At 70.3% G+C, this 57,671-nt stretch carries 43 protein-coding genes, 3 rRNA genes and 2 pseudogenes (1 of these 48 running past the window's edge); 24 read left to right on the top strand and 24 right to left on the bottom strand.

Features of this window, described 5'->3' with window-relative positions; all coding sequences use genetic code 11:
- The 10 genes and pseudogenes from BMW78_RS16695 to BMW78_RS16655 form a co-directional block, all read left to right on the top strand.
- On the top strand, positions 1-1,022 hold the 3' portion of the coding sequence (locus tag BMW78_RS16695; RefSeq protein WP_091762067.1) for an extracellular solute-binding protein. It extends 193 nt beyond the left edge of the window; 1,022 of the gene's 1,215 nt are visible here — the last part of the coding sequence; its start codon lies off the left edge, out of view; its stop codon occupies positions 1,020-1,022.
- A complete protein-coding gene (locus BMW78_RS16690; protein ID WP_091762065.1) occupies positions 1,019-2,251 on the top strand; it encodes an ABC transporter ATP-binding protein in 1,233 nt (410 codons plus the stop codon). Before BMW78_RS16695 ends, BMW78_RS16690 begins: the two co-directional genes overlap by 4 nt.
- Positions 2,248-3,159, top strand: coding sequence for an ABC transporter permease (locus BMW78_RS16685; RefSeq protein ID WP_091762062.1), 912 nt, complete (start codon positions 2,248-2,250; stop codon positions 3,157-3,159). Before BMW78_RS16690 ends, BMW78_RS16685 begins: the two co-directional genes overlap by 4 nt.
- Positions 3,159-4,037, top strand: coding sequence for an ABC transporter permease (locus tag BMW78_RS16680; RefSeq protein ID WP_091762060.1), 879 nt, complete (start codon positions 3,159-3,161; stop codon positions 4,035-4,037). The genes BMW78_RS16685 and BMW78_RS16680 overlap by 1 nt, the downstream gene beginning before the upstream one ends.
- On the top strand, positions 4,034-5,044 hold the full coding sequence (locus BMW78_RS16675) for a PfkB family carbohydrate kinase (protein ID WP_245735925.1): 1,011 nt from the start codon (positions 4,034-4,036) through the stop codon (positions 5,042-5,044). Before BMW78_RS16680 ends, BMW78_RS16675 begins: the two co-directional genes overlap by 4 nt.
- Positions 5,041-6,576: a UxaA family hydrolase gene (locus tag BMW78_RS16670; RefSeq protein ID WP_091762058.1), complete on the top strand. Its 1,536-nt coding sequence runs from the start codon at positions 5,041-5,043 to the stop codon at positions 6,574-6,576. The genes BMW78_RS16675 and BMW78_RS16670 overlap by 4 nt, the downstream gene beginning before the upstream one ends.
- Positions 6,552-8,018 (top strand): mannitol dehydrogenase family protein, encoded by a 1,467-nt coding sequence (locus BMW78_RS16665; protein WP_245735924.1) that lies wholly within the window; start codon positions 6,552-6,554, stop codon positions 8,016-8,018. The genes BMW78_RS16670 and BMW78_RS16665 overlap by 25 nt, the downstream gene beginning before the upstream one ends.
- A complete protein-coding gene (gene manD, locus BMW78_RS16660) occupies positions 8,015-9,247 on the top strand; it encodes a D-mannonate dehydratase ManD (protein WP_091762056.1) in 1,233 nt (410 codons plus the stop codon). Before BMW78_RS16665 ends, manD begins: the two co-directional genes overlap by 4 nt.
- Before the next feature lie 48 nt (positions 9,248-9,295).
- Positions 9,296-9,382 (top strand): annotated as a pseudogene (locus tag BMW78_RS21415) (twin-arginine translocation signal domain-containing protein); the annotation flags it as partial.
- Between the two features lie 105 nt (positions 9,383-9,487).
- Positions 9,488-10,783, top strand: a complete 1,296-nt coding sequence (locus BMW78_RS16655) for a glycoside hydrolase family 28 protein (RefSeq protein WP_245735923.1) — start codon at positions 9,488-9,490, stop codon at positions 10,781-10,783.
- A gap of 124 nt (positions 10,784-10,907) precedes the next feature.
- Here BMW78_RS16655 and BMW78_RS16650 read toward each other — a convergent pair whose 3' ends face one another.
- The 17 genes from BMW78_RS16650 to BMW78_RS16570 all read right to left on the bottom strand — a co-directional run bounded on the left by BMW78_RS16650 (position 10,908) and on the right by BMW78_RS16570 (position 33,748).
- Positions 10,908-11,573 carry a hypothetical protein gene (locus BMW78_RS16650; protein WP_143056310.1) on the bottom strand — a complete coding sequence of 222 codons (666 nt, stop codon included), beginning with the start codon at positions 11,571-11,573 and terminating at the stop codon, positions 10,908-10,910.
- Between the two features lie 35 nt (positions 11,574-11,608).
- Positions 11,609-13,126: an acetyl-coenzyme A carboxylase carboxyl transferase subunits beta/alpha gene (locus BMW78_RS16645; RefSeq protein ID WP_091762052.1), complete on the bottom strand. Its 1,518-nt coding sequence runs from the start codon at positions 13,124-13,126 to the stop codon at positions 11,609-11,611.
- Positions 13,126-14,331, bottom strand: coding sequence for a CaiB/BaiF CoA transferase family protein (locus tag BMW78_RS16640; protein WP_091762050.1), 1,206 nt, complete (start codon positions 14,329-14,331; stop codon positions 13,126-13,128). The genes BMW78_RS16645 and BMW78_RS16640 overlap by 1 nt, the downstream gene beginning before the upstream one ends.
- Before the next feature lie 247 nt (positions 14,332-14,578).
- Positions 14,579-15,505: an ABC transporter permease gene (locus BMW78_RS16635; RefSeq protein ID WP_091762048.1), complete on the bottom strand. Its 927-nt coding sequence runs from the start codon at positions 15,503-15,505 to the stop codon at positions 14,579-14,581.
- Positions 15,502-16,587, bottom strand: a complete 1,086-nt coding sequence (locus tag BMW78_RS16630; RefSeq protein WP_091762046.1) for an ABC transporter permease — start codon at positions 16,585-16,587, stop codon at positions 15,502-15,504. The genes BMW78_RS16635 and BMW78_RS16630 overlap by 4 nt, the downstream gene beginning before the upstream one ends.
- Positions 16,584-18,203, bottom strand: coding sequence for an ABC transporter ATP-binding protein (locus BMW78_RS16625; RefSeq protein ID WP_091762044.1), 1,620 nt, complete (start codon positions 18,201-18,203; stop codon positions 16,584-16,586). Before BMW78_RS16625 ends, BMW78_RS16630 begins: the two co-directional genes overlap by 4 nt.
- A gap of 11 nt (positions 18,204-18,214) precedes the next feature.
- Entirely contained in the window at positions 18,215-19,231 is a 1,017-nt protein-coding gene (locus tag BMW78_RS16620) for a BMP family protein (RefSeq protein ID WP_091762042.1), read from the bottom strand.
- A 207-nt stretch (positions 19,232-19,438) separates the two neighbouring features.
- On the bottom strand, positions 19,439-20,329 hold the full coding sequence (locus BMW78_RS16615; RefSeq protein WP_091762038.1) for an SDR family oxidoreductase: 891 nt from the start codon (positions 20,327-20,329) through the stop codon (positions 19,439-19,441).
- Complete coding sequence (locus BMW78_RS16610) at positions 20,313-22,301, bottom strand: hydantoinase B/oxoprolinase family protein (protein ID WP_091762036.1); 1,989 nt, start codon at positions 22,299-22,301, stop codon at positions 20,313-20,315. Before BMW78_RS16610 ends, BMW78_RS16615 begins: the two co-directional genes overlap by 17 nt.
- A gap of 5 nt (positions 22,302-22,306) precedes the next feature.
- Entirely contained in the window at positions 22,307-24,439 is a 2,133-nt protein-coding gene (locus BMW78_RS16605; RefSeq protein WP_091762034.1) for a hydantoinase/oxoprolinase family protein, read from the bottom strand.
- 297 nt (positions 24,440-24,736) lie between these two features.
- A complete protein-coding gene (locus tag BMW78_RS16600) occupies positions 24,737-25,633 on the bottom strand; it encodes a carbon-nitrogen hydrolase family protein (RefSeq protein ID WP_091762032.1) in 897 nt (298 codons plus the stop codon).
- On the bottom strand, positions 25,633-26,289 hold the full coding sequence (locus tag BMW78_RS16595; protein WP_091762031.1) for an SRPBCC family protein: 657 nt from the start codon (positions 26,287-26,289) through the stop codon (positions 25,633-25,635). Before BMW78_RS16595 ends, BMW78_RS16600 begins: the two co-directional genes overlap by 1 nt.
- Positions 26,286-28,742 (bottom strand): aerobic carbon-monoxide dehydrogenase large subunit, encoded by a 2,457-nt coding sequence (gene cutA / locus BMW78_RS16590; protein ID WP_091762029.1) that lies wholly within the window; start codon positions 28,740-28,742, stop codon positions 26,286-26,288. Before cutA ends, BMW78_RS16595 begins: the two co-directional genes overlap by 4 nt.
- Positions 28,739-29,347, bottom strand: a complete 609-nt coding sequence (locus BMW78_RS16585) for a (2Fe-2S)-binding protein (protein ID WP_091762027.1) — start codon at positions 29,345-29,347, stop codon at positions 28,739-28,741. The genes cutA and BMW78_RS16585 overlap by 4 nt, the downstream gene beginning before the upstream one ends.
- Positions 29,347-30,228, bottom strand: a complete 882-nt coding sequence (locus BMW78_RS16580) for an FAD binding domain-containing protein (RefSeq protein WP_091762025.1) — start codon at positions 30,226-30,228, stop codon at positions 29,347-29,349. The genes BMW78_RS16585 and BMW78_RS16580 overlap by 1 nt, the downstream gene beginning before the upstream one ends.
- Positions 30,229-30,426: 198 nt before the next feature.
- A complete protein-coding gene (locus tag BMW78_RS16575) occupies positions 30,427-31,866 on the bottom strand; it encodes a uracil-xanthine permease family protein (protein ID WP_245735922.1) in 1,440 nt (479 codons plus the stop codon).
- A 214-nt stretch (positions 31,867-32,080) separates the two neighbouring features.
- A complete protein-coding gene (locus tag BMW78_RS16570; RefSeq protein ID WP_245735921.1) occupies positions 32,081-33,748 on the bottom strand; it encodes a PucR family transcriptional regulator in 1,668 nt (555 codons plus the stop codon).
- 177 nt (positions 33,749-33,925) lie between these two features.
- Here BMW78_RS16570 and BMW78_RS16565 point away from each other — a divergent pair, with 177 nt between their 5' ends.
- From BMW78_RS16565 to BMW78_RS21235, 3 genes are read left to right on the top strand one after another with little or no spacing between them, the layout of a single operon-like run.
- Positions 33,926-34,807: an oxamate carbamoyltransferase subunit AllH family protein gene (locus BMW78_RS16565; RefSeq protein WP_091762021.1), complete on the top strand. Its 882-nt coding sequence runs from the start codon at positions 33,926-33,928 to the stop codon at positions 34,805-34,807.
- Positions 34,800-36,290, top strand: a complete 1,491-nt coding sequence (locus BMW78_RS21240) for an AllF/FdrA family protein (protein ID WP_245735920.1) — start codon at positions 34,800-34,802, stop codon at positions 36,288-36,290. Before BMW78_RS16565 ends, BMW78_RS21240 begins: the two co-directional genes overlap by 8 nt.
- 1 nt (position 36,291) lies before the next feature.
- A complete protein-coding gene (locus tag BMW78_RS21235) occupies positions 36,292-37,704 on the top strand; it encodes a YlbE family protein (RefSeq protein ID WP_091762019.1) in 1,413 nt (470 codons plus the stop codon).
- On the opposite strand, the gene BMW78_RS16550 is transcribed toward BMW78_RS21235, so the two are convergent.
- Positions 37,701-38,306, bottom strand: coding sequence for a nucleotidyltransferase family protein (locus tag BMW78_RS16550; protein ID WP_091762269.1), 606 nt, complete (start codon positions 38,304-38,306; stop codon positions 37,701-37,703). The genes BMW78_RS21235 and BMW78_RS16550 overlap by 4 nt on opposite strands.
- Positions 38,307-38,383: 77 nt before the next feature.
- Between BMW78_RS16550 and BMW78_RS16545 the strand changes: the two genes are divergently transcribed.
- Complete coding sequence (locus tag BMW78_RS16545; protein ID WP_091762017.1) at positions 38,384-39,250, top strand: bifunctional methylenetetrahydrofolate dehydrogenase/methenyltetrahydrofolate cyclohydrolase; 867 nt, start codon at positions 38,384-38,386, stop codon at positions 39,248-39,250.
- A gap of 7 nt (positions 39,251-39,257) precedes the next feature.
- Positions 39,258-39,527 (top strand): DUF3017 domain-containing protein, encoded by a 270-nt coding sequence (locus tag BMW78_RS16540; RefSeq protein ID WP_245735919.1) that lies wholly within the window; start codon positions 39,258-39,260, stop codon positions 39,525-39,527.
- An 8-nt stretch (positions 39,528-39,535) separates the two neighbouring features.
- Here the strand turns inward: BMW78_RS16540 and BMW78_RS16535 are convergent, their stop codons facing one another.
- Positions 39,536-40,315 carry a TetR/AcrR family transcriptional regulator gene (locus tag BMW78_RS16535; RefSeq protein ID WP_091762015.1) on the bottom strand — a complete coding sequence of 260 codons (780 nt, stop codon included), beginning with the start codon at positions 40,313-40,315 and terminating at the stop codon, positions 39,536-39,538.
- A gap of 96 nt (positions 40,316-40,411) precedes the next feature.
- On the opposite strand from BMW78_RS16535, the gene BMW78_RS16530 reads away from it, so the two are divergent.
- Entirely contained in the window at positions 40,412-40,798 is a 387-nt protein-coding gene (locus BMW78_RS16530) for a VOC family protein (protein WP_091762013.1), read from the top strand.
- An 88-nt stretch (positions 40,799-40,886) separates the two neighbouring features.
- Here the strand turns inward: BMW78_RS16530 and BMW78_RS16525 are convergent, their stop codons facing one another.
- Entirely contained in the window at positions 40,887-41,879 is a 993-nt protein-coding gene (locus BMW78_RS16525) for a malate dehydrogenase (RefSeq protein ID WP_091762011.1), read from the bottom strand.
- 114 nt (positions 41,880-41,993) lie between these two features.
- Between BMW78_RS16525 and BMW78_RS16520 the strand changes: the two are divergent.
- Together BMW78_RS16520 and BMW78_RS16515 are read left to right on the top strand one after the other, a co-directional pair.
- Positions 41,994-42,392: pseudogene (locus tag BMW78_RS16520) on the top strand (NUDIX hydrolase); the annotation flags it as partial.
- A 174-nt stretch (positions 42,393-42,566) separates the two neighbouring features.
- Positions 42,567-43,031 carry a GNAT family N-acetyltransferase gene (locus BMW78_RS16515; RefSeq protein ID WP_218144402.1) on the top strand — a complete coding sequence of 155 codons (465 nt, stop codon included), beginning with the start codon at positions 42,567-42,569 and terminating at the stop codon, positions 43,029-43,031.
- 55 nt (positions 43,032-43,086) lie between these two features.
- Here the strand turns inward: BMW78_RS16515 and BMW78_RS16510 are convergent, their stop codons facing one another.
- Positions 43,087-44,070, bottom strand: a complete 984-nt coding sequence (locus BMW78_RS16510; RefSeq protein ID WP_091762009.1) for a GlxA family transcriptional regulator — start codon at positions 44,068-44,070, stop codon at positions 43,087-43,089.
- Positions 44,071-44,260: 190 nt separating this feature from the next.
- On the opposite strand from BMW78_RS16510, the gene BMW78_RS16505 reads away from it, so the two are divergent.
- Entirely contained in the window at positions 44,261-45,256 is a 996-nt protein-coding gene (locus tag BMW78_RS16505; protein WP_091762007.1) for a DMT family transporter, read from the top strand.
- On the opposite strand, the gene BMW78_RS16500 is transcribed toward BMW78_RS16505, so the two are convergent.
- Complete coding sequence (locus BMW78_RS16500; RefSeq protein ID WP_091762005.1) at positions 45,234-46,415, bottom strand: zinc-dependent alcohol dehydrogenase; 1,182 nt, start codon at positions 46,413-46,415, stop codon at positions 45,234-45,236. The genes BMW78_RS16505 and BMW78_RS16500 overlap by 23 nt on opposite strands.
- Before the next feature lie 169 nt (positions 46,416-46,584).
- On the opposite strand from BMW78_RS16500, the gene BMW78_RS16495 reads away from it, so the two are divergent.
- Positions 46,585-47,577, top strand: a complete 993-nt coding sequence (locus BMW78_RS16495; protein ID WP_091762003.1) for an SDR family NAD(P)-dependent oxidoreductase — start codon at positions 46,585-46,587, stop codon at positions 47,575-47,577.
- 109 nt (positions 47,578-47,686) lie between these two features.
- A complete protein-coding gene (locus tag BMW78_RS16490) occupies positions 47,687-48,571 on the top strand; it encodes a slipin family protein (protein WP_091762001.1) in 885 nt (294 codons plus the stop codon).
- Positions 48,572-48,708: 137 nt separating this feature from the next.
- On the opposite strand, the gene BMW78_RS16485 is transcribed toward BMW78_RS16490, so the two are convergent.
- Together BMW78_RS16485 and aqpZ are read right to left on the bottom strand one after the other, a co-directional pair.
- Positions 48,709-50,928, bottom strand: a complete 2,220-nt coding sequence (locus BMW78_RS16485; RefSeq protein WP_091761999.1) for an NADP-dependent isocitrate dehydrogenase — start codon at positions 50,926-50,928, stop codon at positions 48,709-48,711.
- 140 nt (positions 50,929-51,068) lie between these two features.
- Positions 51,069-51,848: an aquaporin Z gene (aqpZ, locus tag BMW78_RS16480; protein WP_218144401.1), complete on the bottom strand. Its 780-nt coding sequence runs from the start codon at positions 51,846-51,848 to the stop codon at positions 51,069-51,071.
- Positions 51,849-52,409: 561 nt separating this feature from the next.
- On the opposite strand from aqpZ, the gene BMW78_RS16475 reads away from it, so the two are divergent.
- From BMW78_RS16475 to rrf, 3 genes are all read left to right on the top strand, one after another.
- Positions 52,410-53,935: ribosomal RNA gene (locus BMW78_RS16475) — 16S ribosomal RNA — on the top strand.
- Positions 53,936-54,329: 394 nt separating this feature from the next.
- A 23S ribosomal RNA gene (locus BMW78_RS16470) occupies positions 54,330-57,452 on the top strand.
- Between the two features lie 95 nt (positions 57,453-57,547).
- Positions 57,548-57,664, top strand: a 5S ribosomal RNA gene (rrf, locus tag BMW78_RS16465).
- The 16S, 23S and 5S rRNA genes sit together here, the layout of an rRNA operon.
- The last annotated feature ends 7 nt before the right edge of the window (positions 57,665-57,671 follow it).

Here is a 57,671-nt window from a genome sequence, read left to right as displayed (position 1 = left end):
TCGACGACTTCGTCAAGCAGCACCCCGACGTCATCTCCCGGGTCACCTACTCCAAGGCCCCGGCCCCGGACCTGGTGGGCAAGATCAAGGCCCAGCAGGGCGCCGGCCGGGTCGACATCGGCCTCGTGCTGACCGGCACCGACGGACTGTCCGCCGGCGCCGAGCAGGGCCTGTGGGAGCAGATCCTGCCCAAGCACAAGGACCGGCTGTCCAACATGGACACCTACCAGGAGCCGGCCGCCAAGATGCAGGAGCTGGCCGGCGACTACGGCGTCGAGGTCACCTACTACCCGTCGGGGCCGCTGCTGGAGTACATGCCCGACAAGGTGCCGAACCCGCCGAAGAGCGCCGAGGAGCTGCTGGCCTACGCCAAGGCCAACCCGGGCAAGGTGGAGTACGCGCGTCCGGCCAACTCCGGCCCGGGCCGCACCTTCCTCATGGGCCTGCCGTACGTCCTCGGCGACAAGGACCCCAAGGACCCGATCAAGGGCTGGGACAAGACCTGGGCCTACCTCAAGGAGCTCGGCCAGTACATCAACACGTACCAGACGGGCACGACCGCCACGATGAAGGACCTCGCCAACGGCACGGTCAACATCGTCGCGACGACCACCGGCTGGGACATCAACCCCCGCGCGCTCGGCACCGTGCCGGAGTCGGCGAAGGTGAGCACCCTCAAGGGCTTCCACTGGGTCACCGACGCCCACTACGCCGTCATCCCCAAGGGTGCGTCCGCCGACCAGCAGGCCGCCGTGCTGCAGCTCGTGCAGTTCATGCTCACCAAGGAGCAGCAGGCGAAGGCCTACGACGACGGCTACTTCTACCCCGGCCCGGCCGTCGAGGGCGTCGACATCTCCATGGCGCCGAAGAAGAGCCAGGACACCATCGCCAAGTTCGGCCGACCCGAGTACGACGCGCTGATCAAGGACAACCCCAAGGAGGTGCCGCTCGACAACAAGTCGATGGTGGCCGCCTTCGACAAGTGGGACCGCGAGATCGGTGGATCGAAGGTGAAGAAGTGAGCACTCCGACCACGTTCCGCGAGCTGCGCCTCGATGGCGTGGGGCGCAGCTTCGGTGGCCAGGACGCCCTGCAGGGACTGGACCTGACGATCCGGGCGGGCGAGTTCATCGCCCTGCTCGGGCCGTCGGGGTGCGGCAAGTCGACGGCGCTGAACTGCCTCGCCGGCCTGCTGCCCCTGACCGCCGGAAGCATCTGGCAGGACGACAAGCGCGTCGACACCCTGCCGCCGGAGCGGCGCGGGTTCGGCATGGTGTTCCAGAACTACGCGCTCTTCCCGCACATGACGGTGCGCAACAACGTGGCCTTCGGGCTCCAGATGCGCCGGCTGCCCAAGGCGGAGGTCACCCGCCGCACGGAGGAGGCCATCCGGCTCGTGCAGCTCGAGGAGCACGTCGGCAAGCTGCCCGGCCAGCTCTCCGGAGGACAGCAGCAGCGCGTCGCGATCGCCCGGGCCGTGGTGCTCGAGCCCTCGCTGGTGCTCATGGACGAGCCGCTCAGCAACCTCGACGCCAAGCTGCGCCTCGAGATGCGCACCGAGATCCGTCGGCTGCACCAGAGCCTGGGCCTCACCACGGTCTACGTCACCCACGACCAGGAGGAGGCCCTGTCGATGGCCGACCGCCTCGTGGTGCTCCGCAAGGGCAGCGTGCAGCAGGTCGGCACGCCCGAGGAGCTGCACAACCGTCCGCGCAACTGGCACGTCGCCGACTTCATGGGGTTCCGCAACCTGCTGCCGGCGACGGTCGCCGAGGTCCGGGACGACCACGTAGTGGTGGCCGTCGGTGGCCTGCGGCTGGCCGCGACGCCGATGGTGCCGCTGTCGGCCGGTGACGAGGTCGTGGTCGGGGTGCGCCCGGAGGACCTCACCGTGGCCTCGGGCGGGGTCACGGGCGGCGGCTCGCCCGCCTACGGGTCGAGCACCGGCAGCGGCACCAGCACGTATGCCGCGGAGGCCACCATCGAGGCGCGCGTCGAGGTGGTGGAGTACCAGGGCCGCGAGGTCGCCGTCGAGGCACGCACCCCCCAGGGCGTGCGGCTCCACCTCCGCACCGCCGAGCGGCTCGCCCCCGGCGACACCGTCTCGCTGGCCGTCGCGCCGGGTGCGTTGCTGGCCTTCGCCCGTGGCGACGAGGCCCTGCCCTCGGGTGCGCCGGTGCTGGGCGACGCGAGCGAGCCGGCGACCTCCCGCGACGGGGTGCTCGCCACCACCGGCGGTGAGGTGTCGTGACCGGCGGAGCGGCCACGGGCCGGGCCCCGACCGGCCTGAGCCTGCGCCACCGGCTGGCCGAGCGCGGCGTCGACGGGCAGCTGCTGCTCCTGGTGCCGGCCATGGTGTTCGTCATCGGCCTGTTCGTCTACCCGTTCCTCTACGGGCTGGGGCTCTCCTTCCAACCCACCAAGGGCGGCGGCGCGTTCGCGGACTACCAGCGGTTCTTCTCCGACGCCTTCCAGCGCGACACGATCTGGAAGACGCTGAAGCTGTCGATCCCTGCGGCGCTGTTCAACGTCCTGGCGTCGGTGCCGATCGCCTACCGCATGCGCGGCAGGTTCCGCGGAAAGCGCCTCGTCACAACGCTGCTCGTCATCCCGATCACACTCGGCACGGTGCTCACGGCGGAGGGCCTGCTCAACTTCCTCGGTCCGGCCGGCTGGTTCAACCGCACCCTGATGAGCCTGGGCCTGGTCGACCAGCCGATCCGCCTGATCAACAACTACTGGGGCGTGTTCTTCTCGCTGGTGATCACCGGCTTCCCCTTCGCGTTCCTGCTGATCCTGTCCTACCTCTCCGGCATCGACCCCAGCCTCGAGCGGGCGGCCGCCACGCTCGGCGCAGACTGGCGCGCCCGCTTCCGGCGGATCACGTTGCCGCTGCTGGCTCCCGGGCTGGCGACGACGTTCTGCCTCACCTTCGTGCTGGCGTTCAGCGTCTTCCCGTCGGCCATCCTCGTCGGTGACCCGACCGGCACGACGCGCGTCATCTCCATCGCGGCGTACCAGGCCGCCTACGAGCAGTACGACTACCCGTTCGCCTCGGCCATCGCCATGATCATGGGCGCGGTCGAGCTCATCGTCATCGGCGTGGTGCTCCTGTGGCGCAGCAGGTTCTACGCCGGATCGACAGGAGGCAAGGGCTGATGACCACCCTCAACCCCACCGCACCGACGACCGCGACGGGCACCCGCCGGCGGATTGTCGCCAGCCCCGGCGGCTGGCTCGTCTGGGGAGCCGTCGTGCTCTTCATGGTCTTCCTCGTCGGGATCGTCGGCTCCGTCCTGGTCAACTCGTTCGGCACCCGGTGGTTCGGCACCTGGCTGCCGGAGGGCGCGACGACCCAGTGGTACAGCCAGGCGTGGACCGACTTCAGCCTGATGAGCGTCATCATCGTGACCCTCGAGGTCGCCGCCGCGGTGGTCGTGCTGTCGGTCCTCGTCGGGGTCCCGGCGTCCTACGTGCTGGCACGCCGCGACTTCCCGGGCAAGAAGGTCGTCTACCTCGCCTTCCTGCTGCCGATCATGATGCCGCCCATCACCTACGGCATCCCGCTCGCGACGGTGCTCTACAAGTTCAACCTCGCGGGCAACATCACCGGCGTCATCCTGGCCAACCTCGTGCCCTGCGTGCCGTTCGTGATCCTGACGATGACGCCCTTCATCGAGCAGATCGACCCCGCCATCGAGCGGGCGGCCCGGATGTCCGGAGCGCGCACCTTCGCGATCTTCACGCGGATCCTCGCGCCGCTGCTCGTGCCCGGCATCCTCGCGTCCTCCATCCTCGTGCTGGTGCGCACGGTCGGCATGTTCGAGCTGACCTTCCTCACCGCCGGACCCGACTCCAGCACCCTCGTGGTGGCGCTGTTCAACTCCATGAACGCCGCCGGCATCCGGGCCCAGCAGTCGGTCGACGCGATGGCGGTCATCTACATGGCCGTGATGATGGTGCTGCTGGTCATCGCCCTGCGGTTCGTCAACCCGACCCAGCTCGTGGCGCAGGTCAAGGAAGAGCCGGAGCCGTGACCGGCCCGGGTGCGCCCACCGAGCTGCCGGGCCCCGGCGGTATGCCGCGCAGCGCGCCGGACGTCGTCGTCCTCGGCGAGGTGCTGGTCGAGCTCTCGTCCCTCGAGCCGCTGGGAGACGGTGCGACCCTGCGGCTGGGGTTCTCCGGCGACGCGCTCAACGCCGCCGCGGCGTCTGCTGCGGCCGGCGCCCACACCGCCCTGGTGGCGCGGGTGCCCGACGACGAGCTCGGCGACCAGCTGCTCGCCCGGGTGGCCGGCCTCGGCGTCGACACCTCCGCGGTGGTCCGCGCCCCCGGGCAGCACGGCCTCTACCTCACCCACGCCGACCCCTCGGGTGAGCGCCAGTTCACCTACGTTCGGCGGGGGAGCGCCGGGTCGGGGCTCAGCGTCGCCGACCTCGACGACGAGCTGCTCCGGGCGGCCGGAGTGGTGCTGGCGAGCGGGGTGGCCTGCGCGGTGTCCGACACCCTGGCGGAGGCGGTGCACCACGCGGCCGAGGTCGCCTCCCGGTTCGTCTACGACCCCAACTTCCGCCCCAGGCTCACCTCGGCACAGCAGGCCCGCACCCAGCTCGAGCGCCTGGCACCGCTGGCCGAGGTCGTCACGCCCTCGTGGCCCGGCGAGGTGGGCCAGCTGCTCGGCCTGGCGCCGGGGACCAGCGCCGACGAGGCACTGGCCGCCGTCGTGCCCCTCGGCGCCGCCCACGTCGTCATGACCTGTGGCCCCCAGGGCGCACTGGTCAGCACCGACGGAGCCGTGCACGAGGTGCCGGGCGTCCCCGCACCGGTGGTCGTCGACCAGACCGGTGCCGGCGACTGCCTCACCGGCACCCTCGCCGCCCGCCTCGCCCTCGGTGACGACCTGCTCGACGCCGTACGCCTCGCCGCCAGTGCCGCCGCCCTCTCCGTGCAGGGCCAGGGCGGCACCGGCCACGTCCCCACCCTCACCGAGTCCCGCGCCGCGCTCGCCGCGGCACGGCCGATCAAGGAGCTGACCCCTCGATGACCGAGCAGCTGCTCAGGCTCTCCGACGGCGACGACGTCGCCATCGCCCTCGACCCCATCCCGCAGGGCGTCACCGTGACCGCACGCGGCGGGGTCTCCGTCACCGTGTCGGCCGACATCCCCCGCGGCCACAAGGTCGCGCTGCGCGACGTGCCGGCCGGCGACCTGGTGCGCAAGTACGGACACGTGATCGGGGTGGCGACCGCGCCCATCGCGGTGGGTGAGCACGTCCACGTGCACAACCTCGCCATGCCCGCGGGCGCCTCGGCGCTCGCGTCCGGCGGTGGAGCGACCGGTGTGCTGCCGGACCTCCCGGTCGACCTGCGCCGCACGTTCCAGGGCATCCGCCGGCACGACGGCCAGGTCGCCACGCGCAACTACGTCGGGGTCCTGACCACCGTCAACTGCTCGGCCACCGTCGCCCGCCAGGTGGTCCGCCGCACCGAGGACGAGCTCGCGGCCCTGCACGCCGAGGGCGTCGACGGCGTCGTCGCGCTGACCCACGGCACCGGGTGCGGCATGGCCAGCAGGGGAGCCGGCTGGGACGTCCTGCAGCGGACCCTGCAGGGCTACGCCCGCCACCCCAACATCGGCGCGCTGGTGGTGCTCGGCCTCGGGTGCGAGGTCAACGCGGTCAGTGGGCTGATGGCCGACCTCGGCCTCGACGGCGAGATCCCCGTGGAGTCGTTCACGATCCAGGACGCCGGCGGCACGGCCGCGGCCATCGCGCAGGGCGAGAAGCTCGTACGGGGCATGGCGGCGGACCTGCGCGGCACCCGCCGCGAGGACGTCGGGGTCGAGCACCTCGTGCTCGGCCTGCAGTGTGGCGGCTCCGACGCCTGGTCGGGCCTGACGGCCAACCCCGCGCTGGGCGTGGCCAGCGACCTGCTGGTGGCGGCGGGGGGCACCAGCGTGCTGGGCGAGACCCCCGAGGTCTACGGCGCCGAGCAGATGCTCGCCGAGCGGGCGGCCAGGCCAGAGGTGGGGCAGGCCCTGCTCGACCGGATCGCCTGGTGGGAGGACTACACGACGTCCCAGGGCACCACGCTCGACGGCAACCCCTCGCCGGGCAACAAGGAGGGCGGCATCACCACCATCCTCGAGAAGTCCCTCGGCGCGGTCGCCAAGGGCGGCCACAGCCCGCTGCACGCCGTGTGCGGGTACGCCGAACCCATCCCGCGACCGGGCTTCGTCTTCATGGACACCCCCGGCTACGACCCCGTCTCCGTCACCGGCATGGTGGCCGGTGGCGCCAACCTCATCTGCTTCACCACCGGGCGCGGCTCGGTGTTCGGCAGCCGGCCGGTGCCGACGGTGAAGCTGGCGACGAACTCCAGCCTGGCGCTGCGGATGTCGGGGGACATGGACCTCGACTGCTCGGCCGTGGTCGAGCAGGGGGTGCCGCTGGAGGAGATGGGACGGCGGGTCTACGACCTGCTCCTCGACACGGCATCCGGTCGCCGCAGCTTCAGCGAGGAGCTGGCGCTCGGCGGCGAGGAGTTCGTGCCGTGGCAGCTCGGGGCCGTGCTGTGACCCGCCTGTCGCGGGGGACCCTCCCGGAGGTCCGGCACGACCGCGTGCAGCTGCCACCGCCGCCCGCCCTCGCGCAGCAGGTGGGAATCCTCCACCTCGGCATCGGCGCGTTCCACCGCGCGCACCAGGCCGTGTTCACCGAGGACGCCGCACTCGCCTCGGACCAGGAGGGCTGGGGCATCTGCGGGGTGACGCAGCGCTCCGCCGCGGTCGTCGACCAGCTGCGTCCCCAGGACTGCCTGTATGCCGTGCTCGAGCGCGGCGTCGGCGACCCCAGCGTGCGGGTGGTGGGCCAGGTGTCCGACGTGCTGTTCGCCGCGGAGGAGGGGCCGCGCCTGACGGCGCGCTTCGCCGACCCCGCGGTCCGGCTCGTCACGTTGACCGTCACCGAGAAGGGCTACCGCCGCGGGTCCGACGGCGGCCTCGACCTCACCGACCCGGTGGTGGCAGCCGACCTCGCCGGAGGTGCCCGCAGCACCGTGGGCCAGCTGGTCCGCGGCCTGCAGGCCCGGCGCGCGGCGTCTGCAGGGCCCGTCTCGGTGCTCTCCTGCGACAACCTCACCGGCAACGGCGAGGTGCTGCGCCGCCTGGTCATGGACTTCTGCCGTGCCCTGCCGTCGGCCGAGGGCGACGCCATCGGCAGCTGGGTCGAGCAGCACGTGGCGTTCCCGAGCTCGATGGTCGACCGCATCGTGCCCGCCACGACCGATGCCGACCGTGCCGACGCCGCAACGCTGCTCGGCGTAGTGGACCAGGCACTGGTGGTGGCGGAACCGTTCCGGCAGTGGGTCGTCGAGGACGCCTTCGCCGCCGGACGCCCGGCCTGGGAGCGGGCCGGGGCCGACCTCGTCGACGACGTCGAACCGTTCGAGCAGCTGAAGCTGAGGATGCTCAACGGCACCCACTCGCTGCTCGCCTACCTCGGTGCGCTCCGGGGGTACGAGACCATCGCCGAGGCCGTCTCCGACGCGGAGCTGGCGAGTGCCGCGCAGCGGCTGATGCGCGAGGACGTCGCCCCGACGCTGGAGCAGCCCCCGGGACTGGACGTCACGGCATACGGGGAGACGGTGCTGGAACGCTTCGCCAACCCGGCGCTGCGCCACCGCACCACCCAGGTCGCCATGGACGGCTCGCAGAAGCTGCCGCTGCGGCTGCTCACCACCGTGCGCGACCGGCTCGCCGCCGGCGCGACGCCGGAGTGGGCCAGCCTCGCCGTCGCGGCGTGGATGGCCTACGTGGCCGCCGGCCGTGACCGGCACGGCCGCCAGCTGCCGCTCGACGACCCGCTCGCCGACCGGCTGCGGTCCGCGGTGGGCACCGGCTCCGACCCCGTGGCCGTGGCCACCGGACTGCTCGGCGTGCGCGAGGTCTTCGGTGACGACCTGCGCGACTCCGCCGTCTTTCGCGACGCCCTGGTGCGCCACCTCAAGGAGCTACTGTGAAGATCGTCGCCGCGGAGGTCGTCGTCACGAGCCCGGGTCGCAACTTCGTGACGCTCAGGCTCACGACCGAGGACGGGCTGGTCGGGCTCGGTGACGGCACCCTCAACGGCCGCGAGCTGGCGGTCGCGTCGTACCTGCAGGACCACGTGGTGCCGCTGCTGCTCGGCCGCGACGCGCACGCCATCGAGGACACCTGGCAGCTCCTCTACCGGTCGGCGTACTGGCGCCGCGGGCCGGTGACCATGTCGGCGATCGCCGCGGTCGACGTCGCGCTGTGGGACCTCAAGGCCAAGGCGGCGGGTATGCCGCTGTACCAGCTGCTCGGCGGAGCCTCGCGCGCCGGGATCCTCGCCTACGGGCACGCGTCCGGCCGCGACACCGACGAGCTGTTCGACTCCATCCGCCACCACCTCGAGCTCGGCTTCCGGGCCATCCGGGTGCAGACCGCGGTGCCGGGCATCGACGCGGTCTACGGCGTACCCACCCGGCCCGCCACGCCGGGTGGCCGGCACGACGACTACGAACCGGCCCAGCGGGCGCCCCTCCCGGCGGAGGAGGACTGGGACACCGCGGCATACCTGCGGCACATCCCGACGGTGTTCGAGGCGGTCCGCAGCGAGTTCGGCGCCGAGCTGCCGCTGCTGCACGACGGGCACCACCGGATGACGCCGATCCAGGCAGCCCGGCTGGGCAGGGCCCTCGAGCCCTACGACCTGTTCTGGCTCGAGGACTGCACCCCGGCGGAGAACCAGGAGTCGCTCCGGCTGGTGCGCCACCACACGACCACCCCGCTGGCGATCGGCGAGGTCTTCAACACCGTCTGGGACTACCAGACGCTGATCCGGGAGCAGCTCATCGACTACGTGCGGTCGTCGGTGACGCACACCGGCGGGATCACCGCGATGCGCAAGCTGCTCGACTACGCCGCCCTCTACCAGGTGAAGTCGGGCATCCACGGGCCGACGGACATCTCACCGGTGGGCATGGCCGCAGCGCTCCACCTCGACCTCGCGATCCACAACTTCGGCATCCAGGAGCTGATGCCGCACGGGTCGCTGACGAACGAGGTGTTCCGGCAGACCTACACGTTCGAGGACGGGTACCTGCACCCGGGCGAGGAGCCGGGTCTCGGCGTCGAGCTCGACGAGGAGGCCGCCGCGCGTTTTCCGTACGAGCCGGCATACCTGCCGTTCAACCGGCTCAAGGACGGGACCGTCCACGACTGGTGAGGAGAACCACCAGAGCAGTAACCACCTGCGAACCAGAGGAGACGAACAGTGGTGCAACGGCACTCTCGACGGGACTTCCTGAGGTACACCGCGGTCGGCGCGGGCGTGCTCGGGGCCTCTCTCGGCACGGCGAACGGAGCCCACGCGGCGGACAGTGGAGGGACGTCGGTCGGGGGAGAGGGCCCGGGCCCGAACCCTCCCGGAAACCCTTGGGCCAGAGCGGAGTACATCAGCGCGACCGTGCGGGCACCGCACTTCCCGAACCGGTGGTTCGACGTCACCGACCACGGCGCTGTGGCCGGGGGAGTGGCCGACTGCAGTGGCGCCTTCCGTGACGCCATCGCCGCCTGCCACGCCGCCGGCGGAGGCCACGTGGTGGTGCCGCCCGGGGACTTCCTCACCGGGCCCATCCACCTGCTCAGCAACGTCGACCTCCACGTCAGCGACGGAGCGCGGATCCTGTTCAGCCAGAACGCTGCCGACTACCTGCCGGCGGTGCTCACGCGGTTCGAGGGGATGGAGCTCTACAACTACTCGCCGCTCATCTACGCCTACGAGCAGGAGAACATCGCCGTCAGCGGCAGCGGGGTGCTCGACGGACAGGCCGACAACAGCCACTGGTGGCCGTGGAAGGGCAAGAAGGAGTACGGCTGGAAACCCGGGGACCCGGAGCAGGGGCCGGCTCGAGACCGGTTGATCGCGATGGTCGAGGCCGGTGTCCCGGTGGACCAGCGGCAGTTCGGCGAGGGCGACTACCTGCGCTCGTCGTTCATCGAGCCGTACCGCTGCAGTGGTGTCCTCATCGAGGGGGTCACCATCGTGAACTCCCCGATGTGGGAGATCCACCCGACCCTCTCGGACCACGTCCTGGTGCGTGGGGTGACCGTGCGCTCGCACGGGCCCAACAACGACGGCTGCGACCCCGAGTCGAGCAGGATGGTCGTCATCCGCGACTGCTCCTTCGACACCGGTGACGACTGCATCGCCATCAAGTCCGGCCGCAACGCCGACGGCCGGCGGGTGGGCGTGCCGAGCCAGGACATCCTGGTCGAGGGGTGCCAGATGCGCGACGGGCACGGCGGCGTCACCGTCGGCAGCGAGATGTCGGGCGGCGTGCGCAACGTGTTCGTGCGCGACTGCGAGATGTCGAGCCCCAACCTCGACATCGCGCTGCGCTTCAAGACCAACTCGGTGCGGGGCGGCTTCATCACCGGGTTCCACGCCCGCGACATCACTGTCGGCCAGGTCGCCAAGGCGGTCATCGACATCAACTTCTACTACGAGGAGGGACCCGGCTACGGGTTCAACCCCGTCGTGGGAGACATCAACGTGGAGCGGCTGACCGTGCAGAAGGCGACCCAGTCGCTGAACCTGCAGGGCTACGCCGACGACCACATCCGGGGCGTCCGGCTCCGGGAGGTCGACTTCGGTGTGACGGCGAAGGTGCCCACGGTCCGGTACGTCGACGACCTGGTCCTCGACAACGTGACCGAGAACGGGCGCCCGCTCACGCTGGCACCAGCGTCAGCCGCCTGAGCGGCAGGCGGCAGGCCCGTCGGAGGACCGCAACGAGTGGCCACGTGCCACTCGTTGCGGTCTTTCCGGGCCAGTGGGGACAACGGTTGACCCGCCGCCAACCGTTGTCCTCAGGGCGCGGAGGTCACTCGGCCGGCTCGCAGCCGACCGGGTGCTGCGACGCCGGGGCACAGGCGGTCATGGTCACGTCGAGCACGGCCTTGTGCCGTACCAGCCCGGAGCGGTAGGTGAGCTCGTAGCCGCGGTAGGACCACGTCCCCTCCTGTCGGATCCGGTACTGGACGAGCACCTCCCCGAGACCGTGGTGTTCGCCCACCCGCCACTCGGGCTGCAGGACGAACCCGTCGACCGGGTGCCTCCGCTGCGCAGGGATGACCTGCGAGCCGTCGCGCTCGGCCGTCCCGATCGCGTCCGAGGTGCCGGGGGCCGGCATGGTTGCGACCTCGACGGAAACGACCTCCGCACCCGTCTCGGCTCCGCGGGTCGGGACCGGGCGCAGGTCCTCCATGACGATGGGGAACCAGCTGCGGTTCTGGAGGACCGTCGTTCCCTCGGTGAACGAGTCGCCGACGTTGCGGGTGATCCCCACGCCGTAGCCGCAGCAGTCACCGAGCGGGCCGGGCCCCGTGCCGATCCCGGTCACCGCCAGGACGGTGAACAGCGATGCCGCGAGGAACAGCCCGCGGCCGGGGTGGCGGGTCAGGAGGCGCCACCCGCCGACGCGTGACCGTCCGGCTGTCTCGCCCGGCACCGGCCCCACGGCATACGACTCAGTGACCCCCGTCCCCATGACGGCGAGTATGGCGGTGGGGAGGCGGCGCTGTCCTAGTTCTTGCCGGCGTTCATCCCGAGCCTGCGGTAGCGGTCGAGCCGGACCTGCAGCCGCTCCTGCCGGTCCATCCGCGCCAGCATCGCCAGCTCGTGCTGGATCGACTGCGACATGCGCCGGCAGAACTCCTCGGGCTCGTCGGCGGCGTCGGGGTGCTCGGCCACGATGCGGTCGACGATGCCGTCGGCCAACAGGTCGAGGGAGCGCACCCGCTGGCTGGCGGCCAGCTCGGGCGCCCGGCTGGTCTCGCGGTAGAGGATCGCGGACGCGCCCTCGGGCGGCAGGGGGGACAGCCACGAGTGCTGGGCGCAGATCACGCGGTCGGCCGGCATGACGGCGAGCGCGCCACCGCCGGTGCCCTGGCCGAGCAGCACGCAGAGGGTGGGGGCGTCGAGGGTGACGAGCTCGGAGAGGCATCGGGCGATCTCGCCGGCCATGCCGCCCTCCTCGGCCTCCTTGGAAAGGGCGGCACCGGCCGTGTCGATGACGCTCACGAGCGGCAGGTTGAGCTCGTGGGCCAGCTTCATCCCTCGTCGGGCGACGCGAAGGCCCTTGGGGGACAACGGGTCCTCGAGGGTCTGGCCACGCCGGTCCTGCCCGAGCACCACGCAGGGCGCGCCGCCGAAGCGGGCCAGCGCCATGAGCATGCCCGGGTCGTACTCGCCCTGGCCGGTGCCGTGCAGGGGCAGCACGTCGGTGGCGCCGAGCCGCAGCAACGTGCGCACCCCTGGGCGGTCCTCACGGCGGCTGCGGGTGATCGACTCCCACGCGGGGATGTCGGCCAGCTGCTCCTTCGGGATCTCCGGCACGTCGGGCAGGTCCTCGCGGGGCGCCATGAGCACGCTGAGCGCGCGGTCGGCCACGTCGGCCAGCGCCTCCACCGGCAGCACGGCGTCGATGAGCCCGTGCTCGAACAGGTTCTCGGCCGTCTGGACGCCCTCGGGGAACGGCTTGCCGTAGAGCGCCTCGTAGACCCGCGCGCCGAGGAAGCCGACCATGGCGCCCGGCTCGGCGACGGTGACGTGCCCGAGCGAGGCCCACGAGGCGAACACGCCACCGGTGGTGGGGTGGCGCAGGTAGACGAGGTAGGGCAGTCCCGCCGACTTGAACGCGGCGCACGCCGCGCTGATCTTCACCATGCCGACGAAGGCGGGCGTGCCCTCCTGCATGCGCGTGCCGCCGGAGGACGGCGCGGCGAACAACGGCAGCTCCTCCTCGCAGGCGCGCTCGAACGCCAGCACGATCCGCTCGGCCGCGACGGCGCCGATCGAGCCCGCGAGGAAGCGGAACTCGCCCGCGATGATGGCCACCCGGCGTCCCCGGATCATGCCCTCGCCGGTGACGATCGACTCGTCGGTGCCGGCCTTGTCCGCCGCGGCGCTGAGCTCGGCGGCATACGGGCTGTCGGGGGAGGTGGGCTGCACGGGGGCGGTGTCCCAGCTCTTCCAGCTGCCCTCGTCGAGCACCGTCTCCAGCAGCTCGAGCGCCCCGAACCGGCGCGGCTTCTCGGACATCAGCCCTGCCCCCCGTCGTCAGCGCCGTCCTCAGAGCCGTCCTGCTCGTCGAGCCAGGCGCGCACCGAGTCGTTGTGCTGGCCCAGCATCGGCGGGGCGAGGTGCTGACTGCGCCCACCGGCATACGCGTTGTCGTCGAAGCGGATCGGCGGCCCGGGGATCTCGATCGAGCCGAGCACCGGGTGGTCGATGTCGAGCACGAGGCCCTGGGAGCGTGTCTGGTCCCACTCGTAGACGCGGTCGAGCGTGCGCACCTCGCCGGCCGGCACGCCGATCTCGTCGAGGGTGGTGAGCAGCTCGGCCAGGGTCCGGTCGGCGAAGGCGGCGTTGACCGCGGCGTTGACGGCCTCGCGGTTGGCCACGCGCTCACGGTTGGTCGCCATGCCCTCGCCGGCGGGGTCGATGCCGAACTCGGTGGCCAGCTTGACCCACAGGCCCTCGCTGCCACACGCGATCTGCAGCATGCCGTCCTTGCACTCGAAGAGTCCGTAGGGCGTGATCGAGGGGTGGTGGTTGCCCTGCGCCTTCCCTACCTCGCCGGCGACCGTGTAGCGCGTGCCCTGGAAGGCGTGCACGCCGACGATGGCGGCGAGCAGCGAGGTGCGCACCACGCGTCCACGGCCGGTGCGGTTGCGCTCGTGGAGGGCGGCGACCACGCCGTAGGCGCCGTACATGCCCGCGAGCAGGTCGCCAATCGGCACACCGACCCGCGTCGGCTGGTCGGGGGACGGGCCGGTCAGCGACATCAGCCCCGCCTCGCCCTGGGCGATCTGGTCGTAGCCGGCGCGGCCACCCTGCGGTCCGTCGTGGCCGAACCCGCTGATCGACAGGATCACCAGGCGCGGGTTCAGCTCGTGCAGGCGCTCGACGGAGAAGCCGAGCCGGTCGAGGACGCCGGGACGGAAGTTCTCGATGAGCACGTCGCCGTGGCGCACCAGCCGGGTCAGCGTGTCGCGGCCGTCGTCCGACTTCAGGTCGAGGGTCACCGACTCCTTGTTGCGGTTGCACGACAGGAAGTAGGTCGAGATCGGGTCGTCCTCGGGTCCCACGAAGGGCGGCCCCCAGCCTCGGGTGTCGTCACCGGAGCCCGGCGACTCGACCTTGATGACGCGGGCTCCCATGTCGCCCAGCATCATTCCCGCGTGCGGGCCGGCCAGCGCCCGGGACAGGTCGATGACGGTGGTGCCCTCGAGGGGTGCGCTCACGGTGTGCTCCTGGTGCAGTGCGGACGAACACGGGTATGCCGTGTGCCCGAGCCTAGGCGGGCCGGCGGGGGGAGGACTCTGGCAGCCCGCGATGGCAGGTGGTGCCTGCCGCTGTCAGATGTTGCCCAGCGGCCGGCAGGGGACGACCTCGAGGCCGAGAGGGGCGTGAACGACGAAGCCCCCGGCCCGGGGACCGGGGGCCGGGGGCTTCGCCCTCTGCAGGCGCGGCACCTGACGCGGTGGGGTGTCAGTGCCTGCTCTCCCGGTCGTAGTTGCGACCGAGGAAGGCGGGGACGCTCGCCCAGCGGAGGGCGAACATCATCACGAGCAGCGTCGCGGCATACGGCAGCATCGAGATGAACTGGTGCGGGATGTCGACGCCGCCGACCTGCACGCGCAGGGCCAGCACCTCCATGCCGGCGAAGAACGCGGAGCCGGCCAGGATGTACTGCGGACGCCAGCCACCGAAGAAGGCCAGCGCGATCGCCAGCCAGCCACGGCCGGCCACGATGCCCTCGGTGTAGGTGCCCGTGTAGGTCATGGGCAGGTATGCCCCGGCGAGCGCCATGAGGGCGCCACCGGCGGTGGAGCACCAGATGCGGGTGCGGGCCACGCTCACGCCCAGGCTGTCGGCGGCCTTGGGGTTCTCGCCGACCGACCGCAGCTTCAGGCCGAGGTTGGTGCGGTAGAGCATCCAGTAGAGGAGGCCGGAGACCAGGAAGGCGAAGTAGACCATCACGTCCTGGGTGAACAGGACCGTCCCGACGACCGGGATCGACGACAGAAGCGGGATCTCGAGGTCGGGCAGGGTGTCGATGAGCGGCGGCTTGAGCGTGACGCCGATGACCACCTTGTAGAGCAGCGAGGCGATGCCGGTGGCGGCGAAGAACAGCGCGAGGCCGATCACGAACTGGTCGAGGCGGAACCGCGTGGTGACCCACCCGAGGAACCAGCCGAACGCCGCTCCGACGAGGGCCGCGACGAGCAGGCCGACGAGGTTGCCGCCCATCTTCAGCGACACGAGGAACCCGACGCTGGCGCCGAGCATCATCAGGCCCTCCTGGGCCACGTTGAACACCCCGGCGCGGCCGGCGATCATGGTGCCCTGCGCGGCGAGGATGAACGGCACCATCGCCGTCACGACGAGCTGCAGGAACGATGTGGCCTCGTTCATCGCGAGGACCTCCTCAGGCGGGTGCCGACGACGTCGGAGAAGAGCAGGAACAGCAGGATCAGCGCCTCGACGATGAGCACCATCTCGCTCGGCACGTCGGCGGTGCGCTGCATGGCACTGGCGCCGACCTCGAGCACCGCGATGCCGAAGGCGACGAACGGCACCGCGAGGGCGTTGCCGCGGGCGATGAGGCCGATGATGATGCCGAGCAGCAGGTAGTTGGACTGCATGCCCTCGATCAGCTTGCCGTGCACCCCGGCGACCTCGATGGCCCCGGCGAAACCGGCGAGCGCGCCACCGACGACGAGCGACCCGACCGCCACGCGGCCGATCCGCACACCGTGCACCTGCGCGGCCCGTGGGTTGGTGCCGACGGCACGCAGCTCGAAGCCGGGCACGGTGCGGCGCATGACGACGACGGTGGCGGCGCACACGAGCACGGCGAGGACGACGCCGGTGTGCATCGGCGGGGTGCCGACGAGCGGCAGGAGGCCGCCGTCACCGATCGGCACGGTGGTCGGGTGACCCGCCGCCGGGTCGCTCCAGACCTCGCTGGCGACGTAGTCGACGATGCCGAAGCTGACGAAGTTCAGCAGCACCGTGCTGAGGATCTCGTTGACGCCGAAGCGATCCATCAGCCAGGCGGCGATCCAGGCGTAGACGCCACCGGCCAGGACACCGACCAGCAGCACCAGCGGCAGCAGGACGACCATGGGCGCGTCCTTGAGGATGATGCCGACCGCGGCGGCTGCGGTGGCGCCGACGAGCAGCTGGCCCTCGCCACCGATGTTGTACTTGCCGGCTGCGAGCGGGATGGTGAAGGCGAGGGTGAGCAGCACGAGCGGCACCCACTTCTGCACCGTCTCGACGAAGCCGAACGACGACTTGAACGACGTCGTCAGGATGGCGCGGAAGGCGTCGACGGGGGAGTGGCCGAGCGCCGCGATCACGATGCCGGAGACCACGAAGGCCAGCAGCACCGCGAGGGCGTAGGACAGCACCGTCCAGGACAGATCGGTGCCGCGGCGACCGGCGGGCTTGGCCGGTGCCGTCGTGGTGGGCGGGGTGGCGGTGGTGGTCATGCGGTGTCCTCGAGACCGGCCATGAGGTGGCCGAGTTCGTACTGGTCGTAGTGGCCGCGGGTGCGCTCGCCGACGATGCGGCCGGAGTAGAGCACCAGGACGCGGTCGCACAGGTGGGTCAGCTCGTCGAGGTCCTCGGACATCAGCAGCACGGCGGAGTGCTCCGCGGCCGCCTCGCGGACCCGGTCGTAGACGAACTGGGTCGACGGGATGTCCAGGCCCCGGGTCGGGTTGTGCAGGATGAGGAAGCCCGGCCGGTGCGAGAAGGCCCGGGCCAGGATCACCCGCTGCATGTTGCCGCCCGAGAGGGCCGCAGCCGGCGCGGAAGGCCCGGACGCCTTCACCGAGTAGGCGCGGATGGCCTCCTCGGCGTGGCGGCGGGCCGCCTTCCAGTCCACGAAGGGTCCCTTGCGGAACCGCACGCTGCGCTGGGCGCCGAGCACGAGGTTCTCCATGATGCTGGCGGAGGGCAGGATGCCGTCGCGGTGCCGGTCCTCGGGCACGTAGGCGACACCTGACTCCAGCCAGACGGCCGTGGGACGCCCCGCGAGGGGCTCGCCGTCGACCTCGACCGCACCCTTCTCGAGGGCGCGCACGCCGGCCACGGCCTCGGCCAGCTCGACCTGCCCGTTGCCGGCCACGCCGGCGATGCCGACGACCTCGCCGCGGCGGATGTCGAACGACACGCCATGGGTGGCCGGCACGCCGTGGTCGCCCAGCACCACCAGGTCTCGCACCGACACCCGCACCGGGGCATCACCCAGGTCGCGGGCGGGAGCGCCGGTGGCAGCGGTGCCGGCAGCCGCACCCATGCCCGCCGTCACGACCTCGGTGACCCGGCCGACCGCGGCGTCGTCGCCGACCATGAGGGTGGCGAGCTCGGAGGCGGAGGTGTCGGCGCGGCGCACCGTGCCCACCCGCTTCCCGTCGCGCATCACCGTCAGGGCGTCGCAGACCGCCATGGTCTCGCGGATCTTGTGGGTGATGAAGACGACGCTCATGCCCTCGTCGACGATCGCGCGTAACGAGCCGAACAGCGAGTCGACCTCCTGTGGCGTGAGGTTCGTCGTCGGCTCGTCGAGCACCAGCACCTTCGCGCCGCGGTAGAGCGCCTTGAGGATCTCCACCCGCTGCCGCAGGCCCACCGAGAGGGTGGCGACCTTGGCGTGCGGGTCGACGGTGAGGCCGAAGCGCTTCGACAGCTCGGCGATGCGTTCCGCGGGGTCGTCGAGGTCGAGGCTCGGCCACGACGGCAGCGACGTGCCGAGCACGACGTTTTCGGTCACCGTGTAGGTGTCGACCTGCAGGAAGTTCTGGTGCACCATGCCGATGCCGTGCGAGATGGCGTCGCGCGGGTCGCGGATGTCGACCGGCGAGCCGTCCAGCACCACGCTGCCGCTGTCGGGACGGTAGAGCCCGTAGAGGACGTTCATCAGCGTCGTCTTGCCGGCGCCGTTGCCGCCGAGGAGGCCGTGCACCTCGCTGCGGCCGACCGTGAGGTCGACGCCGTCCAGGGCCAGGACGGAGCCGAAGGTCTTCCGGATCCCCTCCATGGTCAGGAGGGGTCCGGAAGCTCCTTCACGCACCTCGCGGCGGGTCTCGTCCACCGAGGTCATGTGTGGGTCCGTCACTTGATCGGGGTCAGGTTCTTCTCGACTGTGATGGCGCCGGACTTGATGTCGGCCACGGCCTTGTCGACCTTGGCGGCGACGGCCGGGTCGACGTTCTTCGGCTCCTGGATGGAGACACCGGAGTCGAAGCCGAGCGGGTAGTAGCCGGAGGTGGTGCCGCCCTGGATCTTGGTGATCATGTCGTTCAGCGGCTTGGTGAAGTCGTAGATCGTCGAGGTGGCGTAGTGCTCGGGGTCGAACTGCGACTTGTCGGTGTACTTGGCGGTGACCACGACGTTGGCGCTCTTGCCCTTGGTGGCCTGGAAGGCGCCCACCATGCCGAGGTTGAGCGAGCCGACGATGACGTCATTGCCCTGCCCGATGAGCTGGGTGGTGATCTGCTGAGCCTTGGCCGGCTCGTTGAAGTCACCGGTCCAGACCGGGGTGATCTTCGCGGAGGAGCCGCTGTCCTTGAGGGCCTGGTTCATCGCGTGGACCTCGGAGTACGAGAACGGCAGGCTCAGGCCGCCCACGTAGCCGATCTTGCCCGACTTGGTGGCCGCACCGGCCAGGATGCCGATGGGGTAGAACGCGACGTGGAAGTTGCGGTCGAGCACCCACAGGTTCTTCAGGGGCTCCTTGGGCTTGTCGTCGAACTCGCCGATGAAGGTCACGTTCGGGTTCTGCTTGGCCAGCTTGGAGGTGGCCTCGAAGTACTGGCTGCCGTGCGACCAGATGACGTTGTAGCCGTCGGCGAGGTACTCCTTCATGACGCGCTCGGCGTCCGGCACCGGCACGCTCTCGGAGTGCGCGGTCTCCGCCTTGAGGTCCTTCTTGGCCGCGTCGAGGGCGAGCAGGCCGAGGGAGTTGTAGTCGGCGTCGGTGGCCGAGCCCGAGAAGAGGGCGGCGACCTTGAGCTGCTTCGCCCCGCCCTTCCCTTCGTCGGAGCCGGACGCGCCGCCGCCACAGGCGGAGAGCGCGAGAGCGAGGGCGACCGTCGGGACGGCCAGGCGGACAAGGGACGAGCGAGCCATGTGTGCCTCCGAGAGGGAAGGTGCGCCGGCGCCTTTGCCGGCAGGGGGCCGGCAAAGGCGCCGGCCCGTTGGTGTTGCGAGGAGCGTGCCAGTGGAGTAGAGGCGGTACGTCGTCAATATGTGACATGGGCCACCCGGAGCCGTTGTGCCTTTTCCCCAGCGTGAAACACCTTGTCCCACATGCCGGTCCGCGCGGTTACGGGTGCGTTACGGCATGTTTCGAGCGGCTGCGACGGCCTCGGCCCACGTGGTAGGCAGGTGGGCCAGGCGTGCCCACAGCCACGCCGAGCCACCGACGAGCCCGCCCCGGTCGTAGGACTCGAACATGGTCAGCAGGTCCCGTCTGGCACCCTCGGGCAGGGCCGCACCCGGGCCGTCCTCCCACTCGCGCCGGTCGGTCTGGACGGCGGTCACGCGTAGCCCGAGCACCGCGCTCGCCTGAGCCGCCATCTGTCGCACGCTGAGCACCTCCGGGCCGGCGAGGTCGTAGACCTCGCCCTCGTGCCCAGGGTCCGCCAGCACGGTGACCGCCACCCGCGCGACGTCGCCGAGGTCGACGTTGGAGAAGGGTGCGTCGAGGGAGTAGGGCACCGCCAGCTCGCCGGCCAGCGCCGCCGGCAGGAGGTTCTGGTGGTATGCCGCGGGGCGCAGCACCGTCCACGGCACGCCTCCCGCACGCACCACCTCCTCCGCCTGCGCCTTGCGCAGGTGGTGCGGCATCGACGCGTCGTCGGGGTGCAGCACCGAGTGGAAGACCAGCCGCTGCACGCCGTGGCGGGCGGCGGCGCCCACGACGAGGCGAGCCATGTCGACCTCGCCGGGGTGGACGTTCGGCGCCAGGTGGTAGACGCCCCAGGCGCCGGACACGGCTTCGTCCAGGCCGGCTCCGGTCACCAGGTCGAGCACGGCAACCTCACTGGCGCCCGCGGCATACACGGTCTCGGTGGAGGCGGGGGAGCGCACGGCGGCCCGCACGCGGAAGCCCCGCGCGGCAAGGGCGCCCGTCAGGGCGCGTCCGGTCTTGCCGGACGCGCCCATGACGAGCACCCGCCGTGCGGGGCTCTCCCGGGTCACCTGCTCGTCAGAGCCAGTCGACATCAGCCGCCGTCTTGCCCTCGGCCAGGCGGGCGTAGCCCGGGCCGCGGTCGAAGAAGGGCTCCTGGGGCCGCTCGGCGCGCAGCTGCTCGCGCAGCGCGTCGGACGCCTTGACGTCGACGACCGGGTCGTCCTTGGTGCCCGAGGCCACCACGCCGTAGTCGCGGCGCGCGCCCTCGAAGGAGACCTTGCCCCAGCGCAGGTCGCGCTCCACCTCGTCGTAGGGACGCTCCAGCGGGTCGCCCCAGCCGCCGCCACCGGTGGTGCGGATGCGGATGACCTGGCCGGCCTTGACGGGCTCGGCGTCGGCCAGGGCGTCGACCTCGCGCTCCTGCGGGCCACCGAGGTCGATGGTGACCTCGAACGGGCGGCCGGCCTTGCCGCCCTTGACGCCCCAGCAGGCGAGGATCGAGCGGTCGGCGATGGACATGAAGTTGGCGTCCTTGAGCATCCGGATCTGCTTCTCGTAGCCCAGGCCGCCGCGGTAGCGGCCGGCGCCGCCGGAGTCGACCGCGAGGCCGAGCCGCTCGACGATGAACGGGAAGCGGGACTCGGTGAACTCGGTCGGCAGGTTTCGGCTGTCCGGCACCACGTGGATGGTGTCCTCGCCGTCGGCGTAGTAACGGCCACCCGAGCCGCCGCCGAGCACCTCACGCATGAGGTAGTCGTTGCCGTCGCGGTCCTTGCCGTAGACGCCGGTGTAGCGGATCGTCTCCTGGTCGGCCGGCATCTTGCCGTCGACGGCCTTGGCCACCACACCGGCCAGCACGCCGAGCAGGCGCAGGATGACGAACGTGCGGGCGTTGGTCGGCGCCGGGAAGACCGGCGTCAGCAGGGTGCCCTTCTCCGGGAACCGCATCTCGATGAGCGGCACGATGCCCTCGTTGACGTCGAGCTCGGCCATCCGCTCCGGGGTGTCGGCCAGGTTGCGCAGGATCGGTGCGAGCCACTTCTTGAGGAAGTTGCCGCCGACGTAGTCGCCGCAGTGGTTGATCGGGCCCTTGGCCTGCGGGGCCGTGCCGGTGAAGTCGATGATCAGGCGCGGTCCGGCCGGGCGGCCGTTCTCCGGGTCGGCCGGCGCGTCGCTCACCTTGGTCAGCGTGATCCGCTGGGTGTGCAGCATCGGCTCGTCGACACCGTCGTGCTCGGCGTAGTCCTCCCAGACGTAGGTGCCGTCGGGGATCTTGGACAGGATCTCTCGGCGGTAGGTCTCGGTCGTCTTGTCGAGGATGCCGTCGAAGGCGGCCTCGACCGTCTCGCGGCCGTAGCGGCCGAACAGCTCCGAGAGGCGGCGCGCACCCATGAGGCAGGCGGAGCACTCGGCGTCGAGGTCGGCGGCGAGGCTGTCGGGCATGCGCGAGTTGCGGGTCATGATCCGCAGCGCGCCCTGGTTCGGCCTGCCCGCCTCCCACAGCTTGATCGGCGGGACGGCCAGGCCCTCCTCGTAGACGCTCTGGGCGCCCGAGGGCATCGAGCCGGGGCACGCGCCACCGATGTCGTCGTGGTGGCCGAACGCCTGCACGAACGCGACGACCTCGCCCTCGTGGAACACCGGCACGGTGACGCACAGGTCGGGCAGGTGGCCGATGCCGCCCTCGGACTCGTAGACGTCGTTGTGGAAGAAGACGTCGCCCTCCTGCATCTCCTCGAGCGGGAAGTCGCGCACGATGGGGTGCACGAGCGCCGAGTAGGAGCGGCCGGTGAGCTTGCGCAGCTGGCGGTCGTGGATGCCGGCCCGGAAGTCGTGGGCGTCACGGATCATGGGGGAGCGGCTGGTGCGGGCGATGGCGGTCTCGACCTCCATCTCCACGCTGGCCAGGGTGCCCTCGACGATCTCGATGATGATCGGGTCGACGGAGGTGCCCTCGGCGGTCAGCCGGTTGCCGTGCTCGTATGCCGTGGGCAGGCCGGCCGGGTTCGCCGGCTTCGCGGCGACGATCGCCGCCAGGTCGGCGGTGGTGGCGGTGGTGCTCATGGCGCTCAGGCCTCCTTCGTGATGACGAGGTTGCCGATCGCGTCGACGCGAACGGTGAAGCCGGGGTGGACGGGCACGGTCGAGCCGAACTCCTCGACGATGGCTGGTCCGGAGAGGACGTCGCCGGCGCGCAGGTTCGGGCGCCAGTAGACGTCGGTGTCGACGTAGCCCTGGTCGGCGTCGAAGCACACCGAACGGGTGGACGTGCGGGCCCGCTCGGTCACGCCGGCCTGGCCCGTGTTGTCGCCGATCTCGCGCAGCTCGGGCCGGGTGATCGGCCCGACACCGGTGACGCGCAGGTTGACCCACTCGACCTGCTGCTGCGGGTCGCCCTTGAAGTCGTAGCCGTACAGCGCACGGTGCTCGGCGTGGAACGCGTCAGCCACGAGGTCGGCATACGCTGCATCGATCGGCTGTCCAGCGTGCCCCTCCGGCGCGGTGACCCGGACCTCGAAGGCCTGGCCGAAGTAGCGCAGGTCGACGGTGCGGGTGTAGCGGTGCTGGTCGCGCGAGAAGCCCTCCGCGTCAAGGGCCTTCGCGGCCTTGTCGGTCAGCTCGTCGAAGGTCTTCTGCACCGCGGCGTGGTCGAGGTTCGCGTGCTTGGACACGGACGTCTGCACGTAGTCGTTCTTCACGTCGACGGTGAGCAGGCCGAAGGCCGAGACGTTGCCCGGGTTCTGCGGCACGACCACGCCGGCGAGGTCGAGGATGTCGACCAGGCGGCAGGCCAGCAGCGAGCCGGAGCCGCCGAAGGTCGCCAGCATGAAGTCACGGACGTCGAGGCCGCGCTTGACGCTGACCTGGCGCAGCGCGTTGGCCTGGTTCCACGCCGAGATCTCGAGGATGCCGGTGGCGCAGCGGTCGGGGTCGATGCCCAGCTTCGCCGCGAGGGCGTCGATGCCGGCCTTGGCCGCCTCGGTGTCGAGGGGGATCTCGCCACCGAGCAGGTGCGGGGGGATCCGGCCGAGCACGACGTGCGCGTCGGTGATGGTCGGCTCGGTGCCGCCCTTGGCGTAGCAGAGCGGGCCGGGGTCGGCGCCGGCCGACTGCGGGCCGACCTTGAGGGTGCCCTCGGGCGTGATCCACGCGATGGAGCCGCCGCCGGCGCCGACGGTGACGACGTCGATCATCGGGATCTTGCTCGGGTAGGCGCCGACCGTGCCCTCGGTGGTCAGGGTGGGCTCGCCGGCGAGCACGACCGAGACGTCGGTGGAGGTGCCGCCGCCGTCGCAGGTGAGCACCTTGTCGAAGCCGGCCTTCCTGGCGATCAGGCCGGCGCCGAGGGCCCCGGCGGCCGGCCCGGACAGCACGGTCGTGATGGGCTGGTGCACGACCTCGTCGGCGGAGAGCACGCCCCCGTTGGACTTCATGATGTAGAAGGGGATCCGCTCGCGACCACTGTCGGTGGCGCCGGTGAAGTCGTCGAGGCGCGTGTGGATGTTGGTGACGTAGCGGGAGACGTTCGGCTTCACCGCAGCGTCAACCAGGGTCGTCATGGAGCGCTCGTACTCGCGGTACTCGCGCAGGACCTCCGAGGAGATGGAGACGACGGCGTCGGGGTGCTCGCGGCGCAGGATCTCGCGCATCCGCAGCTCGTGCCCGTCGTTCGCGTAGGAGTGCAGGAAGCAGACGCCGATCGTGGTGATGCCGTGGTCCTTGAACCAGCGCGCGGCGGCGACGGCCTGCTCCTCGTCGAACGGGCGCAGCTCGTTGCCCTCGAAGTCGAGACGGCCACCCACGGTCTTGACGTAGTCGGCGGGGACGATGCGGGGCGGCTTGACCCAGAAGTAGGAGTTGCCGTAGCCGTCCGGCACGGCCTGGCGGGCGATCTCGAGCATGAACTCGTAGCCCTCGCTGGTGATGAAGCCGAGCTGCTCGACCTTGCCCTCGAGGAGCTTGTTGGTCGCGACCGTGGTGCCGTGGCAGACGGCGGTGACGTCGGCGCCGGTCGCGCCGAGCAGGTCGAGCACCTTGTGCACGCCGTTGATGAAGCCGTCCGCCGGGTTCGAGGGCGTGGACGGGGTCTTGGTGGTGATCAGCTCGCCGGAGTCCTCATCGAAGGCCACGACGTCGGTGAACGTGCCACCGGTGTCGATGCCGATGCGGATGCGGCGTGGCTGCGTCGGCGCTGCGGACATACGCGCTCCTGTGTGTCAGGTGGGTCTGGTGGACCAGCCGAGGGGGTCTGGCAGGGCTCTGGCAGGGGTCTGGCAGGGCTCTCGCGGGGCTGGTCGGCGGGTGTTCTCGCTCGCGACGATTCAACCCGCGCAGCGCGTCCGTTTCGTTGGCACAACCTGCCAACGGATCCCCGGTATGCCGCAATGCCTCACCACCGCGCCCCCACTCGCACTTCTGGCCACCGGCTCGGCGTCACCGCGCGATTTCGCGCTGGTATGCCGTGCCAGTGGCCAGAAGTGGGAAGCGGGTGGGCCGCGTCAGTGCTCGAAGGGGGACTCCGCGGGACGCTCGAGGTCGGCGCGGTGCTTGCGGATGAGGTCGAGGTTGCGGTCACGCAGGTGGTCGAAGCCTTGGCGGATGTTCGAGCCGGGCGTCAGCGACTTCAGCCCCTCGGCCGGGTCGAGGCGGGCGGAGACCCAGCCCTCGTGGCTGGCGGCCTTCGCGACGATGTGCCCGATCGGCGTGACGATGTGGCTGTTGCCGAAGTAGAGCACGCCGGCCGCGTCGGTTCCGGTGGCGTTGGCGCCGACGACGAAGACGTGGTTGTCGTAGGCGCGGGCCCGCGAGGTGAGCTCCCAGACGTCGGCGCTCCGCAGCAGGGCCGAGGGACGCAGGATGACCTCCGCGCCCTGCACCGCCTGGATGCGCGACAGCTCGGGGTAGTCGCCGTCGAAGCAGATGATCATGCCGATGCGGCCGAGCTCGGTGTCGCAGACCGCCACCGTGTCGCCCGGGGTGACCCAGCCACCGCCGTCGACGTGCTCGGTGCAGAACGGATGCGTCTTGCGGTAGATGCCCAGCACCTCGCCCGTCGGGTCGATGAGCACCGAGCTGTTGTAGACGATCCCGCGCTCGGGACCGCGCTCGTAGGTGCCCACGCACACGTGCACGCCGAGCTCACGGGCGACGTCCTGGATGGGCTCGACCACCGGGCCGGGCAGCTCGGAGACGAGGTCCCACAGCTCCTCGGTGGAGCAGTCGGGCGTGAAGCCGGTGGTGGCCGACTCCGGCAGCACGACCAGCTCGGCGCCGGTGTCGGCCACGCAGCGGCGGGTGAAGTCGACGCACTTGTCGAGGTTCTTGCGCACGACCTCGGGCGAGAGCGGCCCGGTGACCGGGGCGATCTGGACGGCGGCGGCGGTGAAGGCGCGCATCAGCCTCGCCGTCCCAGGATGGCGCCGACGAGCACGCCGGCGAGGGCGACGAGGGCACCGAGGCCGACGCCGAGGGCGAACCGCTGGTCGGAGCCGAGGGGCACCCCGGCCGGCGACCCGGCATACACGGCAGGCGCCCCCGGGGCGGCGACGGAGGGCGCGGCCCCGATCGCGGGCAGGGCCGGCGCGGCCGGCAGAGCGGGCACGGCCTTGCGGACGCCCGCGATGTCCTGGTCGACCGCGGTGAAGAACTGGCCGGCCATCTTCTTGCTGACACCGGCGAGCATGCGCTGGCCGACGCCGCCGATGGCGCCACCGACGGCCGCGTCGGCCTCGTAGGTGAGGTTGGTGCCGCCGTTGCCGTCGGGCGACAGGCGCACCTTGACGTCGGCGTCGACGGTGCCCGGCGCGCCGGATCCCTTGGCCTTGAGGGTGAACGCCTCCGGGTGCGCCTGCTCGGTCAGGTGCACCTGACCGTCGTAGGTGCCCTTGATGGCCGCGACGCCGGCGGTGATGCTCATGGCGTACTGGTGCGGGCCGATCTCGGTGAGGGTGTTGCAGCCGGGCAGGCAGCGGGCCAGCGACTCGGGGTCGTGGAAGGCGTCCCAGACCCGCTCCGGGGGAGCTGCGAGGGTGGCGTTGCCGGCGATCTTCATGCGGTGGGCTCCTGGTCTCGTGACGGGGCAGCAGCAGTCTGGTGTTGACCGTGGTGGTGACGGAGTGAGGGCAGCTCGCCGGTCTCGTGGCGCTGGCGCAGCTCCCACAGCTCGACGGGCGAGATGGGCATGGAGGTGATCGGGAAGCCCTCGGCGTCCTCGATCGCGGAGGCGATGACGGCCGACACCGGGATGCACCCGGCCTCGCCGGCACCCTTGATGCCCAACGGGTTCAGCGGCGACGGCGTCTCGAGGTGGTCGGCCTCGATGTGCGGCACCTCCGAGGCGTACGGCATGAGAAAGTCCATGAACGAGGCGTTGAGCAGCTGGCCCGACTCGTCGTAGGCCATCCGCTCGTAGAGCGCGCCCCCGACGCCTTGCGCGACGCCGCCGTGCACCTGGCCCTCGACGATCATGGGGTTGATCATCGTGCCGCAGTCGTGGATCACGCAGTAGCGCAGGATCCTGATCTCGGCGGTGACCGGGTCGGTCTCGACGATCGCCGCGTGCATGCCGTTGGCGAAGGTCGCCTGGGTGGGGGAGTAGAAGTCGCGCCCCTCGAGTCCGGGTTCCTCGTCGTCGGCCACCGGCGGCTTGTCGGGGTCGAAGGTGCCGGCGAACTGGGTGGCCGCCTTGGCCGCGTCGTCGAAGGCGTAGCGCAGCGGGTTCGACAGCACCGCAACCGTTCCCAGCGGCATCGACGTGGTCGGGGCGCCCTTGACCTGCACCACGCCGTCGACGATCTCGAGGTCGTCCTCGGACACCTCGAGCGCGTCCGCGGCGATCCGCAGGGCCTTTGCCTTGACGTTGCGGGTGGCCAGGGCGATGGCGTTGCCGCTCATGACCGCGGCCCGGGAGGCGAACGTCCCCACGGCATACGGCATCTTGCGGGTGTCACCGGTGGTGACGTGCACGTCCTCGATCGGGACGCCGAGCTCCTGCGCGACGATCTGCGCGAAGGCCGTCTGGTGTCCCTGGCCCTGGGTGGTCAGGCCGGTCGCGACGTTGACGCGGCCGGAGGTCTCGATGGTGATGTGGCCGCCCTCGTAGGGGCCGACGCCGGTGCCCTCGACGTAGCAGCCGATGCCGAGGCCGACCTTGCGGCCCTCGGCCTCCGCCTCCGCGCGGTAGGCCTCGAAGTCGTCCCAGCCGACGAGCTTCTTGAGCTTGTCGAGCGAGGCGGGGAAGTCGCCGCTGTCGTACTTCAGCGGCCGGCCGTCCTGGAAGAGCAGCCCGTGGTCGTAGGGCATCTCCTCGGGGAGGATGAAGTTGCGCGAGCGCACCTCGGCCCGGTCGAGGTCGAGGTAGTCGGCGATGGCGTCCATGGTGCGCTCCATCGCGAAGACGCCCTGGGGCCGGCCGGCGCCGCGATAGGGAGTGACGAGAACGGTGTTCGTGTAGAGCGACCAGAACTCGCAGCGGTAGGCGCCGGGCTTGTAGGGGCCGAGCAGCTGGGTCGAGGTGATGATCGGCACGATGATGCCGTAGGGCGTGTAGGCGCCGTTGTCGTGCCAGAACTTCACGTCGAGGCCGAGCACGCGGCCCTCGTCGTCGAAGCCGACGGTGACCTTCTGGAGCTGGCCGCGCTCGTGGGCCGAGGAGATGAAGTGCTCGCGGCGGTCCTCGGCCCACTTCACCTCGCGCTTGAGCAGGCGGGCGGCCCAGGGGACGAGCACCTCCTCGGGCCACGGGTGCATGATCTTCACGCCGAAGCCGCCGCCCACGTCGGGGGCGATGCACTCGACCTTGGCGAGCGGCAGCTCGAGCTTGGCGGCGACGGCCGCCCGCACGCCGGTGCTGGTCTGCGTCGAGGAGTAGATGCGCAGCTCGCCGTCCTCGTCGTTCCACCGCGCGTAGACACCCTTGCCCTCCATGGGCATGCAGGCGCTGCGCTCGATGGCCAGGTCGAGGGTCAGGGTGTGCGGCGCCGTGGCCAGCGCCGCCTCCACGTCACCGGTCTCCTGCACCATGTGCGCGGCCACGTTGCCGGGGGCGTCCTCGTGCACGAGGTGCGCGCCGTCGCGGGCGTTCTCGATGCCGACGACGACGGGCAGCAGCTCGTAGTCGACGCGGATGCGCTGGCAGGCGTCCTCGGCGAGGTAGCGGTCGGTGGCGACGACCATGACGACCGGCTCGCCGACGTGGTTGACCTCGTCCCTCGCGAGGGCGTAGCCGGTGCGGCCGTGGGTCAGCGTCGGGTGCGGGATGAGCAGGGGGAGCGGCTCGGCGACCTTGCCGGGCAGGTCCTCCCACGTGTAGATCGCGACGATGCCCCCGACGTCGACCGCGTCGGTGACGTCGATGTCGGTGATGCGGGCGTGGGCGTGCGGGCTGCGCACGAAGGCCGCCGCGAGCGCGTGCTGCCCGAGGTCGTCGAGGTAGCGGCCGCCGCCGGTGAGGAGCCGCGGGTCCTCCTTGCGCCTGATGGGTGCACCGAACATCTGGGTCGTCATGCGCGCTCCCCGCCGTTCGCGGAGGAGGAGGTATGCCGCGCGGCCGGCGCCGCGGCATACCCCGCCTCGCCGCCGTCCTCGCCGAGCCGCTCGGTGCGGATCTCGGCGGCGCGCAGCACCGACTTCACGATGTTCTGGTACCCCGTGCAGCGGCAGAGGTTGCCCGAGATCGCCTCGCGCGCCTCGTCCTGCGTGGGGGCTGGGTTCTCCTCGAGGTACGCGGTGACGGTGGTGAGGAAGCCGGGGGTGCAGAAGCCGCACTGCAGGCCGTGGCACTCGGCGAACGCCTGCTGCACCGGGTTCATCCGCTCACCGGTGGCGCACGGGCGGGCGTCGGGGGCGTCGCAGAGCCCCTCGACCGTGGTGACCCGGTGGTCCTGGGCGGTCACGGCGAACATGAGGCACGAGCGCATCGGCTTGCCGTCGACGAGCACGGTGCACGCACCGCACACGCCGTGCTCGCAGCCGACGTGGGTGCCGGTGAGCTGCAGGTCGTGGCGCAGGAAGTCCGACAGCAGCCGTCGTGCGGGCACCGACGCGGTGCGCGGCACGCCGTTGACGTTCACGGTGACGTCGAGGAGCTGCTCGGTGGTCATGTCGGTCATCAGTGGCTCGACCCCTTCGTCGTGGCTGCATTCTGCGCCGCCTGGGCCAGGACTCGGCGGGCGAGCTCCCCGGCCAGCATGCGGCGGTAGTCGGCGGTGGCGTGGATGTCGGCCTCGGGCTCCACGTGCCCGCGCACGACCTCGGCCGCGGCCGCCCAGTCGGCGTCGGCGGGCTCGCTGCCGCCGAGCACCTCGGTGAGGTCGAGCACCGAGGGCACGTCGGTCACGGAGACGAACGAGGTGCGGGCATCGGTGATGACGCCGTCAACGACGGTGACGGCGGCGGCGACGCCTGCCATGGCGTAGTCGCCGTGGCGGCGGGCGGACTCGGCGAACGCCGTCGCGGTGCCGGGGGAGAAGCGCGGGAAGCGGACGGCGACGGCCAGCTCGTCCTCGGCGAGGCAGGTCTCGAGGGCGCCGAGGAAGAAGTCGGCGGGGGAGATCTCACGAGTGCCGCGCGGGCCGGCGGCCTCGACCACGCCCTCGGTGAGCGCGAGGATCGCGGGCATCTCGCCGGCGGCGTCGGCGTGGGCGATCGAGCCCACGGTGGTGCCGCGGTTGCGGATGGCGGGGTGGGCGACGTTGACGAGCGCCTGGCGCAGCAGCGGCAGCGCGGCATACGCGCCCTCGTGGTGCTCGAGCTCGGCGTGCCGCACGAGGGCACCGACCCGCACGTCACCGTCGCGGACCTCGACCCGGTCGAGCCCGGCGACGCGGTTGATGTCGACCAGGTGGCCGGGGGAGGCGAGCCGCATGTTGAGGATCGGGATCAGGCTCTGGCCGCCGGCGAGGACCTTGCCGTCGTGGCCGACCTGCGCGAGGACGTCGACGGCCTCCTCGACGGAGCGGGGTGCGTGGTGCACGAAGGGTGCGGGCTTCACCGAACTGATCCTGCCTGTTTTGTGCGGGTGGGACTAGGTGATCTTCTTCGTTGTGCGACGCGGCGTTTGGCAACTCTTGCCGTGTGTCCGCCACCGCCGGTCGCCCGGCTCCGCCACTGCCGGCCGACCGGCCCTCGGAACCGCCTCGGCCCCCGACCGTGGTGTGGTCGGGGGCCGAGTGCGGAGCTGGTCGCCGCGTCAGTGCTGGCGCAGGTCCCGGCCTCCCGGCTCGTCCTGGTAGAGGTCGTCGATGCCGTCGCTGTCGCCGTAGTTGGCCTCAGTGGTGGTGATCAGCGTCGTCGGACCGTCGGCACGCAGGCGCAGGTCCTCCGGGGCGAGGGCGCGGGCCAGGTGGTAGGCGCCGATCGCCACGATGGTGCCGAGGGCGATGCCGCCGAGGGTGAAGTCCTGGGTGAACTTCAGGTTCACGCCACCGATGCCGATGACGATGCCGGCCGCGACCGGGACGAGGTTGATCGGGTTGCCGAAGTCGACCCCGTTCTCCTTCCAGATCTTGGCACCGAGCAGGCCGATCATGCCGTAGAGCACCACGGTGATGCCGCCGAGCACACCGCCCGGGGTCGCGGCCACCAGGGCCCCGAACTTGGGCGAGAGGCCGAAGAGGATCGCGACGAGGGCTGCGACGTAGTAGGCCGCTGTCGAGTAGACCCGGGTGGCCGCCATGACGCCGATGTTCTCGGCGTAGGTGGTGGTGGGGGAGCCACCGACCGAGCTGGCGAGCATCGTGCCCACGCCGTCGGCCGCGATGGCTCGGCCCATCATCGGGTCGAGGTTGTGACCGGTCATCTCGGCGACCGCCTTGACGTGGCCGGTGTTCTCCGCGATGAGGGCGATGACGGCCGGCAGCACCAGGAGGATCGCGGCCATGGTGAAGGTCGGGGCGTGGATGCCGACGATCTCCTTGCCGTCGGCGCCGGTCGTCGAGGCCGGCGGGAAGCCGAACCACGAGGCGTCCGAGACGCCGCCGAGGTTGACGCGCCAGTGGGTGGTCTCCTTGCCGGCGCCGGCGTCGAAGGCGGTGATCTGGCCGAAGACCTTGTCGAAGACCCACGACAGCACGAAGCCGAAGATCAGGGCGAGGAAGACGGCGATGCGGCCGACGAAGCCCTTGAACGCCACGGCGCAGATGATGGTGAACGTCATGACCAGCAGGGCGATCCACTGGTCCTGCGGCCAGTAGATGTTGGCGACCACGGGCGCGAGGTTGAAGCCGATGAGCATGACCACGGCACCGGTCACGACGGGCGGCAGCACCTTGTGCAGCACCGTCGAGCCGAGGAAGTGGATGGCCACGCCGACGAGGGCCAGCACCGCGCCGGCCACGAGGATGGCGCCGGTGACGGTCGCGGAGTCACCGCCCTGTGCGCGGATCGCTGCCACCGCGCCGACGAACGCGGCCGAGGTGCCGAGGTAGCTGGGGACCTTGCCCTGCACGATCAGCAGGAAGCAGATGGTGGCGATCCCGCTCATCATGATCGCGAGCTGGGCGTTGAGGCCCATGATCAGTGGGAAGACGAAGGTCGCGCCGAACATGGCGACGACGTGCTGGGCACCGAGGCCCACGGTCTTGCCCCAGGAGAGACGCTCGTCGGGGGCGACGACGTCGTCGGGGCCCATCTTGTGACCGTCCCCGTGCAGTTTCCAACCCAAGCCCAAGGCCATGCCCGCTCCTTCACTGTGGCCCGCCATCCGGTATGACGTGGCTCACTCCCCGAAGGGATTAGGCGAAAACTAGCGCCCGGCAGGGAGATTCGTTTCGGCAATAGTTGATTGGCGCATGGCGTGTCGTTCGTCAGGTATCGCTTTGTTACACAAGGGAAGCGAACAACCTTCAGATACCGCGCATTTGGTGCACCTTCAGGGCCAGCGCGAGGGTCAGCCGCAGCTGCGGGTCGGTGGTGAACGGGCCCAGCATCTTCTCCAGCTTCACGATCCGGTAGCGCAGCGTGTTGTAGTGGAAGAAGAGCAGCCGGGCCGTCTCGGCGACGTTCATGTTCGTGTCGATGAGGATGCTGAGCGTCTGGCGCAGGTCGGCGTTCTCGGGGGAGTCGTCGGTGGCGAGCTCGCCGAGCGACTCCTCCACGAAGCGGCGCAGGTGCTTGCTGTCGGGGATGAGCGCCAGCAGCCGGAAGATGCCGAGGCCGTCGAAGTGGGTCAACGCGCCGTCGCCGTGCATCTGTCGCCCGACGGTCACCGCGTTCAGGGCCTCGTCGTAGGCCTGCGGCAGCTGCGCCACCGAGGTGATCGGCCGCGAGACGCCGGTGGAGAACGTGCGCCGGCCGCCGCCACCGTCGCCGCGCACGACCCGGGCGACGTCCGAGACGGTGCGCATGATCTTGTCGGTGTCGGCCGTGTCGGTGACCGGCAGCAGGGTGACGACCTCCTGGCTGAAGCCCATGACGGGGCAGCCGGGGTCGCGCACCGCCACCGCGTGGGTCCAGGCCCGGGCGAAGCGATGCTGGAGGGAACGGACCTCCTCCGGGGAGCGGGTGGTGTGCGCGTCGTCCTCGTCGGTCTCGGCCACGACGACCACCATGGGGCGGTCGATGTCCCAGCCGAGCGAGCGGGCGTGGGCGATGGCCTCCTCCACGGAGCCGGCCCGTCCGGCGAGGGCGTCGCGGAGGAACTCGGCGCGGTACTTGCTCTCGACGGCGGAGACCGCCTGCTCCTTGGTGACGGCCAGGGCGGCGACGGTGGCGGCCCGCTCCAGCACACGCACGTCGTCCCCGGTGAGCATCCGGTGGCTGCAGAAGGCGACCAGCAGGCCGTGGTCGAGCGCACCGGCGACGATGCGCACGGCGGCGCGGTGGGCCTCGGGGCCGCGCAGGGCGCGGATGCCGACCGGCTCGTTCTCGGTGATGAGGCGGCCGGTGCGGTCGAAGCAGTCGAGGGAGAGCGCGTGCTCGAGCTCACCGTGCACGCCGGCGCTGGCCAGCACCCGCCCGTCGGTCGTCGTGACCATGGCCGCGCCGTCGAAGAACCCGGCGAGCTGCTCGCAGAGGTCCTCGAGCGACCCGCCGGCCAGGACGATCTGCACCAGAACGCGGTGCACCTCCTCGAGGCGGTCGAGCACCGAGGTCTGGTAGTCGAGCATGGCGCCGAGGACCTCGGTGTTGAGCTGCTCGCTGGAGGTGGGCCCGGGCAGCAGCAGGAGGGGGATCCCGGCCTGCTCCACGACGTCGCGCCACGACGCCTCTTCCGACGAGACACCCGTGACGGCGAGCGCGGCCACACCGGCGCCGGCCAGCCGCTCGGCGACCTCGGGCCGCGTCGAGAGGGCGTCGCCGAGCGCGTCGGCCGGGGCGATGACGAGCCGGTGGCCCAGGGGCTCGCCGGTCTCGAGGTGGTCGAGGGCGTCGACGAGCGCCACGGTGCGGACGACGGGGGCCTGGAGCTGTCCGCTGCTGGCGACCACCACGGCGCCGCGGGCGGCGGGCAGCTCGGTGACGGTGCTCAGCGGCACACCGGAGACCGCCGCGTCGGCCCTGGAGGATGTCAAGTCGCCGTCAATGCGAACGTCATCGTTGGCAACTTTCACCATGAAGGAAGGGTAGCCGGGGTCGATAGCGTCACCTGCACCGGTCGGGTGTCGGCCTCAGCGCCGGCACCCGGCCGCTCGACCCTCGTCATCGCGTCTCGTTCCATGACTGTCCCCCTGACCGTGAGGATTGCCAGGTTGGCCCGTGCAGGCACGCCCGAGCGGTGGCCCGCCGCCGTCTCGCCGCTGACGGCGCGCGCGCTCCAGGCACCGCCGCGTCCCGCCAGGGTGCTGGCCGCCCTGCCGACCGCCCTCTACCTCCTGCTGCCGGAGGGACACGACCACGTCCTCCCGGTGCTGGCCGCCGATGCGCTGCGGCTGCCCACCGGCCTGCGGCTGGCGACGCCATCGGCGGAGCTGGTCTGGCGCGTGGACCAGCGCGACGAGGTCGTCGTGGGGGAGGGGCGGGTGCGCCTGCCCGGTGCCGACCTGCTCGCCGTGCGCACGTGGCGTCCGGCGCGGGTGCCCGTCGTGCAGGAGCGCGTCGAGGCTGCAGGTCTGCAGGCCACGCTGGCGGCGCTCGAGCCGGCCACCGGTGCGGCCGTCCTGCGTGAGCTGGCCCGCGACGTGGCCACCGCAGCACTGCTCGCCCGGACGGGCCGGGTGGCCCGCCTCGTGGGCGGTCTCGTCGGCGCCGGTCGCGGGCTCACCCCCAGCGGTGACGACGCCCTGTGCGGCGTGCTGCTCGGCCTGCGCGCCGCGGGGGCGGTCCCGGCCGGCCGCCAGCTGGAGGTGGCCGTCCGCCGCGGCGTGGGCGCGACCACGAGCCTCTCGGCGTCCCTGCTCCTCGCGGCCATCGACGGGTATGCCGTGCCCGAGGTCGTCGACGCCGTCGGGTCCGCCGTCCGCGCGGACACCGCCGCCCTCGCGAGCGCCATGCCGTCCGTCCTCGCGATCGGCCACAGCTCGGGCGCGGACCTGCTCGCGGGCCTGGCCGGCACTCTCGACGCGCTCTGCCGGACCGGCCTCCCCTCGTCCGACCACCCACACCCCCAACCGGAAGGAGCCCGCCGTGCCTGACCACGTCGAGCTGCGCCGCGGCGCCTACTACGACTCGGTGAGCCTCATGCAGGTCTCACGCACGGTGGCGTCCGCGCCCGGGGTCGAGGCCGCCCAGGTGGCCATGGCGACCGACCTCAACACCGACGTCATCCGTGGCATGGGCTTCACGGTGCCCGACGACGCCGGCACCAACGACCTCATCGTCGCGATCCGCGGCGACGAGGCGGCGATGGAGGCCGGCCGTGCCGCGCTCGAGTCGGCGCTCGCCGACCTCAAGAACGCCGGCGCGCAGTCGGGCGGGTTCGGCGAGGCCCCGCCCCGGCGCACCCTCGGCGGCGCCATCGACGCCTCGCAGGCCAACCTCGCCCTCATCTCGGTGCCGGGCCAGCACGCCACCGTGGAGGCGCTCGACGCCATCCACCGCGGTGTCTCGGTGATGCTGTTCTCCGACAACGTGTCCGTCGACGACGAGATCCGCCTCAAGGACGCCGCGGCCGCGGCCGACGTGCTCGTCATGGGCCCGGACTGCGGCACCGCCGTGGTCGGGGGCGTGGCCCTCGGCTTCGCCAACGCCGTACGCCCCGGCTCGGTCGGCATCGTCGCGGCGTCGGGCACCGGCGCCCAGCAGGTGATGTGCCTCCTCGACGCCGCCGGGGTGGGCATGAGCCACTGCCTCGGTGTCGGAGGTCGGGACATGTCCGCGCAGGTGCAGGGCCGCTCCACGCGCCAGGCGCTCGCGGCGCTCGCTGCCGACGAGGCCACCACGTCGGTCGTCGTCGTCTCCAAGCCGCCGGCCGCCGAGGTGCTCGCCGACATGCAGTCGTATGCCGCTGGGCTCGGTGTGCCGGTCCACTGGGCCACGCTGGGAGCGGGTCGCCCCGACCTCACCGCCGCGGTCGAGGCGGCGCTGCGCGCCGACGGCCACCCGGTGCCGGAGTGGCCGTCGTGGACCACCGACCAGGAGCCGGCCGCGGCCGGCGCGCTGCGCGGGCTCTTCTGCGGCGGGACGCTCGCCGACGAGGCGATGCTGATCGCGAGCGAGCAGCTCGGCGGCATACGGTCCAACATCCCGCTGTCACCGGAGCTCGCCCTCGGTGACGACCTGCGCCACGACTCCCACGTGGTGATCGACTTCGGCGACGACGGCATGACCCAGGGGCGCGCCCACCCGATGATCGACCCGTCACTGCGCCTCGAGCGCATCGCCACCGAGGCCAAGGACCCGACCTGCGGCGTGCTGCTGCTCGACCTCGTGCTCGGCTACGGCGCCCACCAGGACCCGGCCGACGAGCTGGCCGACGCGGTCCGGGCGGCGCGCGCCACGGCACGGGAGGCCGGCCGTGACCTGCCCGTCGTCGTCTCGCTCACCGGGGTCGAGAACGACCCGCAGGGCCTGGAGCGCTGCGCCACGACCCTCCAGCAGGCCGGGGCGTCGGTGTTCCTCTCCAACGCCCAGGCCACCCGCCACGCCCTGTCCCTGCTGACTGCCCAGGAGCACTGACATGACCTCCACCCCGCTGCGCGGCCTGCTGTCCGCCGACGTCTCGGTCGCCACCGCCGGCGTCTCGCTCTTCGCCGACGCCCTGCGCTCGCAGGCCGTCCCCGTCACCGAGACCGCGTGGCAGCCGCCGCTCGACGGCACGTCCGCCGACCTGTCCGTCGTGCTCGCCGACCCCCGGCGCGAGGAGGCGAACGCCGAGGCGTTCCGCCGCATGACCGCCGCGGGCGCCGACCTGGTCGACGTGCGGCCGGCGAGCGAGGCCCTCGGCCTCGAGAAGGGCACCTTCCTGCACGCCGGCCCGCCGATCGAGTGGGAGCGCGCGTCCGGCCCGCTGAAGGGCGCCCTCATCGGCGCCATGCTCTTCGAGGGCCTGGCCGACACCGCCGAGGAGGCCGAGGCCAGGCTCGCCAAGGGCGACGGCATCACCCTCGAGCCGTGCCACCACCGTGACGCCGTGGGGCCGATGGCCGGTGTCGTCTCGCCGTCGATGTGGATGTACGAGCTGCGCGACGAGGCGCACGACGGCACCTCGTGGTGCTCGCTCAACGAGGGCCTGGGCAAGGTGCTGCGCTACGGCGCCTACGGCCCCGAGGTGGTCGACCGGCTGCACTGGATGAACTCGGTGCTCGGCCCGCTGCTCCAGCAGGCCGTGCGCAAGGCCGGGCCCATCGACGTCAAGGCGATCATCGCCCAGATGCTCCAGATGGGCGACGAGGGGCACAACCGCAACCGCGCGGGCAGCCTCATGCTGCTGCGCGAGCTGCTCCCGGCCCTCATCACCGCCGACGGCTCCTCCGACGACATCGCCGAGGCGGTGCGCTTCTCCGGGGCCAACGAGCACTTCTTCCTCAACCTCGGCATGCCGGCCTGCAAGCTCGCCACCATGGCGGCGCACGGCATCCCCGGCTCGTCGGTCGTCACCACCATGGCGCGCAACGGCACCGACTTCGGCATCCGTGTCTCCGGCACCGGCGACGAGTGGTTCACCGGCCCGGCCAACACGCCCGAGGGCCTCTTCCTCGGCTCCTACGGCCCGGAGGACGCCAACCCCGACATCGGCGACTCGGCGATCACCGAGACCGCGGGCATCGGCGGCTTCGCGATGGCGGCGGCGCCGGCCATCGTCCGCTTCGTCGGCGGCGACGTGCCGTTCGCGCTGCGGGCCACGCAGACGATGTACGAGATCACGGTCGGTGAGCACACGGCATACCAGGTGCCCATCCTCGAGTTCCGCGGCACGCCCACCGGCATCGACGTCGCGGCGGTCGCCCGCACCGGCATCCTGCCCCAGATCAACACCGGCATGGCCGGTCGCGTGGCGGGCACCGGCCAGGTCGGTGCCGGACTCGTCACGCCCCCGGAGCAGTGCTTCACCGGGGCGCTTCGGGCGCTCGCCTCGCGGGCCGGCGGCTAGCCCGGGAGGGCGTCGGCCGTGTCGACGTCGGCCCCGGTCGCGAGGTCACCGCACTCCACGAGGTGGTGCGGGTGGGCGGCGAGGTAGGCGCGGGCACCCCGGTCACCCCGCGCTTGCTCGGCGACGTCCGCCCAGTGCTCGCGGCCCAGCACCACGGGGTGTCCGGGAACCCCGTGGTATGCCGCGCGGCCCAGCGCCGCCGGCGCCGTGCCCACCTCCGCGAGCACCCGCTGCACCACCGCCGGACCGACGTCGGGCGTGTCGACGAGGCCCACCACGGCACAGGTGGTGTCCGTTCCGGCGAGGGCCTCGAGCCCGGTGGCCAGCGACGGGCCCATGCCCTCGACCCACCGTTCGGCCACGACGAGGTCGGCCCAGGGCAGCGGGGCGACGAGGTCCGAGACCGCCTCCCACTCGGCTCCGGCCACGACCAGCACCCGCGGGCAGCCACCGTCGTGCAGTGCCCGGGCGCCCCTGACGACCCAGGGCTCGCCCTGGTGGCGGCTGCCGCCCCGCAGCAGGGCCTTGGGCCGTCCCATCCGGCGTCCCGCGCCCGCGGCCAGCAGCAGCCCAGTCGGGAGCGGACCGGTCGGCAGTGGCATGGCGCCAGCGAACCACACCGGTCGGCATGGTGGTGCGAGCACGGGGCGACACCCGGCGCGTGGCAGGATACGGAGTCGTGACGGCGCGCATCCTCGACGGCAAGGCGGTCCTGGCGACCATCAAGGACGAGCTCAAGGGCCGGGTGGCGGCGCTCGCGGAGCGCGGCGTCGTGCCGGGCCTCGGGACCGTCCTCGTCGGCGACGACCCCGGCAGCCACTGGTACGTCGGCGCGAAGCACCGCGACTGCGCCGAGATCGGCGTGACGAGCATCCGCCGCGACCTGCCTGCAGGCTCGACGCTCCAGGAGGCGCTCGACGTCGTCGCCGAGCTCAACGCAGACCCGGCCTGCACCGGCTTCCTCGTCCAGCAGCCCACCGGCCTCGACGAGTTCGCCATCCTCTCGGCCGTCGACCCGGTCAAGGACGTCGACGGCCTGCACCCGACCAACCTGGGCTGGCTCGTCCTGGGGAAGGCTGCCCCGCTGCCGTGCACGCCGAAGGGCATCATCGAGCTGCTCCGGCGCCACGACGTGCCGATCGCGGGCGCCAAGGTGGCCGTCGTCGGGCGTGGCATCACCGTGGGCCGCCCGCTGGGCCTGATGCTGACGCGCCGCAGCGAGAACGCCACGGTCGTGCTGTGCCACACCGGCACCCGCGACCTCGCCGCCGAGGTCCGCTCCGCCGACATCGTGGTGGCCGCGGCCGGGGTCCCCAACCTCATCACGGCCGACATGGTCAAGCCGGGCGCCGCAGTGCTCGACGTGGGCGTCAGCCGCATCGTCGCCGAGGACGGCTCGTCCAAGGTGGCCGGTGACGTCGACCCCTCCGTGGCCGAGGTCGCCGCGTGGGTCAGCCCCAACCCGGGCGGCGTCGGGCCCATGACCCGCGCCATGCTTCTCACCAACGTGGTGGAGGCGGCCGAGCGCGCCGCCGCGCAGGCCTGAGCGCCCGGTGACCGCACCCAGGCTGGGGTGGTGGTGGGTCGCCACACCCGTGCTGCTCGCCGGCATGGTGTTCTTCGCCCTCGACCAGGTGCGCACGGCCGGTTACGTGCTGGCCGCCGGGCTCGGCCTCGCGGCGCTCCTGCGCCTCGTGCTGCCGGCGTCGCGGGCCGGAGGTCTGGCCGTGCGGTCGCGCGCGGCCGACGTCCTGACGATGGCTGGTCTCGGCCTGGTGCTGGCGGTCGTCACCCGCGTGCTGGACCTGACGCCCCAGGGCTAGGGACCGGGTCAGCCCCGCCGCGTTCGCCGGTCGACCAGGGCCGCGAGCCCGTCGAGCACCCGGGCCAGCCCGAAGGCCCAGGCGTGGCCGGGGTCGTGCGCCGAGCCCTGAGCCGCCCCCGCAGCGCTCCCGATCCGCACCGCCCGCGGGTACTCCGCCTCGTCGACCACCCGGGCGAGCAGGGGCGCGTTGGCCTCCCACCACTGCGCGTCGTCGATGGCCGACTCCTGCCGGGCCCGGCGCGACGCCTCCGCCGTTCGCGCGTGGTGCTCCACGAACCCGAGCACGAAGGCCAGGGCGGCGTCGGTCTCGACGTCGCGGAGCCCGGTGCCGTCGAACGCCCCGAGCTCGTGCTCGTACTTGGCCAGCTGTCCCGGCCCGAGCGGCGGACGGCTCAGCGTGCCGACCTCGGCCAGCCAGGGGTGCCCTTCGAAGAGCGTCCGGTTGGCCTCGGCGACGGCGGTGACCCGGCGCCGCCACGAGCGGCTGCGCCACGGCGGCCGGTCCATGGCGAGGTAGACGGCGTCGACCATGAGGTCGAGGAGCTCGGACCGACCCGGCACGTAGGTGTACAGCGACATGGGTGCCACGCCGACGCGTTCCGCCACGGCCCGCATGGTGACGGCCGCCAGCCCCTGCTGGTCCGCCAGCGCCACGGCGGCCGTCACCACGTCGTCGACGGTGCGTGAGGGGCGGGGTCCGCGCCGGCGGGGGATGCCCTCGGAGGCGCGCCAGAGCAGGGCGAGCGTGCGGTCCGGGTCACCGGCCCCGGTGCGGTCGGGGGGCATGGGAACGATCCTGCCAGAGACGACGTTGTATGCCGTACAACGTACGCTGTACGGGGTTGACGCGCGAAGACGCCCGCCCCAGCGAGGAGGACCGCAGTGCACATCACCGACTCCGCCCTGTCGCTCAACGTCCGGGAGGTCGAGGCCTCCGCCCGCTGGGTCGAGCAACACCTCGGCTTCCGGCGCCAGATGGAGGCCGACGGCTTCGCCTCCCTGCGTCACCCCGAAGCCGGCTTCAACCTCATCTACCTGCGCACGGGTCTCGAGACCTTCAAGCCGGCGTCCGTCGCGGGGGACGCCGACGGGTTGCTCGTCGTCTTCGTGGTCGGCGACGTCGACGCCGAGTATGCCCGGCTGCAGGCCGACGGGGTCACCGTCGTCACCCCGCTCGAGACCGAGCCGTGGGGTGAGCGGTACTGCCAGCTGTCCGACCCGAACGGCGTGGTCTACCAGCTGGTGCAGTGGGTGGAGCTGCCCACCTGAGCCGGCCACGCGGCATACCAGCGAGCACCACGCGAAGCGGCCGCCCCGGGGAACCGGGGCGGCCGCTGTCGCGTGCAGGTGGGGCTGGTCAGCCGATGAGGCCGAGACCGCGCACGGCCTCGCGCTCCTCCTCGAGCTCCTTGACGGAGGCGTCGATCCGGGCGCGGGAGAAGTCGTTGACCTCCAGGCCCTGGACGATCTCCCACCGGCCGTCCTTGACGGTGACGGGGAAGGAGGAGATGAGACCCTCGGGCACGCCGTAGGAGCCGTCGGAGCAGACCGACATCGAGACCCAGTCGCCCTCTGGGGTGCCCAGCGCCCAGTCGCGGGCGTGGTCGATGGTGGCGCTCGCGGCGGAGGCGGCCGAGGACGCGCCACGGGCCTCGATGATGGCGGCGCCGCGCTTGGCGACGGTGGGGATGAAGGTGTTCTCGAGCCACTCCTGGTCGTTCACCGTCTCAGCGGCGCTCTTGCCGGAGACCTTGGCGTTGAACAGGTCCGGGTACTGCGTCGCGGAGTGGTTGCCCCAGATCGTCATGTTGGTGATCTCGGTGACCGGCACGCCCAGCTTGGCGGCGAGCTGCGAGATCGCGCGGTTGTGGTCGAGGCGGGTCAGCGCGGAGAAGCGCTCGCGCGGGATGTCGGGCGCGTTGCTCATCGCGATGAGGGCGTTGGTGTTGGCCGGGTTGCCGGTGATGGTGACGTGCACGTCGTCGGCCGCGACCTCGTTCAGCGCCTTGCCCTGGGGGGCGAAGATGCCGCCGTTGGCCTCGAGCAGGTCGCCGCGCTCCATGCCCGGGCCGCGCGGGCGGGCGCCGACGAGGAGGGCGTGGTTGACGCCGTCGAAGACGGTGTTGGGGTCGTCGCCGATCTCGACCTTGGCCAGCGTCGGGAAGGCGCAGTCGTCGATCTCCATGACGACACCCTCGAGGGTCTTCAGCGCGGGGGTGATCTCCAGGAGGCGCAGCTCGACAGGGGTGTCCGGGCCGAACAGCGCACCGCTGGCGATTCGGAAGAGGAGGCTGTAGCCGATCTGGCCGGCCGCGCCGGTGACGGCGACCTTGACGGGGGTTGTGCTCACGTTTGGCCCTTCACATCGCTGGGTTGGGAGGGTCCTTCTCGGACTCCTTGTCGGACTATCGGCGACGTTAGCAGGGTCGCTGGGAGCGCTCCTGCGGTGGCTAGGCTCGAGGCCATGCCGATCCCCGAGTACGTCCAGTCGCTGCGGAGCCAGGTGGGCACCGACCTGTTGTGGATGACCGGCGTCAGCGCCGTCGTCCGCAACCAAAGGGGTGAGGTGCTGCTCGTGAGGCGCGCCGACAACGGTCAGTGGTCCCTCGTCAGCGGCATCCTCGAGCCGGGCGAGCAACCCGCCGCCGGGCTGGTGCGCGAGGTCGAGGAGGAGACCGGCGTCATCGCCGCCATCGAGGCGCTCACCGGTGTCTGGACGCTGCCGGAGGTGACCTACCCGAACGGCGACCGGGCGCAGTACCTCGACCTGTGCTTCACCGCCCGGCACGTCTCCGGCGAGGCCCGGGTCAATGACGACGAGTCGCTCGAGGTCGGGTGGTTCGCCCCCGACGCGCTGCCGGACCTGCCGGACCGGTCACGGCGGCGGCTCGAGCGGGCGCTCGCCTTCGACGGGACGGCGTGGTTCGAGGGTGCGGCGCTCGGGGCGGCCCACCCCTCAGCGGACGCGGCGGCCGGTGCGTGGTCCGCGGGCGATGCGTGTGCCGCAGAAGATGCGTATGCCGCGGCACCCGCCGGCCTGGACGGAGCACCCGGGGTGGTCGTGCGGCGCGCTCGCCGGGAGGACGTCCCGGCCATCGTGGCCCTGCTCGCCGACGACGTGCTGGGGCGGGCTCGGGAGGACGGCGACGAGCTCGAGCCCTACCTCACGGCCTTCGAACGGGTCGACGCCGACCCGGCCCACCTCCTCGTGGTGGCCGAGCAGGCGGGCGAGGTCGTCGGCACCCTGCAGCTGACCGAGCTGCCCGGGCTCTCCCACCGCGGTGCGTCGCGGGCGCAGGTGGAGGCGGTGCGCGTGGCGAGCGACCTGCGCGGACAAGGGTTGGGCCGGGCGCTGGTGCTGTGGGCGGTCGAGGAGTCGCGCGCCCGCGGCTGCGCCGTCGTCCAGCTCACCTCGAGCAAGGAGCGCACCGCCGCCCACCGCTTCTACGAGCGGCTGGGGTTCGTCGCCTCGCACGAGGGCATGAAGCTGCCCCTCCGGTAGCCGTCCGGCACCGCGCGAGGAGGTGTGGACCGGGCGACGTGCTCGAGGCTGTCGCTCATCCGGCCACGGCGCACTCGAGCGGGGCGGTGCCCTGTCGGGAGAATGCGACCCGGTACTCGCGCGGGGAAGTGCCGAGGGCGGCCTGGAAGTGCGACCGCAGTGCCACGGCCGAGCCGAACCCACTGCGGTGGGCGACCGCCTCGACCGGGAGGTCGGTGGTCTCGAGGAGGCGCTGCGCCCGGAGGGTCCGCTGCTGCAGGAGCCACTGGAGGGGGCTGGCCCCCATGCGCGCACGGAACTGGCGGGTGAACGTCCGCCGGCTCATGAGCGAGCGAGCGGCCAGCTCGTCGACCGTCAGCGGCTGGTCGAGGTTCTCCAGCGCCCATGCCGTGGTGGTGGCGAAGGCGTCCTCGCCGCTCGGCGGCAGCGGTGTCTCCATGAACTGTGCCTGGCCGCCGGCCCGGTGCGGTGCCACCACCATGCGCCTGGCGACGCGGTTGGCCACGTCGGCTCCGTCGAGGGTGCGCAGGAGGTGCAGGCAGAGGTCGATGGCGGCAGCGGTGCCGGCCGAGGTCAGGACGTCCCCCTCGTCGACGTACAGGACCCGGGGGTCGACGCGGACGGCCGGGTACAGCCGCGCGAGCTTCGGCGCCGACTTCCAGTGGGTCGTCGCCCGGCGACCGTCGAGGAGTCCGGCGGCTGCGAGGACGAATGCGCCGCTGCAGAGGCCGACGACGCGGGCGCCGCGCTCATGGGCCTCTCGGACGGCGGCAAGGAGCAGCGCTGGCGGTTCCTCCCCCTCGTAGTGGCGCCACCAGGGCACGACCACGACGTCGGCGGTGGCCAGGGCCTCGAGCCCGGAATGCAGGGTCAGGTCCGCGCCGCCGCTGGTGACGAGCGCGCCCGGCTCACCGGCCACGAGGCGCACGGTGTGCTGGGGCACGCCGTCATCGGTGCGGTCCTCGCCGAAGACCTCGAGAGGAACGGAGAGGTGGAACAGGGGCGCGCGGTTCACGGCGACCACGGCGATCTCGGTCATGCCCGGGAGTGTAGGCACGCCTGGAGGCACCCAGAAGTGGCCTGAGGGTCACATCTCGACGGATTCAGGCCACCGCAGGAGACGGTGGTCGGTGCTGGCCTGAACCTGGCGTTCTGTGGCCGTCGGGCCACTGTCGTCGACGCCCGAGCCGGGCGAGCGTGGTGCCTCCCATCCCGACCCAGGAGGACCCATGACGACCATCACCGCCGCGCACGCCGCCTCGCCGGGCAGCGGTGCGAAAGCACCAGCCACCGCCCGCACCGCCCGCACCGGCCGGGCGCGGACCCTGGGCGTGCTCGCAGCGCTGGTCACCACGACGGCGTGGGGCGGCCAGTTCGCGGTGAGCAGCTCCGCCTTCGCCCACGTCGACCCGGTCTGGCTCACGGCGGTGCGATACGGCGCCGCGTCCGTGGTCTTCCTCGTCCTGCTGGCGCTGAGGGAGGGCCGGGAAGCCTTCCGGTGGGACCCGGCCCTGCCCCGGGTCGCCGTGCTCGGCGCCATCGGCTTCGGCGGGTTCAACCTCCTGGCGTTCCTCGGCCTCACGCGGTCCACCCCGGAGGCGGCCTCCCTCATCGTCTCGACCATGCCGTTGCTGACCGCGTTCGTGCTGTGGGCTCGCACGGGCTCACGGCCCCGGTCCACCGTGTGGTGGTCCAGCGGCGTCGCCCTCCTCGGCCTGCTGCTGGTGCTCACCGACGGACACCCGGCCAGACTCGTGCGCGGGGGAGTCGGGTGGGGTGAGCTGATGGTCCTCGCCGGTGCGGCAGCCTGGGTCGTCTACACGACCGGCGCCGCCACCGTCCCGCACTGGTCGTCGCTGCGCTTCACCGCCCTGAGTGCTGCCTCCGGCAGCGTCGTGATCCTCGGGGTGGCCCTGGCCAGCACGGCCGTGGGCTGGCTCCGCCCACCGGGCGTCGCCGACCTCACGGCCGTCGGCTGGCAGCTGGCCTACGTCGTCCTGCTCGCGGCCGTGGTGGCCGTCCTGTGCTGGAACTCCGCCATGCGGTTGCTCGGCGCCCAGGACGGCGTCCTCTTCATCAACGTCGTTCCGGTGACGGCGTTCGTGGTCCAGGCGGCGCTGGGGCACGCGCCCCACCCGGCCCAGCTCCTGGGCGTCGCCGTGACGCTGCTGGCCCTGGTCGCGCACAACGTCGCGGGGCGGCTCAGGGCTTCAGGACGACCTTGACGCAGCCGTCGGCCTTCTCCTGGAACACCTTGTAGTACTCCGGCGCCTCCTCCAGCGAGGGGCGGTGGGTGGCGAGGGTCTCGAGGCCGAGCACGTCGCCGTCCTGCTGCACGACCGGCAGGATGTCGTCGATCCACCGCTTCACGTGGCACTGCCCGAGCCGCATGGTGATGCCGCGGTCGAACATCTCCATCATCGGCATGGGATCCACCTCGCCGCCGTAGACGCCGCTGACCGAGACCGTGCCGCCGCGGCGCACGGCCTTGATGGCGGTGGTGAGGGCGTCGATGCGGTCGATACCCATCTTGTCGACCATCGGCTTGGCCAGGGCGTCGGGCAGCATGCCGACCGACTTGATGGCCGCCTCCATGGCGGGGTTGCCGTGTGCCTCCATGCCGACCGCGTCGAGCACGCCGTCGGCACCGCGGCCGCCGGTGAGCTCGATGACCGTCTCGGCGACGTCGTCCACCTCGTCGAGGTTGATCGTCTCCATGCCGTGGGCGCGCGCGAGCTCGAGGCGCTCGGGAACGCGGTCGACGCCGATGACCCGCCGACCCTGGTGCACCCCGATGCGGCCGGCGAGCTGGCCGACGGGGCCGAGCCCCATCACCGCAAGGGTGCCCTCCTCGGGCACGTCGGCGTAGGCGACGCCCTGCCACGCGGTGGGGAGGATGTCGGAGAGGTAGAGGTAGTGCTCGTCCGGTGCGTCGTCGGGCACCTTGATCGGGCCGAAGTGGGCCTGCGGCACCCGGAGGTACTCCGCCTGGCCGCCCGGCACCGACCCGTAGAGCTCGGTGTAGCCGAAGAGCGAGGCGCCCTTGCCCTGGGCGCGGTTCTGGGTCGTCTCGCACTGGGCGAACAGCCCGCGCGAGCACATCCAGCACGACCCGCAGGAGATGTTGAACGGCACGACGACCCGGTCGCCGGGCTTGATGTGGGTGACCTCCGAGCCGACCTCCTGCACGATGCCCATGGGCTCGTGGCCGAGGATGTCGCCCTGGTGCAGGTAGGGCCCGAGCACGGAGTACAGGTGCAGGTCCGAACCGCAGATGGCCGTGGACGTCACCTTGATGATCGCGTCGGTGGGCTCGCTGATGACCGGGTCCGGAACCGTCTCGACACTCAGCTTCTCCTTGCCCTGCCACGTCAGTGCCCGCATGCGTGAACTCCTCGTCTGTGCTGCTGGTCGGTGCTGTCGGTCGGTCCGTTCACGCTAGGTGAGGGCTGCGGATCCGACATCTCGAGCGACCTCTGCTCCCGGAGCCCGCAGCCCTCATCGGCCCGGTGCAGCAGTGGCAGGTCGGCCGGTCCGACCGCAGACTGGCGAGATGAGCACTGGAGCCGACAGGGACGCCGCCCGCACCGGGGACCGCGCGGACGCGCAGCCGATCGCCCTGGTCGCCGGGGGCAGTCGTGGCCTCGGCCTGCTCATCGCGCGGGAGCTCGCCGACCGGGGGCACCGGCTCGTCGTGTGCGCCCGGGACGTCGACGAGCTGCAGCAGGCGGCCGCCGACCTCGAGGCACGGGGCGCCCGGGTCGACACCGAGGTCTGCGACGTCTCCGACAACGCGGCCGTCACCACCATGGTGAGCCGGGTGGAGGCGAGGCTCGGACCCGTCGAGGTGCTCGTCGTCGTGGCCGGAGTGATCCAGGTGGGGCCGCTGGAGTCGTTGGAGCGCAAGCACTTCCAGCAGGCCGTCGGCACGATGCTCTGGGGACCGGTGAACTGCGCGCTCGCGGTCGCCCCGCGGATGCGCGACCGCGGCCGGGGGCGCATCGCCACGATCACCTCGATCGGCGGCTTCGTCAGCGTGCCCCACCTGCTGCCGTACTCGACGGCCAAGTTCGGTGCCGTCGGCTTCACCCAGGGACTGCGCGCCGAGCTGGCCGGCACGGGCGTCACGGTGACCACCGTCGCTCCCGGCCTGATGCGCACCGGCTCGCACCTGAGGGCCACCTTCACCGGCGACCAGGCCGCGGAGTACTCGTGGTTCGCGGTGGGCGCCTCGCTGCCGCTCGTCTCCATGGACGCGGAGCGGGCCGCCTCGAAGATCGTCGACGGGGTGCTGCGCGGCAGGCCGCTGGTGGTGCTGACCCCGCTCGCCAAGATCGGCATGCGGGTCGCCGGGGTCGCCCCCGCGACGACGATGCGGCTGATGGACCTCGTGGCCCGGCTGCTGCCCTCGCCCCCGGAGGAGGGCGCCACGGGCACGATCGAGGGGCGGCAGGCCGAGCAGCGGCTCAGCGCCGGGGCCGCCAGGGTGATGCGCGGCGTGACGCTGCTGGGGGAGCGGGCCGCCCGGCGGTTCAACGAGCGCTGACGTTCAACGAGCGCTGACGTTCAACGAGCGCTGACGAAGGGGGACCTCCGACCCTGTCCGCCCCGGCTCGCCGCGACTGACGGTGGGGGGACATCGGGAGGTGGTGACGATGGCCAGGCTTGGTGTCGCCGTCGTGAGGCAGTACGAGCGCGGCGTGGTCTTCCGACTGGGAAAGCTGCACAACGTCCGAGACCCGGGGATGCGGTTCATGATCCCCTTGGTCGACCACCTGATGAAGGTCAGCCTGCGCACGGTGACCATGCCGATCCCCTCCCAGCAGATCATCACCCAGGACAACGTCTCCATCGGTGTGGCCGCGGTCGCCTACTACCGGCGGGTCGACCCGGTGCGCTCCATCATCGAGATCGAGAACGTCGAGTCGGCTGTCGGGCAGTTCGCCCAGACGACGGTCCGCAACATGGTCGGCCGCTCCAGCCTGGACCAGGTGCTCAGCAACACCGAGGCCCTCAACGAGGCGATCAAGCGGGTGCTCGACGTCACGACGGAGCGGTGGGGCGTGCTCGTGCAGCTCGTCGAGCTCAAGGACATCGAGCTCCCGCAGTCGATGCAGCGGGCCATGGCCAAGCAGGCCGAGGCGGAGCGGGAGAAGCGCGCCAAGATCATCGCCGCCGAGGGGGAGGCGCTCAGCGTCGGCAAGCTCGCCCAGGCCGCCGACGTCATCGCCCGCAGCCCGGTCGCCCTGCAGCTGCGCAACCTGCAGGTGCTCTCCGAGATCGCCGTGGAGAAGAACTCGACGATCGTCTTCCCGGCCCAGTTCTTCGAGAGCATCCGCAGCGCCATGGAGTTCCACAGCCATGAGGAGGCCGTCAGGGTCACCTCCCCGCTGCCCGATGCCGTCGCGCCGGCCGACCTGACGGCGCCTGCAGAAGGGGTCATCCCTGCCGAGGAGCTGGCGCCCGCCAACGGGGTCGCGCCTGCCGCCACCGCCGTTCCGGCGGACACCCAGCGCGACGGCGAGATGGCCGTCCCCTAGCCCCACGTCGACAGACCCGGTATGCCGCGCGGCGGCCCGAGTCCTTCCCCACAGACAGGTATGCCGGGTGGTCACCTCGTCGGTGACCACCCGGCATACCCGGTGGTGCAGGTGCGGGGAGTCGGCCCCGCGCGCGGTCAGCCGCGCAGGGAGGCCAGTGCCTCGTTGAAGGTCTTCGACGGCCGCATGACAGCCGAGGCCTTCTCCTCGTCCGGGCGGTAGTAGCCGCCGATGTCGGCCGGGTGGCCCTGCACGCCGATGAGCTCGGCGTTGATGGCCTCCTCGTGGGAGCTCAGCGACTCCGCGACGGCCGTGAAGGCCTGAGCCAGCTCGGCGTCCTCGGTCTGCTTCGCCAGCTCGTCGGCCCAGTACATCGCGAGGTAGAAGTGGCTGCCGCGGTTGTCGATCTGGCCGACCTTGCGGGCCGGCGACTTGTTCTCGTTGAGCAGCCGCTCCGTCGCCCGGTCGAGGGTGTCGGCAAGCACGATGGCGCGCGGGTTGTCGGTGGTCGTCCCCATGTGGCGCAGGCTCTCGGCCAGGGCGAGGAACTCGCCGAGGCTGTCCCAGCGCAGGTAGTTCTCCTGCACCAGCTGCTGCACGTGCTTGGGCGCCGAGCCGCCGGCTCCGGTCTCGAAGAGGCCGCCGCCGTTCATCAGCGGCACCACCGACAGCATCTTCGCGCTCGTGCCGAGCTCGAGGATGGGGAAGAGGTCGGTGTTGTAGTCGCGCAGCACGTTGCCGGTCACGGAGATGGTGTCCTCGCCGCGACGGATGCGCTCGACGGACAGCTTCGCCGCCTCGACCGGCGACAGGATCTGGATGTCCAGGCCCTCGGTGTCGTGCTCCGCGAGGTAGCGCTTGACCAGCTCGATGAGGTTGGCGTCGTGGGCGCGCTCGGGGTCGAGCCAGAAGACGGCCGGCGTCTGCGAGGCGCGGGCGCGTGTGACGGCGAGCTTGACCCAGTCGCGGATCGGGGCGTCCTTGGTCTGGCAGGCGCGCCAGATGTCGCCCGGCTGCACGTCGTGCTCCATGAGCACGTCGCCCGCGCTGTTCACGACCTGGACCGTGCCGGCCTCGGTCATCTCGAAGGTCTTGTCGTGGCTGCCGTACTCCTCGGCCTTCTGCGCCATGAGCCCGACGTTGGGCACCGAGCCCATGGTGGTCGGGTCGTAGGCGCCGTGGGCCCGGCAGTCCTCGATGACGGCCTGGTAGACGCCGGCGTAGGAGCTGTCGGGGATGACCGCGAGGGTGTCGTGCTCCTCGCCGTCGGGGCCCCACATGTGGCCGGAGGTGCGGATCATCGCCGGCATGGAGGCGTCGACGATGACGTCGCTCGGGACGTGCAGGTTCGTGATGCCCTTGTCGGAGTTGACCATCGCCAGGCGCGGCCCGTCGGCCAGGCCCTTCTCGATAGCGGCGCGGACCTCGTCCCGCACGTCAGCCGGCAGCTTGTCGAGGCCGCCGAGGATGGTGCCGAGGCCGTTGTTGGGGGACAGGCCTGCGGCGGCGAGCTGGGTGCCGTACTTCTCGAAGACCTCGGGCAGGAAGGCGCGCACCACGTGGCCGAAGATGATCGGGTCGGAGACCTTCATCATCGTGGCCTTGAGGTGCACGGAGAACAGGACGTCGGCGTCCTTGGCGCGCTGCACCTGCTCCTTGAGGAAGGCGTCGAGCGCCGCGACGCGCATGACGGTGGCGTCGACGACCTCGCCCTCGAGGACCTTCAGGTTCTCCTTGAGCACGGTGGTACCCGAGTCACCCACGAGCTGGATCGTGAGGCTGTCGGCGGCCGGCATGACGACCGACTGCTCGTTGGAGCGGAAGTCGTCCTTGCCCATGGTGGCGACCTCGGTCTTCGAGTCCGAGCTCCAGGCGCCCATCGAGTGCGGGTGCTTGCGCGCGTAGTTCTTGACGGCCAGCGGGGCGCGGCGGTCGGAGTTGCCCTCGCGCAGCACCGGGTTGACGGCGCTGCCCTTGACGCTGTCGTAGCGGGCGCGCGCGTCCTTCTCCTCGTCGGTGGCCGGCTCGTCCGGGTAGTCGGGCAGGTCGTAGCCCTGCGCCTGCAGCTCGGCGATGGCGGCCTTGAGCTGCGGCAGGGACGCGGAGATGTTCGGCAGCTTGATGATGTTGGCCTCGGGCGTGGTGGCGAGCTGCCCGAGCTCGGAGAGCGCGTCCCCGATGCGCTGCTCCGCCGGCAGGCGGTCGTCGAACGCGGCGATGATGCGGCCGCCGAGGGAGATGTCGCGCGTCTCGACCTCGACGCCTGCGGTGCCGGCGAACGCCTCGATGACGGGGAGGAACGAGTAGGTCGCCAGCATGGGCGCCTCGTCGGTGAGCGTGTAGATGATCTTGGCCATGAAGGCGGCACTCCTGCTGTCGTCGGGGTTCGTCCGGAACGCGTAAGGCTGCGCTTCTCGAGGAAGCGCTGTTCAGGCTATCGAACGGCCCTGCTGCGGGACCGGGGAGCCGGGGCCTGCGACCGGTCAGGTCGACGGGGTCAGCGAGCCGCCTCCGGCGGCAGGTCCTCGGGGCGGACCTCGCCGGAGATGTCCTCCGTGCGCCGGTCGATGCCCGTGACGAGGTGGTAGGTGGCTCCGGCGAGGGCTGCGCCCAGGATCGGCGCCACCCAGAAGAGCCACAGCTGGCCCGGGGCGCCGTTGCCGTTGAAGAAGGCGACCGCGGTCGACCGGGCCGGGTTGACGGAGGTGTTGCTGATCGGGATCGACACGAGGTGGATCACGGTGAGCCCGAGCCCGATCGCGATGGGGGCGAAGCCGACCGGTGCCCGGGCGTCCGTGGCGCCCAGGATGATGTAGAGGAAGAAGGCGGTCAGCAGCACCTCGGCGCACAGGACCGCCACGAGTCCGTAGCCACCGGGGGAGTGCTCGCCGTAGCCGTTGGCCGCCATGTGCCCGGTGGCGTCGAACCCGTCCTTGCCCGAGGCGATGCCGTAGAGGGCGGCTCCCGCCAGCAGGCCGGCCACGACCTGGGTGACGACGTAGGCCGGCACGTCCCGCCACTCGAAGCGCCGGGCCACGGCCGCGCCGATCGTGACCGCGGGGTTGAAGTGGGCACCGGACACGTGGCCCACCGCGTAGGCCATCGTCATCACCGTCAGCCCGAACGCCAGCGCCACCCCGACGAAGCCGATGCCGAGCTGCACCCGCTGGCCCTCGGTGGGAGGGGAGAGGAAGAGGGCCGCGTAGATGGCGCTGCCGCAGCCACCGAACACCAGCCAGAACGTTCCGAGGGCCTCGGCACCGAGCCGGGCGCTCATCGCAGGAGTGCGCACGTCGTCCTCCGTCCAACGTCGTGGTGGGCGGGTGCGCCCGCCCGGGAGCCTCCTCCCACTGTGCGACCGCCGGTATGCCGCGCGGGCGGCTTTGGGGGAACGAGCCCGCCTGCGGGGCAACGCGGCTCCCATCGCTGGGGTCGCCCGGGGGTGGTCACAGGCCCCGGAAAACGGTGCTACAGTTGAGCCATCGCCGAACGCCAAGCGCGCTCGATCCGGTCGCTCCTCACGAAGGAAGCGCGGATTTGACGCCCAAGTTGCGAAGCGAGTAAGTTAGAAGGGTTGCCCCGGACACTCCCGCTGAAAAGCGAAGTGGATGGTGCGCGTCCGAACCTTGAGAACTCAACAGCGTGTCAAAAATCGATGCCAATTACCTCGTCTCGAGGTGGCGGCGAACCGGGCTAAAGGTCTGGGGATGCGGTCATGTCGAACGAAAATCCTTTGGTTGACAATGAATTTCTAGCAATGGCTAGTTGTTCTTGCTCAGTCAGTGAAACAACCCTTCTTGGGTAGCAGTTTCGTGGTCTTCGGGTCACGAGCTAAACATCAATGGAGAGTTTGATCCTGGCTCAGGACGAACGCTGGCGGCGTGCTTAACACATGCAAGTCGAACGGTGATCCAGGAGCTTGCTCCTGGTGATCAGTGGCGAACGGGTGAGTAACACGTGAGTAACCTGCCCCTGACTCTGGAATAACCCCGGGAAACCGGAGCTAATACCGGATATGACACCAATCCGCATGGGTATGGTGTGGAAAGTCTTTCGGTCTGGGATGGACTCGCGGCCTATCAGCTTGTTGGTGAGGTAATGGCTCACCAAGGCGACGACGGGTAGCCGGCCTGAGAGGGCGACCGGCCACACTGGGACTGAGACACGGCCCAGACTCCTACGGGAGGCAGCAGTGGGGAATATTGCACAATGGGCGAAAGCCTGATGCAGCGACGCCGCGTGAGGGATGACGGCCTTCGGGTTGTAAACCTCTTTCAGCAGGGAAGAAGCGCAAGTGACGGTACCTGCAGAAGAAGCACCGGCTAACTACGTGCCAGCAGCCGCGGTAATACGTAGGGTGCGAGCGTTGTCCGGAATTATTGGGCGTAAAGAGCTTGTAGGCGGCTTGTCGCGTCTGCTGTGAAAATCCGAGGCTCAACCTCGGACTTGCAGTGGGTACGGGCAGGCTAGAGTGTGGTAGGGGAGACTGGAATTCCTGGTGTAGCGGTGAAATGCGCAGATATCAGGAGGAACACCGATGGCGAAGGCAGGTCTCTGGGCCACTACTGACGCTGAGAAGCGAAAGCATGGGGAGCGAACAGGATTAGATACCCTGGTAGTCCATGCCGTAAACGTTGGGAACTAGGTGTGGGTCTCATTCCACGAGATCCGTGCCGCAGCTAACGCATTAAGTTCCCCGCCTGGGGAGTACGGCCGCAAGGCTAAAACTCAAAGGAATTGACGGGGGCCCGCACAAGCGGCGGAGCATGCGGATTAATTCGATGCAACGCGAAGAACCTTACCAAGGCTTGACATATGCGAGAACGCTGCAGAGATGCAGAACTCTTTGGACACTCGCATACAGGTGGTGCATGGTTGTCGTCAGCTCGTGTCGTGAGATGTTGGGTTAAGTCCCGCAACGAGCGCAACCCTCGTTCTATGTTGCCAGCACGTGATGGTGGGGACTCATAGGAGACTGCCGGGGTCAACTCGGAGGAAGGTGGGGATGACGTCAAATCATCATGCCCCTTATGTCTTGGGCTTCACGCATGCTACAATGGCCGGTACAAAGGGCTGCGAAACCGTGAGGTGGAGCGAATCCCAAAAAACCGGTCTCAGTTCGGATTGGGGTCTGCAACTCGACCCCATGAAGTCGGAGTCGCTAGTAATCGCAGATCAGCAACGCTGCGGTGAATACGTTCCCGGGCCTTGTACACACCGCCCGTCAAGTCACGAAAGTCGGTAACACCCGAAGCCGGTGGCCCAACCCCTTGTGGGAGGGAGCTGTCGAAGGTGGGACTGGCGATTGGGACTAAGTCGTAACAAGGTAGCCGTACCGGAAGGTGCGGCTGGATCACCTCCTTTCTAAGGAGCACTGGTCGCGCAAGCGATCCAGAGCCCGGTCTGTCCCCGAGTGTGGGGCAGCGGGTGCTCAAGGGTGGAACATCGATTAGTTGGCGCTGACACCGTCTCGTGTCGCAAGTACAAGCTCTTCCTCCGTCGTTGATGGGGGCAGGGCAGTGGAACGCGGTGGGGGGTGGGGGAGGCGCCTGGCACGTTGTTGGGTCCTGAAGGCTCGGGCGAAAGCCTCCTTCGGGTCGTCTTGGACGGCTTATCGGACCCTCACTGCGGTCGAACCGCCACACGGTCAGCTCCTGGTCACCTTGATGGGTGAAGAGGGGTTGGTGTGGTAGGCGCCGGTTGTGTGGGGGGCCGCCCGTTTTTTGAGAACTGCACAGTGGACGCGAGCATCTTTGTGGCTCAAGTTTTTAAGGGCACACGGTGGATGCCTTGGCACCAGGAACCGATGAAGGGCGTAGGAATCTGCGATAAGCCTCGGGGAGTCGATAACCAGACTGTGATCCGAGGATGCCCGAATGGGGAAACCCGGCTGGAGGCAAGTCCAGTCACCCTCGTCTGAACACATAGGGCGATGGGAGGGAACGTGGGGAAGTGAAACATCTCAGTACCCACAGGAAGAGAAAGCAACCGCGATTCCGTGAGTAGTGGCGAGCGAAAGCGGATCAGGCCAAACCGTATCTGTGTGATACCTGTCAGGGGTTGCAGGTACGGGGTTGTGGGACGTCTTGGTCAGCGCTGACACGCTGGCAGGGAGTTACAAATGCGTGTGATAGTCGAAGGGCATTGAAAGGCCCGGCACAGAGGGTGCTACCCCCGTAGACGAAATCGCGACGCACTCCCAAGACCCATCCCAAGTAGCACGGGGCCCGAGAAATCCCGTGTGAATCTGGCGGGACCACCCGCTAAGCCTAAATATTCCCTGGTGACCGATAGCGGACAAGTACCGTGAGGGAAAGGTGAAAAGTACCCCGGGAGGGGAGTGAAATAGATCCTGAAACCGTGTGCCTACAATCCGTCGGAGCCTCCTTGTGGGGTGACGGCGTGCCTTTTGAAGAATGAGCCTGCGAGTTAGTGCTCCGTGGCGAGGTTAACCCGTGTGGGGAAGCCGTAGCGAAAGCGAGTCCGAATAGGGCGTTTTAGTCGCGGGGTCTAGACCCGAAGCGGAGTGATCTACCCATGGCCAGGTTGAAGCGACGGTAAGACGTCGTGGAGGACCGAACCCACTTAGGTTGAAAACTGAGGGGATGAGCTGTGGGTAGGGGTGAAAGGCCAATCAAACTCCGTGATAGCTGGTTCTCCCCGAAATGCATTTAGGTGCAGCGTCACGTGTTTCTTACCGGAGGTAGAGCTACTGGATAGCTAATGGGCCTCACCAGGTTACTGACGTTAGCCAAACTCCGAATGCCGGTAAGTGAGAGCGTGGCAGTGAGACTGCGGGGGATAAGCTCCGTAGTCGAGAGGGAAACAGCCCAGACCACCAGCTAAGGTCCCTAAGCGTGTGCTAAGTGGGAAAGGATGTGGAGTTGCATTGACAACCAGGAGGTTGGCTTAGAAGCAGCCACCCTTTAAAGAGTGCGTAATAGCTCACTGGTCAAGTGATTCCGCGCCGACAATGTAGCGGGGCTCAAGCACACCACCGAAGCTGTGGCATTGACATATTTGCTCGGCACCGACACCTGCGGGTTCGGTGTCCAGGCGTGTTGATGGGTAGGGGAGCGTCGTGTGGCCAGGGAAGCGGCGGAGTGATCCAGCCGTGGAGGCCACACGAGTGAGAATGCAGGCATGAGTAGCGAATGACGGGCGAGAAACCCGTCCGCCGAATAACCAAGGGTTCCAGGGTCAAGCTAATCTGCCCTGGGTAAGTCGGGACCTAAGGCGAGGCCGACAGGCGTAGTCGATGGACATCCGGTTGATATTCCGGAACCGGCGAAGAACCGCCCATGATGAACCTAGTGATGCTAAGCGCCCGAAGCCGCCGGCACCGACCCTTCGGGGAAGGACTGGTGGTGGAGCGCGCGACCCGATCTAGTAGTAGTCAAGCGATGGAGAGACGCAGGAAGGTAGCCTCCGCGTGGCGATGGTAGTCCACGTCCAAGGGTGTAGGGAGCGACATAGGCAAATCCGTGTCGCACATATCCTGAGACCTGATAGTGACCGCGTATGCGGGAAGCAGGGTGATCCTATGCTGCCAAGAAAATCTTCTAGCGAGGTTCGAGCCGCCCGTACCCCAAACCGACTCAGGTGGTTAGGTAGAGAATACCAAGGCGATCGAGTGAATCGTGGTTAAGGAACTCGGCAAAATGCCCCCGTAACTTCGGGAGAAGGGGGGCCCGGACCCTGAAGGAGCTTGCCTCCTAGGGTGAAGGGCCGCAGAGACCAGGGAGAAGCGACTGTTTACTAAAAACACAGGTCCGTGCGAAGTCGCAAGACGATGTATACGGACTGACGCCTGCCCGGTGCTGGAAGGTTAAGAGGACCGGTTAGCTCTTCGGAGCGAAGCTGAGAATTTAAGCCCCAGTAAACGGCGGTGGTAACTATAACCATCCTAAGGTAGCGAAATTCCTTGTCGGGTAAGTTCCGACCTGCACGAATGGCGTAACGACTTCTCCACTGTCTCAACCACGAACTCGGCGAAATTGCACTACGAGTAAAGATGCTCGTTACGCGCAGCAGGACGGAAAGACCCCGGGACCTTTACTACAGCTTGGTATTGGTGTTCGGTACGGCTTGTGTAGGATAGGTGGGAGACTGTGAAGCATGCACGCCAGTGTGTGTGGAGTCAACGTTGAAATACCACTCTGGTCGTTCTGGATATCTAACCTCGGTCCGTGATCCGGATCAGGGACAGTGCCTGGTGGGTAGTTTAACTGGGGCGGTTGCCTCCTAAAAGGTAACGGAGGCGCCCAAAGGTTCCCTCAGCCTGGTTGGCAATCAGGTTTTGAGTGTAAGTGCACAAGGGAGCTTGACTGTGAGACAGGCATGTCGAGCAGGGACGAAAGTCGGGACTAGTGATCCGGCGGTGGCTTGTGGAAGCGCCGTCGCTCAACGGATAAAAGGTACCCCGGGGATAACAGGCTGATCTTGCCCAAGAGTCCATATCGACGGCATGGTTTGGCACCTCGATGTCGGCTCGTCGCATCCTGGGGCTGGAGTAGGTCCCAAGGGTTGGGCTGTTCGCCCATTAAAGCGGTACGCGAGCTGGGTTTAGAACGTCGTGAGACAGTTCGGTCCCTATCCGCTGTGCGCGTAGGAAACTTGAGAAGGGCTATCCCTAGTACGAGAGGACCGGGATGGACGAACCTCTGGTGTGTCAGTTGTCCTGCCAAGGGCACCGCTGATTAGCTACGTTCGGAAGTGATAACCGCTGAAAGCATCTAAGCGGGAAGCACGCTTCAAGATGAGGTTTCCACGGGGCTTGCCCCGAGAGGCTCCCAGCTAGACTACTGGGTTGATAGGCCAGATGTGGAAGTGCAGCAATGCATGCAGCTGACTGGTACTAATAGGCCGACAACTTGACTACACACTTCTGCTGAAAAGGCAGAGAAGATTGCTTCGCGTCCACTGTGCGGTTCCCGAGAAACGGTCGGGAACACCTGATTGACATCTCCATAGAGTTTCGGCTGTCATAGCGAAGGGGAAACGCCCGGTCCCATTCCGAACCCGGAAGCTAAGCCCTTCAGCGCCGATGGTACTGCACTGGTGACGGTGTGGGAGAGTAGGACGCAGCCGAACATACTTT

The sequence above is a fragment of the Pedococcus cremeus genome (assembly GCF_900111375.1).
GTDB lineage: Bacteria > Actinomycetota > Actinomycetes > Actinomycetales > Dermatophilaceae > Pedococcus_A > Pedococcus_A cremeus.
The sequence above is the reverse complement of the archived record's forward strand: the minus strand, read 5'-3'. Positions and strand labels throughout refer to the sequence as shown.

What these genes read in the sequence shown, in the direction of transcription:
- BMW78_RS16680 (WP_091762060.1), top strand. Translation starts at nt 3,159, where the DNA reads ATGACCACCCTCAACCCCACCGCACCGACGACCGCGACGGGCACCCGC.
- BMW78_RS16670 (WP_091762058.1), top strand. Translation starts at nt 5,041, where the DNA reads ATGACCGAGCAGCTGCTCAGGCTCTCCGACGGCGACGACGTCGCCATC.
- BMW78_RS16650 (WP_143056310.1), bottom strand. Translation starts at nt 11,573, where the DNA reads ATGGGGACGGGGGTCACTGAGTCGTATGCCGTGGGGCCGGTGCCGGGC.
- BMW78_RS16645 (WP_091762052.1), bottom strand. Translation starts at nt 13,126, where the DNA reads ATGTCCGAGAAGCCGCGCCGGTTCGGGGCGCTCGAGCTGCTGGAGACG.
- BMW78_RS16635 (WP_091762048.1), bottom strand. Translation starts at nt 15,505, where the DNA reads ATGAACGAGGCCACATCGTTCCTGCAGCTCGTCGTGACGGCGATGGTG.
- BMW78_RS16630 (WP_091762046.1), bottom strand. Translation starts at nt 16,587, where the DNA reads ATGACCACCACCGCCACCCCGCCCACCACGACGGCACCGGCCAAGCCC.
- BMW78_RS16625 (WP_091762044.1), bottom strand. Translation starts at nt 18,203, where the DNA reads ATGACCTCGGTGGACGAGACCCGCCGCGAGGTGCGTGAAGGAGCTTCC.
- BMW78_RS16620 (WP_091762042.1), bottom strand. Translation starts at nt 19,231, where the DNA reads ATGGCTCGCTCGTCCCTTGTCCGCCTGGCCGTCCCGACGGTCGCCCTC.
- BMW78_RS16615 (WP_091762038.1), bottom strand. Translation starts at nt 20,329, where the DNA reads ATGTCGACTGGCTCTGACGAGCAGGTGACCCGGGAGAGCCCCGCACGG.
- BMW78_RS16610 (WP_091762036.1), bottom strand. Translation starts at nt 22,301, where the DNA reads ATGAGCACCACCGCCACCACCGCCGACCTGGCGGCGATCGTCGCCGCG.
- BMW78_RS16605 (WP_091762034.1), bottom strand. Translation starts at nt 24,439, where the DNA reads ATGTCCGCAGCGCCGACGCAGCCACGCCGCATCCGCATCGGCATCGAC.
- BMW78_RS16600 (WP_091762032.1), bottom strand. Translation starts at nt 25,633, where the DNA reads ATGCGCGCCTTCACCGCCGCCGCCGTCCAGATCGCCCCGGTCACCGGG.
- BMW78_RS16595 (WP_091762031.1), bottom strand. Translation starts at nt 26,289, where the DNA reads ATGAAGATCGCCGGCAACGCCACCCTCGCAGCTCCCCCGGAGCGGGTC.
- cutA (WP_091762029.1), bottom strand. Translation starts at nt 28,742, where the DNA reads ATGACGACCCAGATGTTCGGTGCACCCATCAGGCGCAAGGAGGACCCG.
- BMW78_RS16585 (WP_091762027.1), bottom strand. Translation starts at nt 29,347, where the DNA reads ATGACCGACATGACCACCGAGCAGCTCCTCGACGTCACCGTGAACGTC.
- BMW78_RS16575 (WP_245735922.1), bottom strand. Translation starts at nt 31,866, where the DNA reads ATGGGCCCCGACGACGTCGTCGCCCCCGACGAGCGTCTCTCCTGGGGC.
- BMW78_RS21235 (WP_091762019.1), top strand. Translation starts at nt 36,292, where the DNA reads ATGACCTCCACCCCGCTGCGCGGCCTGCTGTCCGCCGACGTCTCGGTC.
- BMW78_RS16550 (WP_091762269.1), bottom strand. Translation starts at nt 38,306, where the DNA reads ATGCCACTGCCGACCGGTCCGCTCCCGACTGGGCTGCTGCTGGCCGCG.
- BMW78_RS16535 (WP_091762015.1), bottom strand. Translation starts at nt 40,315, where the DNA reads ATGCCCCCCGACCGCACCGGGGCCGGTGACCCGGACCGCACGCTCGCC.
- BMW78_RS16510 (WP_091762009.1), bottom strand. Translation starts at nt 44,070, where the DNA reads ATGACCGAGATCGCCGTGGTCGCCGTGAACCGCGCGCCCCTGTTCCAC.
- BMW78_RS16505 (WP_091762007.1), top strand. Translation starts at nt 44,261, where the DNA reads ATGACGACCATCACCGCCGCGCACGCCGCCTCGCCGGGCAGCGGTGCG.
- BMW78_RS16500 (WP_091762005.1), bottom strand. Translation starts at nt 46,415, where the DNA reads ATGCGGGCACTGACGTGGCAGGGCAAGGAGAAGCTGAGTGTCGAGACG.
- BMW78_RS16495 (WP_091762003.1), top strand. Translation starts at nt 46,585, where the DNA reads ATGAGCACTGGAGCCGACAGGGACGCCGCCCGCACCGGGGACCGCGCG.
- BMW78_RS16490 (WP_091762001.1), top strand. Translation starts at nt 47,687, where the DNA reads ATGGCCAGGCTTGGTGTCGCCGTCGTGAGGCAGTACGAGCGCGGCGTG.
- BMW78_RS16485 (WP_091761999.1), bottom strand. Translation starts at nt 50,928, where the DNA reads ATGGCCAAGATCATCTACACGCTCACCGACGAGGCGCCCATGCTGGCG.
- aqpZ (WP_218144401.1), bottom strand. Translation starts at nt 51,848, where the DNA reads ATGAGCGCCCGGCTCGGTGCCGAGGCCCTCGGAACGTTCTGGCTGGTG.